The organism is Streptomyces sp. NBC_00637, from assembly GCF_045161545.1.
GTDB lineage: Bacteria > Actinomycetota > Actinomycetes > Streptomycetales > Streptomycetaceae > Streptomyces.
The window spans coordinates 4,931,620-4,989,290 of the sequence record NZ_CP109046.1 but is presented as its reverse complement, the minus strand read 5'-3'; the positions used below and the strand labels follow the sequence as shown (position 1 = coordinate 4,989,290).

The following is a 57,671-nucleotide window of genomic DNA, read 5'->3' as shown; positions in this document are numbered from 1 at the left end:
TTGGCCACCGTCTCCAACTCCGGCGGATTACCGGCCAGCCTCGACAGGAAGACGTCGAAGTCCTCACCGCACGGCAGCAACAGCCGTTCCATGCGCTCCGCCGGCGACCACGCGGGATCGACGTCCCGGACGTCGTCGTACGCGCAGAACCACACGGAACCGGCCCGCTCGCCCCGCACCTTCACGGCGAGCAGCCCGCCCTGCACGAACCCGACGCCGAGATAGTCCTTCGTCAGGTGGTCTCGCAGACACTTGTTCACGTACACCAGGTCGTTCACCGCGGCCTCGTCGCGCACCGTGAAGAACGGCTGGTCCACCAGGAGCCCCAGCTCCGCGTCCAGGGCCGCGCCCACCGGCGCGCAGCCGCCCGCCGCCTTGACGAACGACCGGTACGCCCCCGGCAGCCGGTACCCCAGGTCCTCCTCGACCCCCTGGACCTGCTGTTCCGTCACCGCCACACCCGACTTCGGCAGCCCGAAGTGCGCCGGACGCGTCTCCTGCAACGGCCGCGTGCCCCGCTTCGCCTGGTCCACCACCGCCGACGACACCCCGCCGTGATGCCGCAGCAGCGCCTTCACCTCGACCGGAACCAGCTCCAGCCGCCGCGAACCGACCACGTGGTGCCACGTCCAGCCGTGCGGCGTCGCCACGCTCGGCACCGTGTCCCACAGTTCGTGTCCCGACGCCGCCAGCACCGCGTTGGCCGACACGTAGTCCGTCAGCCGCAGCTCGTCCACGCCGAAGCCTTCCGGCGGATCGGCGATCTCCGCCGCCGCCCGCGCGTACGGCGAGAAGTCGGGGTAACCACGCTCGTCCATGCGAACGCCCCTCGGGTGCCGTGCCGCCCGGACCGGATCCGGGAAATGCACGACCTGCCCGGCATAGGCGGCGTTCGGCGGCGCGGCGTGCCCCCCAGCCTGGCGGCTGGGAGGTGCCCCGAGCCCGAGCCGACCTGTCGTCATGGCGGTTGCCCCCTGCGGCACTCTGTACGGCCCGCAGCGGCCGGTTCCGCTTCCGGATCCACCCACCACGCCCCGTATCGACTGTCTCCAACAATCTCCAACGCGCGTCAACCGCGCGCCGACGGTCCCGACAGCCTATGCGGTACGACGACAGCGGTCACCGGCCCTCCGCTTCCGTGACCAGCCGTCACCCCGTCGTGACAGCCAGCCCGAACCCGGGCGTGTCGAACCGCCCCAGCTTCCGCACCGGCCACGCCATTTGGCACTCTGTGACGTCCGGGGGGATGCACGGGAGGGGAAAACGATCATGAACGCGACGCAGACGGGGTCACACACCGGCAGGTCGGGCGACCCGTTCACCGCCGACACGGCCACCCACGACACCGGCCGGACCGGCGGCCCGCACCCCGGTGCGCTCACCGCCCCGCACGCCGGTCCGCACACCGGCCCGTCCGGCGATCCCCGCATCGGCTGGTCCGCGACCGAGACGCCGCACACACCCGTCCTCCGCCACCGCCGGGACGGCATACTCCCCACCGTCGCCGCCGCCCTCTCCGTGCGCGGCGCCACCCTCACCAGCACCGCCGCCCGCGCCGACCAGCCGCCGCCCCTGCACCCCCTCGTCCAGGACTTCCTCGACACCCTCACCAGCGCCCAACGCGACCGCTTCACCGGACGCTGCGCCGAGGCCCTCCTCATCTCGCGCCATCTCACCGCCGCCGACGCCGCCCGCAGCAGACGCGCGGCCCGCCGGCCCATGACCAACGGCGAAGCCCGCAAGACCCTCAAGCAAGCCAAACTCACCACCCGCCGCATCCGCGAGGACGGCGACCCCCTGCACGGCAGCTTCGCCACCCCCTGCCGCGCCTGCACCGCGCTCAGCGCCCACTTCGGCGTCCGCATCGTCGACCCGTCGACCCCGGACGACTGAGCCGCCCCCCACCACCCCGTACGGGACGACACGACGGCCCCACCGGGCCAGGCACCACCAGCTCGACGAACGAAGGGCCGATGCACCCCGACCGCACCTCCACCACACGCTTCCCCGTCCCCGTCGACGCCGCCCTGCGCGCGGCCGGCTGGCAACCCGGACGCTGGGACATCAAGCAGGCCGAGATCTGGGCCGACACCCTCCGCGAACACACCTCACCCGGCGGCCACCGGCATGCCGTCTTCCCCGCCGCCGTCGAGGCCTGGGCCGAATTCGGCGGCCTGACCATCGCCCCCACCGGCCCCGGCCGCCAGGTCGCACCCACCACCGTCCATCTCGACCCCCTGCACGGCCTCCACCTCGCCCGCACCCTCGTCGACCTGGGCCGCGCCCTCGACACCGACGTCGCCCCCCTCGGCACCGAGACCGACACCCAGGGCATCCTCGCCATCGACGCCGAAGGCCGCGTCTACGCCCTCGACCACACCGGCGACTGGTACCTCGGCCCCGATATCGACCAGGCCCTCGGCACCCTCGCCTCCGGCGTCGAACCCCTCCGCCTCACAGCCGGCTGACCGGCCGGAACCCGCCCCCGGGAACTACGACGCCGGGATCACCGCGGACACCCGGAAACCCCCCGCCTCCGTCGCCCCCGACACGAACACCCCACCCAGCGCCACCACCCGCTCCTTCATCCCCACCAACCCGTTGCCTCCCGAAGGGAACCCGGCCGACAACGCCGACACCTCGGGCGGCGGGCCGTTCTCGACCTGCATCGCGATCTCCCCCTCGCGATGCGCCAACCGCACATGCGTCTTGGCACCCGCCGCGTGCTTGTGGACGTTCGTCAGCGCCTCCTGCACCACCCGGTACGCCGTCTGCTCCACCTCCGCCGCATACGCCCGCACCTCCCCCTCCACCAGCAACTCGACCACCATCCCCGCGGCCGCCGACTGACCCACCAGCTCGTCGAGCTCCGACAGGCACGGCCCCTCGCCCTCCTCCAGCACCACCGCGGCGGTCACCCCCACCGCCACCACCGGAACCGACGCCGCCCGCTCCGCCGGGCCACCGCTGCGCAGCACCCCGAGCATCTCCCGCAACTCGGTCAACGCCTGCCGCCCCATGTCACCCACCAGCGCCGCGTTGCGCACCGCCTTCTCCGGATCCTTGCGCGCGATGGCCTGCAACGCCGCGGCATGGACGACCATCAGGCTCACCCGGTGCGCGACCACGTCGTGCATCTCCCGCGCGATCCGGGTCCGCTCCTCACCGCGCGCCCACTCCGCCCGCTCCTCCGCCCGCTCCGCGAGCAACTGCAACTCCCGTTCGAGGCTGTCCGCCCGCTCCCGCAGGCTCTCCATGAGCCGCCGCCGGGCACCGACGTACATGCCGAGCAGCAGCGGCGGGGCGGTGAGCCCGAGCGAGGTCGTGATCGCGGCGAACGGGATGAACCAGTCGCCGATGGTCAGCCGCCCCTGGTCCATGCTCTGCCGCACCCGCACGAACGTCACGATCAGCGTCCCCACCAGCTGCATCCCCGCGAGCGAGGCGATGATCCGCCGGGGCAGCTCGGAGGCGGCGAGCGTGTACAGCCCCACGATGCCCATCAGATAACCCATCTGGGCGGGCGTGATCGCGATCGACACCAGCACCACCGCGATGGGCCACTTCCGCCGCACCACCAGGACCGACCCGGCGAGCAGTCCGAACACCACCCCCGCCGCCGACGGGATCCCGGCATCCCGCGCGAACGGGATCCCCTCCACCGCGCACTCCACGGCGGACACGAGCCCCAGGCTCCAGTCGAACGCCGCGCTCCGCCATCTGGTCCACCACCACGGCCCTCCCAGGGCCGCCGTGTCCTCTTCCCCCGTCGTGGTCATGCCTCCAGCCTACGGGCGGGACCTCCGCCTTTTCCGGCGACTTTCCCGACAGGTCCACACCACATCCGGTAACCGAACAGCCTCGAAACCGACCGATATCCCTCGAACTGCCGAGCCACGCCCGTTCGAGGACGGAACCGGCCATTCCGATGCGCCGCCGTCGCCTGTGCCCCACGCGTCCGGCCGTCGCACGGCCTTCGCGGTACGCCGGGAGAGAGCGGAGCCAATGGCGGCCAGGGGCACCACGGTTGCCTTCGGACGGGCCGCACCGCGGAGCGCCGCCCTACACCGTCGCATCGAAGGCGGGTGGTACGGCATAGTAGGAGGCGCCACTCGGCAGCCCGACTAAATGTCCGGTTCAGTCGAGATTGATCCCCTGTGGTGTAATTGGCAGCACTGTGGCTTTTGGTGCCATATGTCCGGGTTCGAGTCCTGGCGGGGGAGCCATACACGACGCGGGTCCTGACAGCACTGTCAGGGCCCGCTCTCATGTCCCCCGGGAAACGCCCCGGTATCCTTCGGATGTCCCACCCCACTCCACAGCCGAAGGGCAACTTCCGTGAGCGCCATTCGCCCGGCAGCCGTCGTCGTTCTCGCAGCGGGTGAGGGCACCCGTATGAAGTCCGCCATACCGAAGGTCCTGCACGAGATCAGCGGCCGCTCCCTCGTGGGTCATGTGCTGGCCGCGGCCCGTGAGTTGGACCCCGAGAACCTGGTCGTCGTGGTCGGGCACGCACGCGAGAAGGTCACGGCGCACCTCGCCGAGGTCGACGCCGGCGTGCGCACCGCCGTACAGGAAGAGCAGAACGGCACCGGGCACGCCGTCCGGATGGGGCTCGAGCAGCTCGGCGGCGGTGTCGACGGCACGGTGGTCGTCGTCTGCGGCGACACCCCGCTGCTCACCGGCGCGACCCTCGCGGAGCTCGCCGCCACCCACCACGCGGACGGGAACGCCGTCACCGTCCTCACCGCCGAGGTGCCGGACGCGACCGGTTACGGGCGGATCGTCCGGGACGGCGCCTCCGGCACCGTCACCGCGATCGTCGAGCACAAGGACGCCAACGACGCGGTGCGCGCGATCCGCGAGATCAACTCCGGGGTGTTCGCCTTCGACGGGCAGCTGCTCGCGGACGCGCTGAAGAAGGTCCGCACGGACAACAGCCAGGGCGAGGAGTACCTCACCGACGTCCTCGGGATCCTGCGGGAGGCCGGTCACCGGGTCGGCGCGTCCGTCGCCGCCGATCACCGGGAGATCGCCGGCATCAACAACCGCGTGCAGCTCAGCGAGGCCCGCCGCATCCTCAACGACCGGCTGCTGACCGCCGCGATGCTGTCCGGCGTGACCGTGATCGACCCGGCGACGACCTGGATCGACGTCACCGTCACGTTCGAGCAGGACGCCGTCGTGCACCCCGGTACGCAGCTGCACGGCAGCACGCACCTCGGCGAGGGCGCCGAGGTCGGTCCCCACAGCCGGCTGAAGGACACCGAGGTCGGCGCGGGCGCCCGGGTCGACCACACCGTCTCCGACGGTGCCCGGATCGGCCCGGCCGCGACCGTCGGGCCGTTCGCCTACCTCCGTCCCGGCACCCGTCTCGGGGCGAAGGGCAAGATCGGCACGTACGTCGAGACGAAGAACGCGTCCATCGGCGAGGGGACGAAGGTCCCGCACCTCTCCTACGTCGGCGACGCGACGATCGGCGAGTACAGCAACATCGGCGCGGCGAGCGTGTTCGTGAACTACGACGGACAGGACAAGCATCACACCACCGTCGGGTCGCACTGCCGTACGGGTTCGGACAACATGTTTGTGGCACCTGTCACGGTCGGGGACGGCGCGTACACCGCCGCCGGGTCCGTGATCACGAAGGACGTGCCGCCCGGTTCGCTGGCCGTGGCCCGAGGCCAGCAGCGGAATATCGAGGGTTGGGTGGCCCGCAAGCGTCCGGGCAGCGCGGCGGCGAAGGCGGCCGAGACGGCCTCCCGCCAGGCGGAAAGCGAAAGCTGACCGGAAACAGGCACGTCGGACACGGCGTACCGTGATAAGTGCACACCCGCACCCACCAGCTGAGACGGTCCCGTCGCGCCCAGCGGCGAGGTCTCTCGACATCCAGCTGAGACACCTCTGAGGAGACAGTGCTGTGACCGGGATCAAGACGACCGGCGAGAAGAAGATGATGTTCTTCTCCGGCCGCGCCCACCCCGAGCTTGCCGAGGAGGTCGCCCACCAGCTGGGTGTCGGGGTCGTCCCGACGAAGGCCTTCGATTTCGCCAACGGCGAGATCTACGTCCGCTACCAGGAGTCGGCGCGAGGTGCGGACTGCTTCCTGATCCAGAGCCACACGGCTCCGATCAACAAGTGGATCATGGAGCAGCTGATCATGATCGACGCGCTGAAGCGCGCGTCGGCCCGCTCGATCACCGTGATCGTGCCGTTCTACGGCTATGCCCGTCAGGACAAGAAGCACCGCGGACGTGAGCCGATCTCGGCCCGCCTGATCGCGGACATGATGAAGACGGCGGGCGCGCACCGGATCCTGACGGTGGACCTCCACACGGACCAGATCCAGGGCTTCTTCGACGGCCCGGTGGACCACCTGTTCGCCCTGCCGCTGCTCGCCGACTACGTGGGCAGCAAGGTGGACCGCGACAAGCTGACCGTCGTGTCGCCGGACGCGGGCCGGGTACGCGTGGCGGACCGCTGGTGCGACCGGCTGGGCGCGCCGCTGGCGATCGTGCACAAGCGGCGCGACAAGGACGTGGCGAACCAGGTGACCGTCCACGAGGTCGTGGGTGAGGTCAAGGGCCGGGTCTGTGTGCTCGTCGACGACATGATCGACACGGGTGGCACGATCTGCGCGGCCGCGGACGCGTTGTTCGCGCACGGCGCGGAGGACGTCATCGTGACGGCGACGCACGGTGTGCTGTCGGGTCCGGCGGCCGACCGCCTGAAGAACTCGAAGGTCAGCGAGTTCATCTTCACCAACACGCTGCCGACCCCGGGCGAGCTCGAGGTGGACAAGATCACCGTGCTGTCGATCGCGCCGACGATCGCGAACGCGGTGCGCGAGGTGTTCGAGGACGGTTCGGTGACGAGCCTCTTCGACGAGCAGTGACGGTCCTCGTCTAGATCGATTTCCTGTACGGCCTTCCCGCTGCGTAAACTGCCACAGTTGCTCGGCGAGGGAGGCCGTACACGTGTGTGTACGGCGGTCCGTTATCGACGCGCTCTTCGTAGCAGGCCGATGGTTTGGCCGGGTGACCACCTTTCCCCCGTTCTACGAGGAGTGAACATGGCCGAGGTCAAGCTCGCAGCCGAGACCCGCACCGAGTTCGGCAAGGGCGCCGCCCGCCGCATCCGCCGTGACAGCAAGGTTCCCGCCGTGGTCTACGGCCACGGCGCCGAGCCCGTCCACATCACGCTGCCGGGCCACGAGCTCCAGCTCGCCCTGCGTACCCCGAACGTCCTGCTCAGCCTGGAGATCGACGGCAAGACCCAGCTGGCGATCCCGAAGGCCGTGCAGCGCGACGCGATCAAGGGCTTCCTGGACCACGTCGACCTGCTCCTCGTGAAGCGCGGCGAGAAGGTCAACGTCGAGGTCTACGTCCACACCGAGGGTGAGCTCGCCCCGGGTGCCTTCCTGCTCGAGCACGTGCTGAGCACGCTGAACGTCGAGGCCGAGGCCACCCACATCCCCGAGTCGGTCACCGTCTCCATCGCGGGCCTCGAGGCCGGCGCGGCCATCCTCGCCAAGGACATCCCGCTGCCCAAGGGCACCACGCTGGCGACCGACGAGGACGCGGTCGTCCTCCAGGTCCTGTCCGCCCAGGCGGAGGAGGCCCCGGCGGACGCCGAGGCCGAGACCACCGAGGCCTGATTTTCCCGGTACCTCATCCCGTCGGCCGCCGCTCCCTCCGGGGGGCGGCGGCCTGCGCGTATCAAGGAGACATGGACGTGACGACCGACGCCAACGCCCCCTGGCTGATCGTGGGTCTCGGCAATCCCGGTCCGGAGTACGCCATGAACCGGCACAACGTCGGTTTCATGGTGGCGGATCTGCTGGCCGAGCGGATCGGGGGGAGGTTCAAGCGTGCGGGCAAGGCGCAGGCCCAGGTCGTCGAGGGGCGGCTGGGTCCGCCGGGGACGGGGAGCCGGCGGGTGGTGCTGGCGAAGCCGATGTCGTTCATGAACGTGTCGGGTGGGCCGGTGAACGCGCTGCGGGACTTCTACAAGGTGCCGGTGGCGAACATCGTCGCGGTCCATGACGAGCTGGACATCGACTACGGCGTGCTGCGGCTGAAGCTCGGCGGCGGGGACAACGGGCACAACGGTCTGAAGTCGATGACGAAGGTGACGGGCCCGGACTACCACCGGGTGCGGTTCGGCATCGGGCGGCCGCCGGGGCGGATGCAGGTGGCGGACTTCGTGCTGAAGGACTTCTCCTCGGCCGAGCGCAAGGAACTGGACTACTTCGTCGACCGTGCGGCGGACGCGGCGGAGGCCCTGGTGCTGGAGGGGCTGGAACGGGCGCAAAGCACGTACAACTCCTGACTTGTCGCCCGGCCAGGTTGACGGGCCGTTCAGGCATGGCCAATGATCCCGGCCATGCCTGCCACAGCAGCCTCGTCCCACCGCCGCCGGGGCCACTCCCGCAAGAGCTCGGCCAAGAGCTCCTCACGGGATCCGGCCAGGACGTCGGCCAAGGGCTCGGCCTCGCAGACCGCGTTGCGGTGCGGACGGCTCGTGGCGATGGGTGCGCTCACCGTGCTGATCCTGGTCGCGGGGGTGTGGGGTTCCTGGGGGTCCGCGCAGCACGCGATGCTGACGAAGGGCCGGGAACAGGGCACGGTCGAGGTGACGCGGTGCGGTGAGGACACGTGCGCGGGGCCGTACACGCCGCTGTCCGCCGGGTCGACGGCACGCGCGCGCGTGGAGATCGAGAAGTCGGTGGCGGTGCGCAAGGGCGGGGTCTACACCGTGGTGATCAAGCCGGGCAGCGACGAGGTGGTGCGGTCCGGTCCGGCCGGGATCCTGTACGCGTGGGTGCCGTTGGGTGGCGCGCTGCTGCTGGCGTCGATCGTGGTCGCGGGTGGTCTGGGGCGGGTGCGGGTGGGTTGGGTGTTCGCGGGTTCGGGCGTCGCCCTGCTGACGGCGGCGTTCCTCGCGGTGTGAGCGTGCGGGTGAACGCGTGGGGTGAGCGCGGTGCGCTGTGGTGTACGGGTACGCGGAGGCGCCCCGGTCCGGACGGACCGGGGCGCCTTTGCGTGCGGGGTGTGCGGGTCAGCCGGTGTTGCGCAGGCCCGCGGCGACGCCGTTGACGGTGAGGAGCAGGGCGCGGGCGAGGAGCGGGTCGGGCTCGGCTCCCGCGGCCGCGGCGTCACGCTGGCGCTTGAGCAGGGTGACCTGGAGGTAGGAGATGGGGTCGAGGTAGGCGTCGCGGATGGTGAAGGTCTGCTTGAGCACGGGGGTGGCGGCGAGCAGTTCCGCTTCGCCGGTGATCTTCAGTACCTCGGCGACGGTCAGGGCGTGTTCGGCCTTGATGCGGTCGAAGACGTGCTTGAGGTCGTCGGGGACGAGGGTGTCGACGTAGTGCTGGGCGATGCGCAGGTCGGTCTTCGCGAGGGTCATCTCGACGTTGGAGATGAAGTTCCGGAAGAAGTGCCACTGGTCGCGCATCTCGTCCAGGACGCTGTCCAGACCGGCGTCGCGCAGGGCCTTGAGGCCGGAGCCGACGCCGAACCAGCCGGGGACGATCTGGCGGGACTGCGTCCAGCCGAACACCCACGGGATGGCGCGCAGGCCGTCGAGCGAGACGCCGGAGCCGGGACGGCGGGAGGGCCGGGAGCCCAGGTGCAGGTCGGCCAGCTGGTCCACCGGCGTCGACGCGAGGAAGTACGTCGGCAGGTCCGGGTCCTCGACGAGGGCGCGGTAGGCCTGGTGGGCGGCGTCGGAGACGACGTCCATGGCGGCGTCCCAGCGGGCGAGGGCCTCGTCGGACTGGCGGGGGGCGGTGTGCAGGGCGGAGGCCTGAAGGGTCGCGGCGACCGTCAGTTCCAGGTTCTCCCTGGCCAGGGACGGGATGAGGTACTTGTCGGAGATGACCTCGCCCTGCTCGGTGACCTTGATCTCGCCCTCCAGGGTGCCCCAGGGCTGGGCGAGGATGGCGTCGTGGGAGGGGCCGCCGCCGCGGCCGACGGTGCCGCCGCGGCCGTGGAACAGCCGCAGCCGGACGCCGTAGCGGTGGGCGACGTCACGCAGCCGGCGCTGGGCGCGGTGGATCTCCCACTGGCTGGTGGTGATGCCGCCGAACTTCGAGGAGTCGGAGTAGCCGAGCATGACCTCCTGGACGTCTCCGCGCAGCGCGACCAGGCGCCGGTAGGAGGGGTCGGAGAGCATGTCCTCGAGGATGGTGTCGGCGGCCTTCAGCTCGTCCGTGGTCTCCAGGAGCGGCACGATGCCGATCTTCGCCCAGCCGGCGTGCAGGTCGATCAGTCCGGCCTCGCGGGCCAGGACCGCCGCCGCGAACACGTCGTCGGCGCCCTGGCACATGGAGATGATGTAGGACTCGATGACCTCGGGTCCGAAGACCTCCAGGGCCCGCTTGACGGTGAGGAAGACGCCGAGGGTCTTCTCGCCGGCGGCGTCGACCGGGGCCGGGGTGGGGGCGAGGGGGCGGCGCGAGCGCAGTTCCTTGGCGAGGAGCTTGGTGCGGTACTCGCGGGGCATGTCGGTGTAGCGCCAGGACTCCTCGCCGAGGCGGTCGAAGAGCTGACCGAGGGCGTGGTGGTGGGCGTCGGCGTGCTCACGCACGTCCATGGTGGCGAGCTGGAGGCCGAACGCGGCGAGGGTGCGGATGGTGCGGTTCATCCGGCCGTCGGCGAACAGGGCGCCGCGGTGTTCGCGCAGGGAGGTCTGGATGAGGGTGAGGTCCGCGAGGAGTTCGCTGGTGCCGAGGTAGTCGCGCCCGCTCTCGTGGGGGATGCCCTTGGCGAGGCGCTGCTTGGTGTTCTCCAGCTTCTGCCGGATGCAGGTGGCCTTGAGGCGGTAGGGCTCCTCGGCGTTGAGGCGCTTGTAGCGGGGGCTGATCTCGGGCAGCTGTTCGAGATCGCCCTTCAGCGACTCCAGGAGTTCCTCGGTGGCGCCGGTGTAGCGGATGGAGTTGGAGAGGAAGCCGCGGAGCTCGTCGATCATCTCGAGCGCGTCGTTGATGCCGTGTTCGTGCTGGAGGATGAGGACGTCCCAGGTCACCTGGGGGGTGACGTTGGGATTGCCGTCGCGGTCGCCGCCGATCCAGGTGCCGAAGGTGAGCGGGCGGGTGTCCTCCGGGACCTTGACGCCGACGCGTTCCAGTTCGGCGGTGAGGTCCTCGAGGACGTCGCCGACGGCGCCCGCGTGGAGCTCGTCGAGGTAGTAGACGGCGTTGCGGGCCTCGTCGGCGGGCTCGGGGCGGACGACCCGGAGCTCGTCGGTCTGCCAGACGAGGTCGATGTTCTCGGCCAGGCGGGTGTCGTGGCGGCGGCGGTCGGCCTCGATCACGGGGGTCTCGAGGAGCGCGGCGATGCGCCGGAGCTTGTTCAGTACCGACCGGCGCGCGGCTTCGGTGGGGTGTGCCGTGAACACGGGGCGCACGTTGAGGTTGCGGACCGTCTGCTGGACGTGTTCGGGGTCGACGTCCTTGAGGCGGTCGGCGGTGCGGGCGAGGAGGCCGCCCTCGGCGGCGCGGCGCTCGCGCAGTTCGCGGCCGCGGTGGACCTGTTCGGTGACGTTGGCGAGGTGGAAGTAGGTGGAGAAGGCGCGGACCAGCTTGGCCGCGGTCTCCAGTTCGATGCCACGCAGCAGTTCGGCGGCGGCCTCGCCGTCCTCGCGGGTGAGGCGGCGGACCTTCTCGACGAGGTCGAGGAGCTCGGGGCCCTCCTGCCGGACGAGGGTCTCGCCGAGGAGGTCCCCCAGTCGGCGGATGTCGGTGCGCAGCTCGGTGCTGGTCGTTGTGGTGGCCTGGCCAAGGTCGTCGGCACTGCTCACAGGTGCGGCTCCTTGCAGTGTTGAAGCTCGTCCGGGAGGGAACCCGGAATCCGGCCCTGTGGCGGGCGTCGCTTAGGGGCTGGGCATCCGGGAAGAAAACAGAGCGGACCGCGCTGTCCGACTGTCTCCAAGGATAGGTGTCCCTGGGGACGCGCAGGTTGGCGGGCTCTTGCCGCCGGCCCGGGCACTGCCATACTTACGATGCCGTAGGTTACGGAACCGTAGGGAGCGTGGCATTGGTTCGCTGTGTGACCTTCCGGGTGTGCGGAACAACGGCATCTCCCTCAAACCAAGACCCCCCAGGGGACGCGCATGACCACAGGCAGCTCCAACGTGATCGATGAGCCTTTGAAGGCACCCGACGGTACCCCCACGCCCTCGGCCACCCGGGGTGGCGAGCAGAAGCGTTCGATCGAGCAGATCATGCTGCTGATCTTCATCGTCGTTCCGTTTCTGTCGGTGCTGGCGGCCGTGCCGCTGGCGTGGGGCTGGGGGGTGAGCTGGCTGGACCTCGGTCTGCTGGTGTTCATGTACTTCCTCGGCTGCCACGGCATCACGATCGGGTTCCACCGCTACTTCACGCACGGTTCGTTCAAGGCGAAGCGACCGCTCAGGATCGCGTTGGCGATCATGGGTTCGATGGCGGTGGAGGGCCCGATCGTGCGGTGGGTCGCCGATCACCGCAAGCACCACAAGTTCTCCGACGCGGAGGGTGACCCGCATTCGCCGTGGCGGTTCGGCGAGACGCTCCCGGCGCTGATGAAGGGCCTGTGGTGGGCCCACATCGCCTGGATGTTCGACGAGGAGCAGACCTCGCAGGAGAAGTACGCGCCGGACCTGATCAAGGACCCGGCGATCCGCTCGATCTCCCGGCAGTTCGTCTACTGGACGATCCTGTCGCTGGCGCTGCCGCCCCTGGTGGGCGGGCTGGTCACGATGTCCTGGTGGGGCGCGTTCACGGCGTTCTTCTGGGGCTCGCTGGTGCGGGTGGCCCTGCTGCACCACGTGACGTGGTCGATCAACTCGATCTGTCACGCCGTGGGCAAGCGCCCGTTCAAGTCGCGCGACCGCTCCGGCAACGTCTGGTGGCTGGCGATCCTGTCCTGCGGCGAGTCCTGGCACAACCTGCACCACGCGGAGCCGACCTCCGCGCGGCACGGCGTGATGCGGGGCCAACTGGACTCGTCGGCGCGCTTCATCCGGTGGTTCGAGATGCTCGGGTGGGCCTACGACGTGCGCTGGCCGTCACGCTCGCGTATCGATTCGCGTCGTAACACGGGTGAGGACGGTTCCCCACAGGGGAAGGCCACCGTCGAGGCGGCATGATTGACGGCGTGGCGACCGATCCCAGCAGTACCTCCAGTAACGAAGCGAAGCCGCGGCGCGCCCGGCGCACCCGTATGACGGGTGCCGAGCGGCGTCAGCAGCTGCTCGAGATCGGTCGCACCCTGTTCGCGGCGAAGGGTTTCGAGGGCACCTCGGTGGAGGAGATCGCGGCGAAGGCCGGGGTCTCCAAGCCGGTGGTGTACGAGCACTTCGGCGGCAAGGAGGGGCTGTACGCGGTCGTCGTGGACCGGGAGATGCGCCGGCTGCTGGACATGGTCACGTCGTCGCTGACGGCGGGCCACCCCCGTGAGCTCCTCGAACAGGCGGCGTTCGCGCTCCTCGACTACATCGAGGAGTACACGGACGGTTTCCGGATCCTGGTGCGGGACTCTCCCATCCCGCAGTCGACCGGGTCGTTCGCGTCGCTGATCTCCGACATCGCGACCCAGGTGGAGGACATCCTGGGCCGCGAGTTCAAGAGCCGCGGCTTCGACCCGAAACTGGCCCCGCTGTACGCCCAGGCCCTGGTCGGGATGGTCGCCCTGACCGGTCAGTGGTGGCTGGACGTACGCCGCCCGAAGAAGGCGGAGGTGGCGGCCCACCTGGTGAACCTGTCCTGGCACGGGCTGGACGGCCTGGAGGCGAAGCCGCACCTGATAGGTCGCCGGAAGGCCTAGCCGGCACCACGCACACATGTGGGCGGGGTCCCGACCGTCGTGGTCGGGACCCCGCCCGCGTCTGTACCGCTTGAGGCCGTCAGTGCCTTCGGCGCCTTCGGCGCGTCGGGTCCTGTCGGCTTCCCGGTGCTGGAAGACGTCTCAGTGCTTGAAGACGTCCTTGGTCTTCTCCTTGGCCTGACGGGCGTCGCCCTTGGCCTGCTCGGCGCGTCCCTCGGCCTCGAGCCGCTCGTTGCCCACGGTGCGGCCGACCGCTTCCTTCGCCTTGCCCTTGGCCTGTTCCATCTTCGCCTTGGACTTCTGCTCGCCTGCCACTGTTCATCACTCCCAGTCAGGTCTGCGTGTGGTCTCAACACTGCGAGTGACCCGTCCCGCGCCGCTCAAACCACCCCGATGACGGGTTCCAGGAACTCCAGTCGGTTGCCGACTGGGTCCCGGGCGTAGAAGCGGCGGTGTCCCGGCAGGTCCGCGTCCCAGGTGACGGGTGTGCCGTGGGCCTCGATCCGGGCGGCGAACGCCTCGATACCGGTGACCCGCAGGCCGGGGTGGGACTTCGCGGAGGGGCGGAAGCCCTCCTCGATGCCGAGATGCAGGTGCACGTCCCCCGCCCGGAACCAGCAGCCGCCCTTCGCCGCGAGCACCGGCGGCTTGGGGATCTCGGTCATCGCGAGGGTGCCGGTGTAGAAGCGGCGCAGCAGATCCTCGGAGCCGGGTGGGGCGGCGAGCTGTACATGGTCGACGGCGGCCAGCACGTCAGGCCTCCTTCACGGCTACCGCGAACAGGCGGCGGAACGGCAGGACCGTCCCGTACTCCGCGCTCGGGTAGGCCTCGCGGAGCAGGTCGCGGTAGTCGGCGACGAAGGCGTCGCGGGCCTCGGGGTCGTCGGCGAGGGCGTCCAGGGCGGGGCGCAGTCCGGTGCCCTTGACCCAGTCGAGTACGGGGTCCTCGCCCTGGAGCACGTGGAGGTAGGTGGTCGTCCAGACGTCGGTGGCGCAGCCGAGGCGGGCCAGCCGGTCGAGGTAGACGGCGGGGGCGTGGACGGAGTCCTCGTGGCGCAGGACGTGGCCGAGGCGGCCCTTCCAGCGGACGCTGCCGCCGAGCTCGCGCATCAGGGCGTGCAGGGGCGCGTCGATGTTGTGGGGCACCTGGAAGGCGAAGGTGCCGCCGGGGGCGAGACCGTCCAGCCAGCCGGCGAAGGCGTCGAGGTGGCCGGGCACCCAGTGCAGAGCCGCGTTCGAGACGAGGAGGTCGTACGTCTCCTCCGGCGCCCAGGTGGCGAGGTCGGCGTGGGCGAAGTCGAGGTGTGCGCCCGCGTGCGCCGCCGCGTCGGCGAGCATCCGGGGCGAGTTGTCGTAGCCGGTGACGCGGGCGGTGGGCCAGCGGTCGGCGAGGGCGGCGGTGAGGTTGCCGGGGCCGCAGCCGAGGTCGGCGATGCGGGGCGGGTCGCCGGGGAGGCCGGGAACGCGGGCGAGGAGGTCGGCGAAGGGGCGGGCGCGGTGGGCGGCGTGGCGCAGGTACTGGGCGGGGTCCCAGGTGGGGTTGGTCGTCATGTGTGCCACTCTCCCCCGCCATTTATCTTGACGTCAAGATACTCGACATCAAGAGACTCCACATCGACACAACCACTACACTGATCGTCATGGAGGACGAGGTCGATCGGCTGGTCGCAGCGTGGCGCCGGGAGCGCCCGGACCTCGACGTGGAGCCGCTGGAAGTACTCAGCCGGGTGAGCAGACTGGCCCGGCACCTGGACCGCGCACGCCGTCTGGCGTTCTCCGAGCACCAGCTGGAGCCCTGGGAGTTCGACGTCCTGACCGCGCTCCGGCGCGCGGGGGCGCCCTACCAGCTCTCGCCGGGCCAACTGCTGACGCAGACGCTGGTGACCTCGGGCACCATGACGAACCGCATCGACCGGCTCGCGAAGAAGGGCCTGGTGGAACGGCTGCCGGACCCGAGCGACCGCCGGGGCGTGCTCGTCCGTCTCACGGACGACGGCAAGGACCGCGCCGACCAGGCCCTCGCCGGACTGCTCGACCAGGAACGAGCGATCCTGGCCGAGCTCTCGCAGACCCAGCGCGGCGAACTGGCCGGCCTGCTACGCCAGTTGACCGCCCCGTTCGACAACATCCCCGGCTAGGTCCACCGGTCCCACCCCGGCCCGCCGGGCCAGGGCGACGGCGGCGAGGGTGGAGTGCACGCCCAGTTTGCCGAGCACGTTCTGCATATGGGTGCGGACGGTGTGCGGGGAGAGGAACAGCCGGTCGGCGACCGCCTTCCTGCCCAGCCCGGCGACCATGCAGCGCAGCACTTCCCGCTCCCTCGGGGTGAGGGACTCGACGAGCCGTTCGCTCTCGGTGCGGTGCTTGCGGGCGGCCGTCAACTCCCGCAGGACACCGGTGAGGAGCGCGGGCGGGAGGTGCGTCTCCTCGCGCAGCACACCTCTGATGACGGTGAGCAGACGGGACAGCGAGCAGTCCTTCGCCACCCAGCCGGACGCCCCGGCCTGGAGGGCGAGGGCCGCGCGGCGCGGCTCGTCCTTCTCGGCGAGGACGACGATCCGGACATGGGGCTGCGCGGCACGGACCCCCACGACCAGCGATATCCCGTCGACGAGCCCGTCCTCCCCCACCTCCCGCACGGGCACGGCGGGCCGTATGTCCGGCAGGGCGGCGCCCAGATCGGCGTCGACCAGCAGCACGTCGTACCGGCGCCCCTCGGCGGCCGCGCGCTCCAGGCTGCGCAGTGCCGCCGGGCCGCTGCCGGCCGCGGAGACGTCGACGTCGGGCTCGGCGGCGAGTGCCGCGGCGAGCGACTCGGCGAAGATGCGGTGGTCGTCGACGACCAGTACACGAATGCGAACCACGAAACCCCCTCCCCCAAGCTCCTTCACGGAGCAGGGGATACTCCAAGGTCCGGAGAGATGGAGAACGTCGACCGGCGCGGATACGACGCCCGGAGGGGATGCCACTACCGCAACGGCCGCCGCCGTGCAGAGACTGCTACCCCCACCGCGGGCGCCGTACCCGACTGTCTCGCCCCCTGATCTGTACCGGCCCCCACCGGCACTGTTCACAGGGTAGGGCCGCGGGCGTAGAGCGGAAGGCAAATTGCAGGATTGGTTCGGCCGCCGCGTTTATGGTGTGCCGCATGTTTCGTCTTGAGACAGAAGTCGACAGGACTCGCCGCGATCTTCTCCGTTCGCGGCTCCTCGCCACCAACACCGAGGCCTCCCCGGTCCTGCGCGCGCTGCGCGGCACGCCCGCGGAACGCGAGTCGGCGCTGCACGTCTGGGCCTCGGACCCGGGCGGCGATCTGGCCGGCGGCCTGGTCGGCCACACCTGGACGACCTGGCTGCACGTCACCTACCTCTGGGTCGACGCCCGGCACCGGGGCACGGGCCTGGGCAGTGCCCTCCTCGCAGAGGCGGAACGCGTCGCCCGCGAGCAGCGCGGCTGCGACCGTGTACGCCTGGAGACCTGGGACTTCCAGGCCCCGGGGTTCTACCGGCGCCACGGGTACGAGGTGGTGTGCGTGATCGAGGACTACCCGCCGGGAATCACGGAGTACACCCTGACGAAGAGACTCGGATAGTCCCTTCAGCCCGCCCGGCACGGGCGGAACGGGTAGGAACGGGAAGGGGCGGGAACGGGAAGGGGCGGTGGGGGCGCGATCCATCCGCCCCCACCGCCCCACCGTGACCCGCTCAGCTCAGCCGACGCGCCCCCGCCGCCGGCACCGCCTCGAACACCCGCGGCGCCTTGTGCCCCGCGGTCGCGAAGGCCTCTTCGACGGCCTTGGTGAGGGTCTCGACGTCGGTGGCCTCCGCCAGGACGATCGCCGAACCGCCGAAGCCGCCACCGGTCATCCGCGCGCCGAGCGCCCCGTGCGCGAGGGCGGTGTCGACGACGAGGTCCAGCTCGGGGCAGGAGACCCGGAAGTCGTCGCGGAGCGAGGCGTGGCCCGCCGTCAGGACCGGCCCGACCGCGCGGGTGTCACCGCCCGACTCCAGAAGGGCGACGACCTGCTCCACGCGCTGATCCTCCGTCACCACATGGCGGACCAGGCGGCGGACCTCCTCCTCGTCGCCGAGGCGGGCGAGGGCCGCTTCCAGGTCGGCGTACGCGATGTCCCGCAGCGCGTCGACGCCGAGGAGGGCGGCGCCCTTCTCGCAGCCGGCCCGCCGCTTGCCGTACTCGCCGTCGCTGTGCGCGTGCGTGAGCTGCGTGTCGACGACCAGCAGGCGCAGGCCCTCGGCCGCCAGGTCGAGGGGGATCTGCTTCTGCGCGAGGTCGCGGGTGTCGAGGAACAGCGCGTGGCCGGCCTCGCAGCACGCGGACGCCGTCTGGTCCATGATGCCGGTGGGCGCGCCGACGTAGACGTTCTCGGCGCGCTGGCACAGGCGGGCGAGCTGCCAGCGCTGGAGCCCGAGGTCGTAGAGGTCGTTCAGCGCGAGGGCCACGACGACCTCCAGCGCCGCGGACGACGACAGGCCGGCGCCCGACGGAACCGTCGAGGACAGATGGATGTCGGCGCCGGTCACCGCGTGACCGGCCTCGCGCAGCGCCCAGACGACTCCGGCGGGGTACGCCGTCCAGTTCTTGTCGGACTCGGGCGTCAGCTCGTCGAGCCGCAGTTCGGCGACACCGCTGTCGAGGTCGGCCGAGTGCAGTCGCAGCACGCCGTCCGTCCGCCGTGCGACCGCGGCGACGGCGATGTGCGGCAGCGCGAAGGGCATCACGAAGCCGTCGTTGTAGTCGGTGTGCTCACCGATGAGGTTGACGCGGCCGGGCGCCGCCCAGACGCCGTCGGGCTCGGCCCCGTACAGCCGGACGAACCCCTCGCGTACTTCCTGTGCCCCCACTACGACTCCCTTGCGCCACTGGCGATGTGCTGCGCGAACTTCCACGCGTCCGCGACGATACCCGCGAGATCCGCGCGGGACGGGTTCCAGCCCAGCCGCTCCCGGGCGGTGGCCGCCGAGGCGACCAGGACGGCCGGGTCGCCGCCGCGGCGAGGGGCCACGACCTCGGGGATCGGGTGGCCGGTGACCTCGCGGACGGTCTCGATGACCTCGCGCACGGAGAAGCCGTTGCCGTTGCCGAGGTTGCAGATGAGGTGCTCGCCGGGCTCGGCGGCGGCCACGGCGAGGAGGTGGGCCTCGGCGAGGTCGGCGACGTGGATGTAGTCGCGGACGCACGTGCCGTCGGGGGTCGGGTAGTCGTCGCCGAAGACCGAGATGGCCTCGCGGCGGCCCTGCGCGACCTGGAGGACGAGCGGGATGAGGTGCGACTCGGGGTCGTGGCGCTCACCCTGCCCGCCGTAGGCACCGGCCACGTTGAAGTACCGCAGGGAGACGGCGCCGAGCCCGTGGGCGGCGGCCTCACCGCTGATCATGTGGTCGACGGCGAGCTTGGACGCGCCGTAGGGGTTGGTCGGCTTCGTCGGCGCGGTCTCGACGATCGGGACCTGCTCCGGCTCGCCGTAGGTCGCCGCCGTGGAGGAGAAGACCAGCTTGCGCACGCCGGCCTCGCGCATGGCGCCGAGCAGGGCCATGGTGCCGCCGACGTTGTTGTCCCAGTACTTCTCAGGCTTGACGACGGACTCGCCGACCTGCGAGAACGCGGCGAAGTGGAGCACGGCGTCGAAGGAGGCGTCGAGCCACTTCGCGGCGTCGCGGATGTCGCCCTCGATGAACGAGGCACCCGCCGGGACGCCCTCGCGGAAACCGGTGGAGAGGTTGTCGAGCACGACGACCTCGTGGCCGGCCTCCAGCAGGTGCTGGGCGACCACGCCGCCGACGTAGCCCGCGCCACCCGTGACCAGATACTTGCCGCTCGTGCCGGTGGTGCCGCTCATGAACTCGCTACCTCTCGCAGTCGCTGGGCCGCGAACTCCGGCGGCACGTCGTTGATGAAGACGTTCATGCCTGATTCGGAGCCCGCGAGAAACTTCAGCTTGCCGGAAGTGCGGCGAATGGTGAAAAGCTCGAGATGGAGCGCGAAGTCGTCCCGGTTGACGCCCTCGAACTCCTCCAGCGCGCCGAACGGCGCCTGGTGCCAGGCGGAGATGTACGGCGTGGACGGTTCACCTTCGCCGAAGATCCGGTCGAAGCGCCTCAAGAGTTCCAGGTACACCTGGGGGAACTCTGTGCGCGCGTCCTCGTCGAGGGCGAGCAGGTCCGGCACCCGGCGCTTCGGGTAGAGGTGCACCTCGTAGGGCCAGTGCGCCGCGTACGGCACGAACGCGACCCAGTGTTCACCCTCCAGGACGACCCGCTCGTCGGCGAGTTCACGCTCCAGGACGGCGTCGAAGAGGTTCCCCCCGCCGGTCGCCTCCTTGTGCGCCGCGACCGAACGCAGCATCAGCGCGGTGCGCGGGGTGGTGAACGGGTAGGCGTAGATCTGCCCGTGCGGGTGACCCAGAGTCACGCCGATCTCGGCGCCGCGGTTCTCGAAGCAGAACACCTGTTCCACGGAGGGCAGATGAGACAGCTCGGACGTCCGGTCCGTCCACGCGTCGAGGACCAGCCGTGCCTGCTCCTCGGTGAGGTCGGCGAAGGACGCGTTGTGGTCGGAGGTGAAGCAGACCACCTCGCAGCGCCCGGAGTCGCCGGCCAGCGAGGGGAAACGGTTCTCGAAGACGACGACGTCGTACGAGGACTCCGGGATCTCGCTGAGCCGGTCGCCCTGGGAGGGGCAGAGCGGGCACTCGTCGGCCGGCGGGTGGTAGATGCGCCCCTGCCGGTGCGAGGCCACGGCGATGGAATCGCCGAGCAGCGGGTCCCGCCGTACCTCCGAAGTGGTGACGGTGGGGTCCAGCGGACGCTTGTCCACCGCGTCGCGCACCGAGTCGTCCCGCTGGTCGTAGTAGATCAGCTCACGACCGTCGGCCAAGCGGGTCGAGGTCTTCTTCACCGCGACTCTCCATCCGTACCTCTGGGTCCGCAGACCTAGATCCGTACACCTAGCGAAGCTTCCAACAGAACCGAACACATAAAACCATAACCCCCCACGCCAGTCACCCTCACAACCAAACAAAGAACACCAAAAGAAGTGAGCAGGGCATGCGAACCCCCACAGACCCGCCCTACCCGGCAGCACAACTGGCGGCAGAGCTCAGGCTGCCGACGAACTGGCTCGACTACACGATCCTCGGCATCTACTTCGTCGTGGTCCTGGGCATCGGCTTCGCCGCCCGCAGATCGGTGAAGACGAGCCTCGACTTCTTCCTCTCCGGACGCTCCCTGCCCGCCTGGATCACGGGCCTCGCGTTCGTCTCGGCCAACCTGGCCGCCACCGAGATCCTGGGCATGGCCGCGAACAGCGCGCAGTACGGGGCGTACACCGTCCACTGGTACTGGATCGGCGCCATCCCGGCGATGGTGTTCCTGGGCCTGGTGATGATGCCGTTCTACTACGGCAGCAAGGTCCGCTCGGTCCCCGAGTTCCTGCTGCTGCGCTTCGACCGGGGCGCCCACCTGCTGAGCTCGGCCCTGTTCGCCTTCGCGGCGATCCTCATCTCCGGCGTGAACCTGTACGCCCTCGCGATCGTCGTCGAGGCGCTGCTGGGCTGGCCGCAGTGGGTGGCGATCGTGGTCGCCGGCGCCTTCGTGCTGGCCTACATCACGCTCGGCGGTCTCTCCTCGGCGATCTACAACGAGGTCCTCCAGTTCTTCGTGATCCTGGCGGCGCTCATCCCGCTGTCGGTGCTGGGCCTGAAGAAGGTGGGCGGCTGGGACGGCCTGACCGACTCGCTGACCCAGTCCCACGGCGACGACTTCGTCACCGCCTGGGGCGGCACGGGCATCGGCAGCGACAACCCGCTCGGCGCGAACTGGCTGACGATCGTGCTGGGCCTCGGCTTCGTCCTCTCCTTCGGCTACTGGACGACGAACTTCGCCGAGGTGCAGCGCGCCCTGTCGGCGAAGAACCTGTCGGCCGCCCAGCGCACCCCGCTCATCGCCGCGTTCCCGAAGATCTTCATCGTCTTCCTGGTGATGATCCCCGGCCTGGTGGCGGCCGTGCTGGTGCCGAAGATCGGCACGTCCGACTCCGACCTCCAGTACAACGACGCGATCCCGTACCTCATGCAGGAGCTGCTGCCCAACGGGGTGCTGGGCATCGCGGTGACCGGCCTGCTGGCGGCGTTCATGGCGGGCATGGCGGCGAACGTCTCGTCCTTCAACACCGTGTTCACGACCGACATCTGGGCGAAGTACGTGGTGCGGGGCCGGGAGGACGCCTACTACGTGCGCTTCGGCCGTCTCATCACGGCCATCGGCGTGGCGGCCTCGGTGGGCACGGCGTTCCTCGCCTCGTCCTTCTCGAACATCATGAGCTACCTCCAGACGCTGTTCAGCTTCTTCAACGTGCCGATGTTCGTCGTCTTCATCGTCGGCATGTTCTGGAAGCGGGCGTCGAGGAAGTCGGGCTTCTGGGGCCTGCTCGCGGGGACGACGGCCGCGATGGTCAACTACTTCGTCCTCTACAAGCAGGACATCATCGGCATCCCCACCGACCAGGGCGCGAACTTCGTCTCCGCGATCGCGGGCTTCGTGGCGGGCGCGGTGGTCATGTTCGCGGTGTCCCTCTTCACCGCCCCCAAGCCGGCCGAGGAGCTCGAAGGCCTGGTCTACGGCACCGTCTCGCCCGGCATGGCCGAGCCGCCGGCGGCGGGCGACGACGCGTGGTACCGGCGTCCGGCGCTGCTGGGCTGGAGCGCGATCGTCCTGGCCGCCCTGTGCTACATCCCGTTCTCGTTCTGAGCCCGGCCGCGCATACCGCGGGAGACTGGAGAGACCATGTCCGACCGATTCGAACCCTCCGAACCCTCCGAATCCGCCGAGCGTGCCGAGGCGGCCGAGCGGTTGCGGCGGGCGGGGTACTCCGAGGCCGACGTCCAGCGTGAGGTCACGGAACTCGAGGAGAAGTCCGCGACCGCGGCCCGCATCTTCGACCTGCGCCGCATCATCGGCGGCCTGTTCGTCGTCTACGGCGTGATCGTCACGATCGCCGGCATCACGGACGGCGACGCGGAGATCGACAAGGCCCAGGGGATCAACATCAACCTGTGGACCGGCCTGGCCATGCTGGCCCTGGGCATCTTCTTCCTGGCCTGGCTGAAGCTGCGGCCCACGGCGCCGGTCACCCCGACGCTGCCGCCCGAGGCGCTGGAGGGAAAGCCCCCGCACGGCGAGTAGCCGCGGGCCGGGGGCACACATCACGGAGCCGAGCCGGCTCCAGGGTCCGTTGCGTCGGGCCCCGGAGCCGGCTCAGTCCATCTACTCGTGGTCGGCGACGTTCGCGTTGATGGCGTCGTCCCCGTTGTTGCAGATCTGCTGCGTCGCGTCCTGGTTCGACGAGAGGCCGAGCAGCGGGAGGTTCAGGTTCGGGATGTTGATGAGCCCGAACGAGATGTTCTCGACGTGGTTGGAGCACTCCCGGGAGTCCCCGTCCGCGCCGTGGACGGCGGCGGAGGCGAATCCGGCACCGGCCATGCCGAGGCTTGCGATCACGGCGGCCACGACAGCGGTGTTGCGGAGCTTGCGCATTGCATACCCTTTTCCGTCTGGATGGCGTGTCCCGCTACAGAGCGAGACGTTACGTTTACGCACCGTATGTTGTGATTATCCGCTTTGCACCACGGACTGGGCCTTATGCCGCCGCCAACCCACACCAGACGAGCTTGCCCCGACGCCCCATCCGGGTCAGCGGTGCCAGTGCCAGAGCGGCGCCGAGGGCAACGCCGCGACACAGCGCTCAGCACCACACCCCTCGCGCCGGCGCACCTCCTGGCAGGGATACGCGCCGGGCTCCCCCCTCAGCGGACGACGTCGAAGACGTTCTTCTGAAGGCCGTTGGCGTAGGTCTCGTGCTCGACGAGCTTCAGCTTCTGGGTGTCCTTGTCCGTGGCGCTGAAGAGCCGCTTGCCCGCGCCGAGCAAGAGCGGGAAGACGAGCAGGTGGTAGCGGTCGATCAGGCCGGCGTCCGAGAGGGCCTGGTTCAGGGAGGCGCTGCCGTGGACGATGATCGGGCCGCCCTCGGTCTCCTTCAGCGCGGCGACCTCGTCGAGCGAGCGCAGGATCGTCGTCTCGCCCCAGTTCGACACCAGGTCGTCCTCGGTGAGGGTGGTGGAGACGACGTACTTCGGCATCACCTTGTAGTCGGCGAAGTCCGCCATGTCGGGCCACACGGGGCTGAACGCCTCGTAGCTGATCCGGCCCAGCAGCATCGCGGCGGCCTCCGTCTGCTCCCGGCCCTTGATCTCGAAGGCCTCGGGCAGGAACTCGATGTCCTTGAAGGTCCATCCGGCGTTCCGGTAACCGGGCTCGCCGCCCGGGGCCTCCACGACGCCGTCGAGCGAGATGAAGGCGGTGCTGATCAGGGTGCGCATCTGAGGTCCTCGGGGTGTCGGGGCGTCGCTGCCGGTTCAGTCATGATCTCTGACCCCGGATCACGGCGAAACTCATCGGCGCCCGTCAGTGCTCGGCGCCTCAGCCCGCGATGTCACCGCTGCGGGCCGCCGCCACCAGAGCGATCGTCAGGGTCGCCGACCAGGTGAGGAAGTGGATCGAGGGCGGGTAGCTCGCGAGGGTGTAGCCGTCCCCGGTCAGGGCGACGATGGCGAGGACCGCTACCGGCAGCCCGGCGGTGAGGGCCGCCAGCAGGCCGCGCAGCGGGGCGCGGGTGAGGAGGCCGTGGGGGGCGAGCGCCAGGGCGAGGCCGGTGGCCGTGCCCAGGGTGACGCCCACCGCCATGCTGCCCAGCACGGCGAAGGCGCCGGTGGCCGTCAGCGTCCACGCGGTGCCGTCGTGGCCGCCGGCCAGGAAGACGAACGCCGCCACGAGACACAGCCCGCCGACGATGCCCGCGGGCCACGCCCCGATCAGTACACCGAGCCGCGTGCCCCGCCAGATCACCGTCCGCGCCGTCATCCGGTCAGCCTCGCAGTTTCACCAACTGGGCGTCCAGGACCGTGGCGGGGATCGACGGATCGCCGCTGAGGTAGGCGATCGCGTTGCCCGAGCGGAGGATCACGGCCTTGGTCGGGGTCGCCTTGCCGGACCGGGTCACCGTCGCGCCCACGCCCATCGCCTGGTCCACGCCCTCGGGGGCGAGTTCCGGGGCGACCTTGCCGACCTTGTGCTCGTCGCCGTCGACGGTGGCCCTGAAGCCGGCCGCGCACTCGTCGACGGCGGTGGCGATCGCGTCCATCGCCTGCTGGGCCTGGTCGGAGGGGTACTCGGCGAGGACGACGGTGACTTCGGCGCCCTCGCCGGTGGCCTTCCGCACGACGGTGGTGGCCGGCTTGCCGACGGCCGTGCCGGACAGGGCGTACGCCAGCGGGGCGCAGGCGTCCTGCGTGACCTTCACCTTGCGGCCCTGGTCCGGTGTGGACACGGTGAAGCCGTTCGTGTCACGCGACACCAGCGCCGCACTGCCGAGGCCACCGGCCCGCGCGGTGGCCCCGGCCGGGGCGGTGGGCTTCAGCAGATTGTCCTCACTGCCGGTGCCACCGCTCGCCACGTCACACGCCGACAGCAGCGCGCAGAGAACCACCGCCGAGCCAAGCCGGGCGCATCGCATCAGAACCCCACCAGGACAGGTCGCTCCTCGGCCCGACCCCAGTCGAGGATGTCCGGAAGTCCGGTCACATAGGCCGTGATGTTCTCGGCGGGGGCATCGAATCGAACCGTCAGGCGCTCAGGAACGTTCAGCACGGCAGCGGCCTGCGCCGCGATGTCGAACCGGATTACATCGCCTTCCCGTTCCACGCGCAGGAGTCCTCCGTAGTGGGTCCTGCCCCCGCTCACAAGACAGTAGGTGTCCATCCCCAGGGAGATGTCCTGCTCGTCGGGTTCGTAGTCCGTCCGCTGAATGAGCAGCGTGAATCCTGGTTCCTCGATCCCTTCCGAGAAACCCGCCTCGACCACCTCGTCCTCTTCGTCGATCTCGAATCCGACCGACTGCGCAACAAGTTCCATCGCTCACTTCCTTCTGCGGCCACCGTTTGCGACCCATGTTCCAGCACCGACGGGACTCGCCCAGGCATAGATCACGTTCACACCGAGTTCCTTGACCATGCGGTTCATCGCTCCCCGGCAGCGGGAGCAAGGCGGAAGCTGCCCGACGAGGCGGACGGTCTCACCCTTGTCGACCGGGATGTGTCCGGCGTACGGGTCACCGGGGATGGGGTTCTTGCCGGCCGATGCCCCGGACATACGCCCGACGCGGTTCTCGGTGTGGGTGGCGGCTTCGGTGTTGTAGCCGCCACCGAGAGCCTTCTCCGCGTCTGTGGACGCGCCGCTGCGCACGGAGTAGGACAACCGGACATCGCCGTTCACATCCTCGATGTCGACGTCGACCGTGTGCCCCGGAGCTTCTCCACAGTTGTGGACCAGGACCGGAGCGGCACCGGCGAGCACATAGTACGAGTGGAGATCCGCAACGGTGAGGTTGTGGACCGTGGCACGCTGTGTCGTCCATCGTTCGACTGCCGTGACCTGGACGTATGTGCCGGCGCTGGTGTGCAGCCACTCACCCGCCGTCAGATTCGTGGCGTCGACCCACTCGTCCAGTTCCGGGACCCAGAACGGGTGCCCCTCGGTGGCTGTCACCTGAGCGGTTCCGTCACCGTCACCGACCGCGACAGTCACCTTGACCAGGTGCTTGACGCCATCGCCGACGATCTCGGCGGTGACCGTCTCGGCGGACGTCGCACCGGTCTTCGGGTCGGACGCCAGGACCTTGTCGCCGTTCTTGACGTCTTCGATCGGCTTGGTGGTGCCGTCGGCCATCAGGACCCGAGTGCCGGGGACGAAGCTGTTGTTGATCGGGCAGCTGGCGCCGGAGGCGCCGCTGTCGTCACCACCTCCTCCCGAGGACTGCTTCCGTGCCTTCGCATGCGGCGTCTTCGGCTCCACCTTCTTCGCCGCCGTCTTGCGCGCCTTCTGGATCGCGTTACCGGTCTTCTGCGCGGCCTTCTTCGCCTGCCGGGTCGCGGCTTCCTTGGCCTTCTTCTTCAGCTGCGCGGCCAGCGCGGCCGCTTTCTTCTTCGCCGCGGCCGCCTTGCGGGCCAGCTCGCGGGCCTTGCGGGCCAGCTCGATGATCTTGCGGGCCTTCTCCTTGGCCTTCATCAGCGCGTTGATCGCCTTCGCGATCCGGTACGCCGCCTTGGCTATCCCGAAGGCCTTGTACGCCTTCGTCCAGGGGATGGCGTTGAGGAACAGGTCGCCGCAGGCCCAGACGTCTCCGCGGGAGAAGCAGCCCACCACGCTGTCCCAGCCGACGAACTCCTTCAGCGCGGCCCAGCCGATGGAGAGGATCACGTCCGCCACCGTCGTGCCCAGCGTCTTCTTCGCCGACGCCTCCTCCGAGGCCGACGGACCGCCGTACTCCGAGGAGCCGCCCTCGGACGCCAGACCTGACGGGTCGGCGAACGTGACCGGGTTGTTCTCGCAGTAGACGTAGCCGTTCATCTGGACGGGGTCGGCCAGATCCAGGAGCGGGTCGGCGGACAGGAAGCGGCCCGTGTTCGGGTCGTACTCCCGCGCCCCCAGATGGACAAGGCCGCTGCTCGCGTCCTCTTCACCGCCGACGTAGCCCTGGTGGGAACGCCAGGTGCCCGGCTCCGACCGCTCCACGCCGAACGCGTCCGTCTTGGAGAACTTGACCTTGTTGCCCGACGTCAGCGCCACATTGGCGTACGCCGTGCCGTTCTGGTCCGTGATCTGCACGGACACTTCCGCCGTACCCGTGCCCTGCGCGTGCCGCATCACGGTCGGCGCGCCCGTCTGGGAGTAGTAGCGCTCGGTGTAGGCGGGACCACCGGCCGCGTTGACGGAGATCGTCGACTCGCCGAGGTACAGGGTGCGTTCCGTCGCCGAGATCGCCATCAGGCGCGACCCGTCACCGCCGTAGACGTACTTCGTCTCCTTGTCCGGTACCCACTGCTGGTTCGCCGCGGTCCCGCACGTGTTCAGCTGGAGGTCCGTGCTGTCGGCCGAGTTGGAGCTCGGAACGTCCAGGCACTTGCCCGACGAGACGTGCTTCAGGGTGCCGGTGGACGTCGCCGTCCACTGCTGGGCGGCCGCGCCGGTGCAGTCCGCGATGACGACCAGGGTGCCGTTGGCCGTGCCGCCGTCCTTCGGGACCACACACTTGCCCAGGGCTTTCAACGCGCCCGTCGACGGATCCGCCGAGGACGTCGGGATGATGCGCAGCTTCTGCGCCTTGGAGCCGTTGCAGGTGTAGAGCTGGAGCGGCGTACCGGCCGTGGTCAGACCGCCGGCCAGGTCCAGGCACTTGTTCGCGAGGCCCTTCCAAGCGCCCGCGCCGTTCTCCCCGAAGCCGGTGACCTTCTCGACCTGGCCGTCCCAGGTCCAGGTCAGCGCCTGCTCGGAACCGTCGTACGTGCGGGTGAGCGTGTTGCCCGCGTCGTCGTAGGTGAGGCCCGTGGCCTTGGTGACCTGTGCGCCCGAGTCCGCCTTGTACGTGGACGACGTACCCGTCAGCGTGTGGGGCTGGGTGCCGTCCGCCTTCCCGTACGTGTAGTCGGTGGTGGCGTCCTTGGTGGTGTCCAGGCCCGGGTCGTGCTCGACGAGCTTCTTGCGGTTGCCCATCGCGTCGTAGGTGTACGACTGCCAGTAGCCGCTGTTGGCCGCCGTGACGTTGGTCGTGCCGTCCGAGTACTTCGCGGCGGCCGTCGTCTTGCCCGTCGCCGTGCAGGACGTGGGAGCCGTCCATGCCTCGCTCAGCTGACCCAGCGCGTCGTAGGTGAAGCACTGGCGGTCGGTCGTCGAGTTCGCGGTGTCCGCGATCGACGTGACGTTGCCCGCCGAGTCGTAGGAGTAGCTGCGGGAGTTCACGCGGTGACCGGTGACGGCTGTCGTGTCACTGGTCGACTCACGGTCGACAATGCTCTGGGTCAGCTCACCCGTCGCCTCGTCGTACAGGTTCGTGGTCCACACCCGGTTGGGATTCTCGCCACTGGCCGTGCGCAGGACCTGGCCGTACGGGGAGTAGGAGGTCTGTGCGGTGTACCAGGCGAGACCCGAGGTGGAGACCGGCAGACCGTCGTCGTTGTAGCGGATCGCCAGCTTCTCGGCGGGCAGGGTACCCACCGACGGCAGGTTGACCGCCTCCATGACGCCCGACTCCGAGTACTCGAAGCTGTAGGCGTACTCCTTCTGAAGGCCGTAGGAGAGTGCCACCGACTCGGGGATGGAGATCTTCTGGCCGGTCGGCTGGTAGTCGGCCGTGTAGCCGGTCACGGAGGTCGAATAGGCCAGCCCGTCGGTGTAGCGGGTCAGCGAGGTGGCCAGGCCCACGCCGCCGATCAGCGTGTCGTACGTCGTCTTCGCCAGCAGCTTGCCGGTGGCGGAGCCCTCGTGCTGCTCGATCGGCCGGGACAGCTTGTCGTAGACCGTGTACACGGCCGCGTTCTCGTCCGTGACCAGTTCCGGCCGGTCGAGGATGTCGTACGCGGTCTTGGTCGTGCCCGCGTCCGGATCGACAGACTCCGTCTCACGGCCCCGGGCGTCGTACGTCCAGCTCCAGATGTTGCCCTCGGAGTCCTTGGCCTCCACCCGGTCGCCGCGCTCGTCGTACGTGTACGTCGTCGAGCGGTAGGCGGCGCGCAGCGCGTCCGTGTACGTGTCGACGCGGACCGTGCGGCCCATCGCGTCGGACCAGGTGCGCTGGGCGGTCGCGCCCGTGGGGTTGATCACCGTGGAGTTGTCGAGGCCGTACTCGTAGCGGCTCGCCTTCGCCGGGACCTCGGTGCCGTTGAGGTACGGGGTCTCGGTGAGGGTGCGGCCCAGGCCGTCGTACGCGTACAGCGTCGCGTTGGGGACCTGGTAGTCCGACTCCAGCTCGAACAGGACGGTGGCGGGGTCGTCCTTGTCGTAGTAGGCGTTGTTGGTCTGCCGGATGGTGCCGTTGGCGCCGTACAGGGTGTCCGTGATCAGGCGTCCGCCGCCGACCGCCGGTTCCTGCTTCTGGCGTTCGCGGCCGAGGCCGTCGTAGATGACGGTGGAGACGCCGTAGTCGCCGTTGTCGGTGAGCGACTCGGTCGTGATCGAGACCGGCTGGCCGATCGTCGTGTCGTAGGTGATCTTCGCCGACGGCGACTTGGAGGTCGCGCGGGACGGGTTCCACACCTGGGTGGCGCGGCCGAGGGCGTCGTACGTGTAGGTCGTGACCCGTCCGTTGACGTCCTGGTCGGTCAGGGCGACCCCGCGGCCGGGCTCCAGCGTGCTGGTCTCGCTCTGGTTCAGCTCGTTGGTGGTGGTGATCTGGAAGACCTGCCCCTTGTCCGGGACGTAGGTCGTGACGGCCTTCGCGGTGTCGCCGTTCGCGATGGCCAGGGCGTTCCGCGTGGACGTCGTGCGGCCGTAGTCGTCGTACGTGACCTCGCCGTCCTTGACCCAGCCGCCGCCGGTGCCGGTGATCGCCCAGGTGGTGGTGGCGTTGCCGCTGGTGGGAGCGGCGTCGTAGGCCAGGCCGTCGTAGGCGACCCGCGAACCGTCGATCCAGTCGGCGGCGGTCGCCGTCGCCGCCTGGGCGCAGGTGCCGGCGGTGGTGAGGGTCTGCCGGTCCAGGCCGATGAGGTGCTTGGCGGTGTTGTGGACGTACGACATCACCGTGCAGGTGTCGTCGTCCGTGTTGTCGGTCGCGGCGTCGGCCGACCAGTCGTTGTACTCGGCGACCTGCGTCGGCAGGCCGTACGTGTCCTCGTAGTCGGTGACGGTGCGCAGGACGCGCACGGTGCGCTTGTCGTCGCCGGTGCCGGAGGAACGGGTGTAGGTCAGGGACTCGGGGGTGAGAACCCGCCAGGCCTTGAGGTCCGGGATGCCGCCGGAGCGGGAGCGGGAGGCCAGCTTCACGGCCTTCGGCTTGTCGACGGTCCTGGTCAGCCAGGTGTCGGCGGTCGCCGAGGCGTAGGTGAGGGATTCCGCGACGCGGCCGGCGAACGGCTCCTCGTCGGTGGCGATGGTGGCGCCCTCGGAGTCCTTCACGGTGACCGAGCGGGTGCCGCCCCCGGAGAGGGGGTCGCCGTCCATGCCCCGGAAGAAGCGGGTCTCCGTCATGCCCCGCTTGGTGGACACGTACGCGGCGTCGCTGTCGGCGCCGGTGTAGGTGCGCACGCGGGCGAAGCCGCGCCACTGGTCCCAGGTGCGGGTCTTCTTCTTGCTGAACTCCGCCTGGTTCAGGGCCCAGGCCGCGTCACCGAGGTAGTCGTAGGTGGTCGTGATCGCCTCGGAGCCGGTGAGCGCCGGGAGTTCCTGGACCGACTCGACGACGTACTTGTTGAACCAGTCGGTCGTCTCGACGTCCGGGTCGGCGTTCCAGAACACCGGGTAGCACAGCCCGGTGTTGGCGTCCGGTGCGGGGAAGCCGCTGCCCGTCTTGCACGCGCCCGACGGCGCCTTGTAGGTGACGACGGTCTCGCCGCCGTACTCGCTGACGACGCGCGCGATCCGCAGCCGGTCGAAGGCGGGGTTCGGGTCGTTCGCGCCCTCCTTGACCCGGTTGGGCATCGGCAGGCTGTTGGCGAGGAACTGCACCGGGTTGAGGGTCAGCGACTCGCCCTCGGCGTCGTAGCCGGTGCGGGTGATCGACTCCAGCCACAGGGCGGTGCCCTCGTCGGTGAGGTCGGCGGGCAGCGACTGCTGAAGCGTCCAGCTGTCCACCTTCGACAGGGCCGTGGAGCCCTGGGTGCGCTGGGTCCACGTGGTCACCTGGGCCAGCCGCTTGCGCGACCAGAAGGTGGGGACGGGGACGTAGCACTCCTTGCCTGCGGCGCAGTACAGGTCGGCCGGGGTGTCGTACCAGATGCGGTTCTTCGCGAAGTCGCCGGACGTGAAGTTGTCGTTCTCGTCGCCCTCCGCCGTACAGGCGAGTTCGCCCTCCTTGAAGCAGCGCTCGTCGACGTCGAAGGTGACCTTGGAGATCGGGGTCGCATACGGGTCGGCCGTGGTCAGGCCGTACTCGATGCGCTTGAGCCAGCCGCCGCGGTCGTAGGAGACGGGCGTCTTGTACTTGTTGTTCTTCGCGTAGTGGTTGGTCTCCTTGGCCCACCACAGCGTCATGGCGTTGCCGTTGGTGTCGACGACGTAGTCGAGGTTCCAGCGCCAGGCCTGGTCGCAGAAGGAGCCCGCGAAGTCGCCCGCCTTGTAGCAGGGTTCGCCGTACTGATTACCGGCGACGGGCGCGGTGAACACCGAGTTCGTCACCGGGTCGCCGCTCGCCCAGTCGTCGGCCAGCTTGTGCTTGCCGAAGTAGTACTGGGTGCCGTCGCGGGTGGTGACGCGCCAGTACTCGCCGTCGGCGTCGCCGTTGTCCAGGCCGGTGTCCCGCAGCAGCTCGACGCGCGAGCCGTCGTCGTTCGCGGTGACCCACTTGTCGCCGTAGGGGCTGCTCGCGCCGTCGGGCAGGACCAGCTCGGTCGTCGTGCCGCCCAGCGTGAGCGTGGCGTTGTACGAGCCGAAGCAGAGGTCGCTGGTCTTCTTGGTGTTGTTGCCGTTCGTCTGGTCGTCGCGGCAGGAGGTGTAGGTGCGGGTGATGGAGCCCGCGTTGTACTCCCAGCCGTCGCCGACCCAGGAGGGCTGGTTGTTGGAGGCGGAGGTGCGGCCGTCCACGCCCTGCGAGTTGTAGCCGAAGGACACCGACGGCGAGGGGCCGCCGGGGACGCTCGGGGTCTGGAGGGCGTACGAGTAGGTGAAGCCGCCCGCGTTGCCTCCGGCCGACCAGGAACCGGCGCTGACCAGCGGGGTCGCGCCGAAGTCGCCCTTGGAGCCGGAGCCGGAGTCGGTGGCGAGGAGGACGGAGGAGCCGGAGCCGGCGGCGGTCGCGGCGGCGAGTGACGCCAGGCGGGTGCCGCCTGCCGTCTTCGCCTCGCGGTACACGCCGTCCGTGACCGTGACCGTGCCCGCGCCGGAGGCGGCGGCCGTGGACGCGGTCGAGGCGCTGGTGCCGCCCGCCGCGAGGATCTCGGTGTCGACGGTCGCCAGGATGCGGCGCTCGAACACGGCGTCGCCGTCGGCGTCGGTGCCCGTCTGCGCGACCACGTTGTCGGTGGTGACCTCGGTGGGTTCGGCGCAGCCCTCGGTGTCCGGGGTGGTCAGGAAGCACGCCGGGTACTGCACGAAGGACAGCCGGTCCGCCCAGTTCGCGCCGTACAGCTCGGAGAAGTCGGTGTAGTCCAGGGCGATCACGGCGTCGCCGGTCGCCTCGGCCGGCGGTGTGACCGTGAGGGCCACGCCCTCGATGGCGGTGGTGGCGATCTCACCCTGGTCGGCGAGGGTGACCTGCCACTCGCCCTCCAGGGCGGTGGCCTCGGTCGCGGTGGCGTCCTCGGGGGCGCCGACCTCGACGGGGAGCGCCGTGCCGTCGGCCTGGGCGAGCGGGACCAGGTCGCCGGGAGCGAGGCCGGTGAGGTCCTTCGTCGCGGTGCCGCCGACGGGGGCGGTGACCTGGCTCGGGTCGTACTCGAGCGGCTGCTCGGCCTCGGCCGTGGTCAGTTCGGCGAGCTGCCCGCCCGCCTCGCCCTCGGCCTGCTCGGCGTTCGGCAGGTCGACCAGGTCGACACCGCTGCGGTCGTCACCCGGCGGCAGCGCCACCGCGGCGGGCGAGACGCCCACCACCAGCGCCACGGCGAGCGCTCCGACCACACCGGCGCGCATCCGCGCCCGTCTGCGGCGTTCGGCGCGTGTGCTCACACGCCACCCCCTGCCGCTCCATGACAGCGATCCCCACACAGCGACAGCCCCCGCGCCCACAGTTCCGGCCATTGATGAGCACGAATGTTCTGGCAAATGTTCATGGAAAGTCAACAGGTCCGAGAAGGCGCGTGATTTAGCTCACCGGACGAAATTCCACAGCCCGCAAAAAAGATATATGCATGGCTCATTCACTGAAAGACCAGGTCAAACGAGAGTCAATGCACCGTAAGCCGTGGGCAAATTGTGATCATTTGGCGTCAGACGCCCGGGACGCGAACTCCCAGCTCAGCCCTACCTGTTAGACGTACGCGAGTGCCCACCTGCTCCACTCTCAAGGTCACGGAAAGGTAAAGGCCACCGAGCGGTGTGGCGCAATCTCCTCGGCATCGGCGATGCTCTGGTGCGCGCTTTCCGGGCGCGGAATGCGAAAAGCAGACCCCGGATGCGGCATAGCTCATTCACAGAATCCCGGGTATGCCCGGGATTTCAGGGGGAGGGGGCGCAAGCCCATGGAACGTCGTCGCTTCGGCATGCCCGCGTCCGGGCGCGGCCGGGCAGGGGTAGCCGCCGCCGTCGCCGGCGCGATCGGCGTCGGGCTGCTGGCCGTGCCGCTGTTCGACGACCCCGGCAGCGCCGCAGCCCCCTCCGGGACGAAGAAGGCCGCCGCCCGTCCGCTGGACGAGGACACCGCGCAGCAGCAGGCCGTGTCCGCGGGCAAGCGCGTCGAGGTCACCGCGATGCGCGACGAGACGTCCACGACGTACGCGCGCCCGGACGGCAGCTTCGAACTGGTCGCCCACGGGGCGCCGGTGCGGGCGAAGGTGAACGGCGTCTGGAAGCCCATCGACACGAGCCTGGCCCGGACCGCACAGGGCTGGGCCGCCAGGGCGACCGTCGATCCCGTGGTGTTCGCGGCGGGCGGCACGGACAGTGGGAGCGGCACGAGCGGCAAGACCGGCAAGCAGCGTGCGAGCGGCCGGGGCGGCGCGGGCCGGGGCTCGGCGGCCGCGGCCGTGCGCCCCGCCGTCTACACCGTCGCGCGCGGCGGTGGCGCCGTGCGGGTCGCCGACGCCACCGAGGGCTTCTCCGAACTCGCCACCCTCACCAGCGGCGGCCACGAGATCACCCTGAGCTGGCCCGGAGCCCTGCCCGAGCCCGCGATCAGCGGGTCGAGCGCGCTGTACCGCGAGGTCCTCGACGGTGTCGACCTGATGCTGACGGCCCAGGCCGGCGGCTTCAGCCACGTGCTCGTGGTGCACAGCGCCGAGGCGGCGGCCGACCCCGCGCTCACCCGGCTGTCCTACGGGCTGTCCTCCCCCGACCTGACCTTCCACCTCGACCCGGTCACGAAGATCGTCACCGGCACGGACCGCGCCGGCCAGGAGATCGCCGTCTCCCCCACCCCCTACCTGTGGGACTCCGCCGGCACCTACGCCAAGACCGAGGGCGCCGACCCCGAGCCGGCCGAGGAGGCCGCCGAGCCCACCCCGTCGTACTCCGAGGAGCCCGGCGCGCCGGTCGGCGACGAGAGCGCCACGCCCGAGGACGGGCAGGACACCGACGCGCCGGCGGCGACCGCCACCGGGGACACCGGCTCCGACGACACCACCGCCGTCGACCCGGCCGCCTTCCGCCGGGCGTCGTCCGCGTCGTCCGCCGCCCTCACCGACGCCCAGGTGTTCGCCCTGCCGGGCCTCGCCGGTCCCGACCCCGGCACCCATATGGCCGTCGCGGGAACGGAGTTGAGCGCCCCCGGGGCCGCCTCCACCGCCCTGTCGATCGTGCCGGACGCCGACCTGCTCACCGACGCGGCCACCGTCTACCCGGTCTTCGTCGACCCCACGATCTACGGCAAGACGAAGAACTGGACCACGGCCTACAAGAAGTACCCCAGCTCCAGCTTCTACGACGGAGCCAACTACAACAGCGGCACCACCGAGGCCCGCGTCGGCTTCGAGTCCACCACCTGGGGCCTGTCCCGGTCCTTCTTCAAGCTCGGCTGGTCCACCGGCATCAAGGGCGCCAGCATCTCCTCCGCCTCCATCCGGCTGCGCGAGACCTACTCCTGGTCGTGCTCGGCGCGCGAGACCCAGGTCTGGCTCACCTCCGGCATCTCCTCCAAGACCACCTGGAACAACCAGCCGGACTGGAAGTCGGAGATCGGCACCAAGTCCTTCGCGTACGGCTACAACTCCTCCTGCCCGGACTCCTACGTCAGCTACGACGCCAAGTCGGTCGCGCAGGACGCGGCGGACGGCGGCTGGTCCTCGATGACCATCGGACTGCGGGCCAGCACCGAGGACTCGGCGTACGCCTGGAAGAAGTTCCGCGCGGAGGGCGACAGCGCCCCCAAGCTCACCCTCGTCTACAACCGCAAGCCGAAGACGCCGAGTTCGGTCGTCCAGACACCGGGCGGCACCTGCGACCGCACCACGCCGTACCTCCACATCGGCAAGCGCGACCTCGTGCTGTCGGCCGTCTCCTCCGACGCGGACGACACCTCCACCCGCCAGGACCTGAAGTACCTGGACTTCGAGCTGTGGCGGACCGGCTACGGCGACAGCAAGATCCTCGACAAGAACGTCACCGTCACCAGCGCCGGCAAGGCGTCGGTCACGGTCGCCAAGTCCTCGTTCACCAATGGCTACCAGTACTCGTGGCGGGTGCGCGCCATCGACTCCAGCGGGGCCGCCTCACCGTACGCGCCGACCTCCGACCCGTACGTGTGCCGGTTCATCTACGACAGCAGCGTGCCCAACGAGCCGCTGATCACCTCCACGGTCTTCCCGGCGGCGGACGAGGACGGCTCGATCTGGTCGACGGTGAAGTTCGGCACGGCCGGCACCTTCGCCTTCGCGCCGGACGAGGACACCGACGTCACCAAGTTCCAGTGGTCGTTCAACACCACGACCTACGGGAGCAGCAAGACGGTCACCGCGGGCGCCTCGACGACCGTGTCGCTGTCGCCGCCGCTGGCCGGGCCCAACGTGCTGTACGCGCGGGCCGTGGACAGCGCGGGCAACGTCTCGATCGGCACGAAGTACCTGTTCTACGTCACCCCGCGCGACACCGCCGACGAGGCGGGCGACACCACCGGTGACGGCACCCCCGACCTGTTCGCGATCAGTTCGGGCGGCAACCTGTGGATGTACCCGTCGTCGACCGCCGGTGACCTGCACGTCGGCATGGAGGCCGCCCACGACAACGGAGTCGGCCTGCTCTCCGACCCGGACGAGGACGGTGTGGACCACGCGCCGGCCTACTGGGTGGGCGCCGACGGCACGGCGGCGCTGATCGCCCACGGCGGCGACGCGCTCGGCGCCGACGGCATCGGCGACGTCTTCTCCCGGATGCCCGACGGCAAGCTGTACGTCTACCCCGGCGACGGCTACGGCAGCGTCGACATCTCCCGGCGCATGACCGTCCGGCTGCCCTCGGGCTCCCCGGACCCGGCGACCTTCGACCAGATCATCGTGGGCGACTACGACGCGGACGGCCGCGTCGACCTGTTCGCCACCGCCACCGGCGGTGAGATGTGGGCCTTCGAGGGCTACACCGGCGCCACGTTCCTGACGGTCACCAAGATCGCCACCACGGCGTGGCTGGACCGCGACCTCGTCTCGGTCGGCGATCACGACGCGGACGGCGCCCCCGACCTGCTGTGGCGCTCCGGCTCCTCCAGCCGCCTCTACCTGCGCTTCGGCGTCAAGGACAGCGCCGGCGGCTCCACCATCGCCTCCCTGGCGACGGCGGCGGCGTCCAAGACGGGCGCCGACGAGGTCTACGCCGAGGGATGGTCGACGGCCACGGTGCCCACCACCCACCTCTACGGCACCCCGGACGTCACCAACGACGGCGTCCCCGACCTCTGGGCCCTGTCCAGCGCCGGAAGCATCTACTTCTACAAGGGCGGCGCCGCGGTGATCGGCACGGGCACGGCGGTGATCAGCGCGGACAGCGCGTGGGCGACGACGAAGCTGCGCTTCGGCTGACCCGACCGCAACTCCCGGAGACGGGGCCGGAGTTCGTCAGAACTCCGGCCCCGTGTCCGTTTCCGGCTCGCGGGACGTGTGCGGCAACGGTCCCGCGCGGTCGAGCAGACCCGTGCGGGCCGCGAGGGCCGCCGCCTCCAGGCGAGAACCGACGCCCAGTTTCATCAGGACCCGCTGGACGTGCGTGCGGGCCGTGGAGGGGGCGATGCGCATGCCGGCGGCGATCAGCCGGGTGTCCTCGCCGTCCGCGACCCGGACCAGGACCTCCACCTCGCGGGGCGTGAGCATCTGGAGCAGCCGCTGGCCCTCGTCGTCCGGCTGGGCCGCCGGGTTCAGCAGTTCGCCGAAGGCGCCCTGCAGCAGCGCCGGAGCCACCGCCGCCTCGCCCGCCCGCGCCTTCATGATGGCCCGCTCCACGCCCTCTATGCGCTCGTCGTGGCGTACGTAGCCGGAGGCGCCCGCGGCGAAGGCCGCCGCGATGCCGCGAGGGCTCGGTACCGGACCGAGGACCAGGACCGCCACCTGTGGCCGCTCCCGCTTGATGCGGACCACCGGGTCGAAGATGCCCGGCTCGGCCGGGACCGCCGTGCCCAGCAGGCACACCTCCGGGGCGCGGGTGATCACCAGCTCCGCCGCGCCGGCGGCCGGTGCCGCCGCGGCGAGCACCCGGTGCCCCCGCAGTTTGAGCGCCGAGGCCAGTGCCTCGGCGAGCAGTCGGTGGTCATCGACCACCATCAGCCGCACTCCCAACGAGCAACCCCCCAGTCCCCCCGTGGATGCCCACACGGACTCGCACGGACCGACAAAGGGTGCCCCCCGGCACCCCGTCCTTCATGCCCCCGGAAGCTACACGCTTGTTCGACGTTGCGCTCCCCCTACTGGTGAGAAGTGCCCCGGATCGCCGAAATTCCTCACATTCGAGGGTCATGCGCGGTAAGTGCACGGCCCCGCCCCTGAGCAGGGACGGGGCCGTCACGGCGATCAGTACGATCAGCTGCCCGCGCCGAACGCGACCGCGAGGTACTGCGGATCACCGCTCGAGAGCGAGCCGTCGTCGGCGTACACCTCGGACATGTACAGGCGTCCCTGGGAGTAGAGGACCTCGGAGTACTCCGGGGACATGCCGGTCTCCAGGTCGTGCACCGCGTCCGTGGCCGGGTTCTCCAGCAGCCTGGTCTCCTTGAAGGAGCCCCCGGCGATGCTGACGACCTGGCCGCCCTTGTCGTAGGGCGGCCGCTTGTAGGCGATCAGGTTGCTGCCGTCCATGCGCAGCGGGTAGATCGTGTAGCCGTCACCGGCGTCCGCGCGCTGGCCGGTCTGCTTGCCGGTGGCCAGGTCGAAGGCGATGACCTCGTTGGTCCGGCTGTAGTCGCCGGTGCCGTCGTGCTCCTCGGTCGGGACGTAGATCCGGTCGTTGCCGACCGCCAGGCCCGTGCAGGCCTCGATCCTGGTGATGCCCTCGCAGTCGGCCGCGTACTGGTCGCCCGGGACCGAGATGCGGGTGCGCAGCTTGCCGGTCTTGTTGTCGATGGAGAAGAAGTCCGAGATGCCGCTGCCGTCGCCGGCGCTGTCGCCGACGTCGGCGGCCACCACCAGGGGGTCGCTGGACACGACGGACGCGTAGTCGATGCCCGTGGCCAGCTTGTACTCGGAGATCACCTTCCCGGACACCGGGTCGATGGTCTGGATGTGCAGCTCGGGGTTGTCGTAGGCGCCGCACTTGCGCACGGCCACCAGCTTCGGGCCGCCGCCGTAGCCGGCGTCGTAGCAGGTGTCGGCCGGCTTCGGCGACCACAGCACCTTGCCGGAGTCGATGTCGAAGGCGGCGCCGCCGTTGGTGGAGCCGAGGGCGACCGTGTTCGCGCTGACCGTCACGTTGTTGAAACTGATCGGGTAGTCACCGGAGTTGACGGTCTTCTTCCACAGCTGCTTGCCCGCGGCGAGGTCGATCGCCGCGACCTGGTCGCAGGCGGCAGTCTCGGCGGCGCTCGCCTGGAAGGTGACCGCCGTGCGGTAGTCGTCGGTGGCGAACTTGCTGGCCTCGCACACCGGGCCGGGCAGCGGCACCGACCAGAGCTTGGTGCCCTTGTCCAGGTCGTAGCCCGCGATCTCGCTGACGCCGGTCTTCACGTACGCCTTGTCGGTGAGCCAGGAGCCCTTGACGCCGACGCTGTCGTCCTTCTTGATCACGGGCATCGGGAGCTTGAACAGGACGTCCGAGGCGGGGTCGGCCGGCACCTTCTCCTTGCCGCCGGAGGACGTGCCGCCGGTGCCTCCCTTGCCGTCGGTGTCACCGCCGCCGCCGGTCGGGCCCGCGGTGTCCGCCTCCGTCTTGCCGTTGTCGCTCGACTTCGCGTACCAGACGCCGCCGCCGACGATCAGCGCGATCGCGACGACCGCCCCGACGATGATCGCCAGCTGCGCGTTGAACTTCTTGCCGGCGCCCGGGCCCTGGCCGGGGCCGCCGGCCTGCGGGTGCATGGGCATCGTGGGCTGACCCGGGTAGCCGTAACCCGGCTGCGCGGCCGGATACCCCGGCTGACCGGGCTGCCCCGGGTAGCCGTAACCGGGCTGCTGGCCGTACGGGGGCGTCGGCGCGCCGTAGGGGCCCGGCTGCTGGGGCTGACCGTACGCGGAGGGCGCCGGCGCGGGCGGCTGGGCCGGGTAGCCGTAGCCGGGGGCGGCCGGCGGCGTCGGCTGTCCCGGCGCCTGCGGGTAGCCGTATCCCGGCTGGGGCTGCGGAGGCCCGGACGGGGCGGGCGGCGGAGGCGTCTGCGGAGGCTGCGGCGCCTGGGGCTGCCGAGCCTCCGGGGGCGGGGGCGCCTGGCCCGGCTGGGGCTGCTGCCCCGGCTGCTGTCCCGGCTGGGATGCCGGCTGGGGTGCCTGCGGGTAGCCGTAGCCCGGCTCCGGGGCCTTCGCCAGGTTCGGGGCGGGAGGCTGCGGCGCGGCGTCCCGAGGTGCCGCGTCCTGGGGCACGGCATCCTGCGGCGGGGTGTCCTGCGGCGGGGTGTCCTGCGGCGGGGTGTCCTGCGGCGGGGTGTCCTGCGGCGGCTGGGGCGGGCCGAATCCGCCCTGCGGCGGCTGTTGCGGCTGCTGCGGGGGCTGGTTCGGCGGCGGGGGCGGCGGCTGGGTCATGGTGTGGCTACCTCGGGAGAACGCTGGGAAGGCTCGGGCGGACGGAGCGGGGACGTCGACGGGGCGGGGAAGGCGGTGGGTCGCCTCACTTGCCGTAGGCGAGCATCAGCTTCTCCTTCGTCTCGTCGTTGCCCGTCAGCCGGGTGGAGGAGAGGTAGAGGCGTCCGGCGACCCAGGCGAGGTCGCGCGAGTAGAAGCTGTCCTCGATGTCGACGGTGCTCTCGGGCAGTTGCATCAGCGTCGTCGGCGTGTGGGCGGACCCGGCCGTCGGGATGCCCACCACCCGGCCGGCGGTGTCGTAGGACGGCTCGACGTACGCGACGAGGTTCCCGCCCTCGACCTTTACCGGCAGCATCGCCTCGTCGGCAGGGGACTTCACCCGCCACTTCTCCTTGCCGGTGGACAGGTCGATCGCCACGATCTCGTTGGGACCGCTGTTCGACTCGGTCGGCAGGTAGAGGGTGTTCGCGTCGGAGGCCGTGCCCGAGCAGCCCGTGAGGTTGCGCTGGAGGAAGCCGGAGTCGCACGCGGGCGCGAAGTCCTCGTCGAAGCCGACCTGCGAGCGGTAGGAGCCGTCCGGCTTGAACGTCGCGATGTTCCAGGTGTTCTTGTCCTCGTTGGTGCTGTAGACCACCAGCGGGTCGACGGAGTACGTCTTCGCGACCGACCAGCCCTTGTCGAACTTCTGGGTCCACTTGACCTTGCCGGTCGCCGGGTCCAACTCCTGTATCTCGTCGTGCTCGTTGGCCTCGGTCGCGTCGCAGGACGCCACCGCGATCAGCCGGGTCCCGCCCGCGAACGCCGTCGGGAAGCAGGCGTCGCCGTACTTCTGCTTGTCGTACAGCTTCTTGCCGGTGCGGACGTCGTACGCCGTGCCGGACTGCGAGCGGCCCACCATCAGGGTGTTGCCGGCCAGCGACAGCTCGATGCTGATGGCGCTGTCGAACAGCGCGCCGTCCGCGACCACGCCCTTCCAGCCCTTGGCGCCGGTGCCGAGGTCGATCTGCTGGAGCTGGTTGCACTTGGCGCGGTCGCTGGTGCCGCTCATGTACGCCACGACGACCTTGTCGTCCGCCGTCTTCTGCGGGGTGACCGCGCAGATCTTCTGCGGCAGGACGATGGCGTCCCAGGTGGGCTTGCCGTCGGCGACGTCGTACGCGACGACCTCCTTGTAGGCCGCCTTGACGGCCGTCTTGGAGGTGATCCACATGCCGGGGGCGTCGGCGCCGGAGGCGGGCGCGTCGGGCGCCTCCTTGTACCAGAGCACCTTCGCCTCGCCGGCCTTGCGGTCCGCGTTGAAGTCCTCGGTGTCCTCGCCGCCGTCGCCGCTGCCGTCACCGGGGTTGACCGGGCTGCCGCTGGACGCCGACGTCGCCTTGCCGTCGTCGCTCGGGCCGGCAACCGGCTTCTTGCCGCCGTCGTCGTCGCCGTTCGTGACCGCGAACACCGTCCCGCCGATCACCAGCAGCGCCGCCACCGCGGCCCCGACCACCAGCGCGGGCCGCCCCTTGAAGGGGTTGCGCCCACCGGGCGGCGTGCCGGGCGCGCCGGGGAACTGGGGCGGCTGCGGATAGCCGTAGCCCGGCTGCTGCCCGTAGGGCCCGCTCGGCTGACCGTACGGCCCCGGCTGGGCGTAGGGGCCCGGCTGCTGCGGCTGACCGTAGGGGCCGGACTGCGGCGGCTGTTGCTGCGGATAGCCGTAACCCGGCTGCGGCGGCTGGGCGGGCGGGCCCTGAGGCGGCTGCGGCGGCAGTTGGGGTCCGCCGAAGCCACCCGGTGGCGACTGCGGCGCCGGTGGCTGGTGCGGCTGGTCCTGCGGTGCTCCGAAACCACCCTGCTGCGGCGGCTGATTGGGCGGCTGAGCCATCAGCGTGTTCCCCCTATGTCACTGTTTTTAGCCACGCCCCCAGGTCAGTGACCCGCCCGGAGCCGTCTTCAGAGAGTTCTCAGACGGCTCTTTCTATCACCCGTGACGGACGGCTCCCGGGGCCGATCCATCCCTGTTCCCAAGGGAGAACCGGCCCGTGATGCCGTCGTTATGCGCCTTCACGCACCCTTCACGCGTCCTCGGCGAGTTCCAGCCACCGCAGCTCCAGTTCCTCGCGCTCGCCCGCCAGGTCCCGCAGCTCGGCGTCGAGTTCGGCGACCTTGGCGAAGTCGGTGGCGTTGTCGGCGATCCGGGCGTGCAGCTTGGACTCCTTGTCGGAGACCTTGTCCAACTGCCGCTCGATCTTCTGGAGTTCCTTCTTGGCGGCGCGCTGGTCGGCGGCGCTCTTCTCGGGCGCGGGCTTCGCGGCGGCCGCCGGAGCCGAGGCCGCCGCGGCCTCCTCCATGCGCTGCCGGCGCTCGATGTACTCGTCGATGCCGCGCGGCAGCATCCGCAGGGCGGCGTCGCCGAGGAGGGCGAAGACCCGGTCCGTGGTCCGCTCGACGAAGAAGCGGTCGTGGGAGATGACGATCATCGAGCCCGGCCAGCCGTCGAGGAGGTCCTCGAGCTGGGTGAGGGTCTCGATGTCGAGGTCGTTGGTGGGCTCGTCGAGGAAGAGGACGTTCGGCTCGTCCATGAGGAGGCGCAGGATCTGCAGACGGCGGCGCTCACCGCCCGACAGGTCGCCGACCGGCGTCCACTGCTTGTCCTTGTTGAAGCCGAACGTCTCGCAGAGCTGCCCGGCGGTCATCTCCCGGCCCTTGCCGAGGTCGACGCGTTCGCGCACCTGCTGCACGGCTTCCAGCACCCGCAGGTTCGGGTCGAGTTCGGCGACCTCCTGGGAGAGGTAGGCGAGCTTCACCGTCCTGCCGACGACGACCCGGCCGGCCACCGGCTGGGTCTCGCCCTCGGTGCGCGCGGCCTCGGCCAGGGCCCGCAGCAGGGAGGTCTTGCCGGCGCCGTTGACGCCGACCAGGCCGATCCGGTCGCCGGGGCCGAGGTGCCAGGTGATGTGCTTCAGCAGCACCTTGGGACCGGCCTGGACGGTGACGTCCTCGAGGTCGAAGACCGTCCGGCCGAGCCGCGAGGAGGCGAACTTCATCAGCTCGCTGCTGTCGCGCGGCGGCGGCACGTCCGCGATGAGCTCGTTGGCGGCCTCGACGCGGAAGCGCGGCTTGGACGTGCGCGCGGGGGCGCCGCGCCGCAGCCAGGCCAGCTCCTTGCGGACCAGGTTCTGCCGCTTGGTCTCCTCCGTCGCGGCGATGCGCTCACGCTCCGCGCGCGCGAAGACGTAGTCGGAGTACCCGCCCTCGTACTCGTGGACGGCCCCGCGCTGCACGTCCCACATGCGCGTGCAGACCTGGTCGAGGAACCAGCGGTCGTGGGTGACGCAGACGAGCGCGGACCGGCGCTCGCGCAGATGCCGGGCCAGCCAGGAGATGCCCTCGACGTCGAGATGGTTGGTCGGCTCGTCCAGGACGATCAGGTCCTGCTCCTCGATGAGCAGCTTGGCGAGGGCGATCCGGCGGCGCTCACCACCGGAGAGCGGGCCGATGACCGTGTCCAGGCCCTGCGGGAACCCGGGCAGGTCCAGCCCGCCGAAGAGCCCGGTGAGCACGTCCCTGACCTTGGCGTTGCCGGCCCACTCGTGGTCGGCCATGTCCCGGATGACCTCGTGCCGGACGGTCGCGGCCGAGTCGAGCGAGTCGTGCTGGGTGAGCACGCCCAGCCGGACCCCGCCGGAGTGCGTGACCCGCCCGGAGTCCGCCTCCTCCAGCTTGGCGAGCATGCGGATCAGCGTGGTCTTCCCGTCGCCGTTACGGCCGACGACGCCGATCCGGTCCCCTTCGGACACGCCGAGCGAGATGCCGTCGAGCAGCGCACGGGTCCCGTACACCTTGCTGACGTTCTCGACATTGACCAGATTGACGGCCATTTCTCTCCTGCCACGGGGGATGCTCGACCCTCCAGGGTAGTCGGCGCGGCAGGTGCCTCCGGGTGCCCGTCACCTTTCGCGGTCCCGGGGGCGCCGGCGGCTGCCGGCCGAGCGCGTGATCGTCGTGCGCGCCGTCCACGCACGGCGCGTGCGCGCGCGGCTCACGCCCCGGACATCGGCGTACGGGCACCGTCTCCCACCGGGCGACGAACGGTTGCACACGCCGGGCGGACGCCCCCTGGCGCACGCCGGGGCTGGCCGGACGGGATCGTCACTCCGGCTCGGCGATCTCCGGCTCGGCGATCTCCGGGTGGCGCTCCTCGTAGCGCCACATCGCCCGCACGAGACCGTCGTCCGGGCCACTGTCGGCGTCGAGGGGCCGCAGTGCGCGCCAGGCGGCCACACAGCGCGGGTCGTCGCGCTGCGCGAGCCCGTAGGCGGCGTGTACCCGGGTGTCCCGCAGCTCGTCGCCGAGGAGTCCGGCGAGCACCTCGGTGACGCCGGGCGCCTCCGCGGAGCAGTGCGCCAGCCGGTAGGCCGCCCGCTCGCGCACCCCGGGCTCGGGATCACGCGCCAGCGCGTACAGGACGTCGAGCTTCTCGCGCGGCACGCGCGTCCCCGCGGACTCCGGTCGCAGGGTGTCGGGCACCTCCAGGCGTACACGCGGGTCGGGATGCCCGGCGTACGACAGACCGACGGCCTCGACGACCTCCCCGTTCCCGTCCGAGTCGCCCTCCTCGCTCAGCCCGGACAGCACCAGGGCGAGCACCTCGGGGTCCGGTTCCTCCAGGGCCCAGGGGAGGAACACCTCGGGCGCGCGTTTGTACACGACGGATCCCGGCCGCGAGAACATGCCGCCGAACCCGATGACGAGGCACCGCAGCACGTCCGCGGCGAAGAGCCTGTGCAGTCGGTCGGGGTGCGCGCTCAGCGCCTGGGCGGCGGCCCAGGTCTCCTCGTCCTGCCGGGTGGCGAGGAGGACGACGGAGTCGGACCAGACGCCGTGGTCCCGGTCCGGCCGGGTGAGTGCCCGCGCGAGCAGCTCGTCGAACGAGGTGCGGATCCGGAAGCGCTCCTCCAGCACGGTGAGGACGCCCGGATGACCGTCCCACACGGTCTGCCCGCCGAGCGAGTGACGCGCGTACCAGGAGGACCACGTATCGACCCGCACCGTGTCCCGCTCGACCGGGCCGGCGGCTCCGGTCCTGCGCCGCAGCTCGGTCTCCGGGTCCGACACGGCCCAGTACCGCGCGCGTGCCAGTAGCCCGGCCCGCGCGTCGGCGTCGAGGCGCACGAGTTCGGGGAGCAGCCTGGTGACCATCCAGGAACAGCCGCCGTCCACCGCCCGGGTCAGCGCGCTGTCGCCGCCGGGCAGTCCGGGATCTCCTCCCGGCGCCCCGCCCGGCGACCGCAGCGGGTCGGCGCCGGCGTTGATCAGCTGCTCGGCGACCGGTTCGTCGTAGGCCGCCACGGCCACGCAGAGCAGGGGCACGCCGTCGGCCGGATCGCGGGCGTGCGGATCCTCCCCGCCGTCCAGCAGTTCGCGCACGGCTTCGACGTCTCCCCGCCGGACGGCCGCGACCAGTTCCGCCGACCCCATACGCGCGCCTCCCCGCCCCGGCCTCCTGGTGGAACCGGCCGGGGAAGCCTAGAGTGCGCCGGCCGTGCGGGGCAGCCGATTCACGGGCGGGGCCCGACGACCGTCGCACCGGGCGCCGGTCCCGCGGCCACGCGCACGCTCTTGCAGGTGCCCGAGGTGCGCAGCGCCGCCGCGATCCTCTCCGCGGCGGCGGTGTCGCGGGCGAGGAACGCGGTGGTCGGGCCCGAGCCGGAGACGAGCGCGGCGAGGGCGCCCGCCGCCCTGCCAGCGGCGAGGGTGTCGGCGAGTTCGGGGAAGAGCGACAGCGCGGCCGGCTGGAGGTCGTTGGAGACGGTGGCCGCGAGGGCGTCGGGGTCCCCCTCGGCGAGGGCGTCGAGGAGGCGCCGGGAGGCCACCGGTTCGGGGATGTCCCGGCCCTGCGCCAGCCGGTCGAACTCCCGGAACACCGACGGCGTCGAGAGCCCCCGCGCGGCCATCGCGAACACCCAGGGGAACGTGCCGCCGACCTCCAGGGCCGTCAGCTTCTCGCCGCGCCCGGTGCCGAGGGCCGCCCCGCCGACCAGGCTGAACGGCACATCGCTGCCCAACTCGGCGCAGATCTCCAGGAGTTCGTCACGGGTGGCGCCGGTGCCCCACAGCGCGTCGCAGGCCAGCAAGGCGCCCGCGCCGTCCGCGCTGCCGCCCGCCATGCCCCCGGCGACGGGGATGTCCTTGACGATGTGCAGATGCACGTCGGGCGTACGGCCGTACCGCTCGGCCAGCGCGATCGCGGCCCGCGCGGCCAGGTTCGTACGGTCCAGGGGGACCTGGCGCGCGTCCGGGCCCTCGCAGGTGACGCGGAGTCCGGCGGCCGGGGTCACCGTGACCTCGTCGTACAGACCGACCGCGAGGAAGACGTTCGCCAGGTCGTGGAAGCCGTCCGCGCGGGCGGCGCCCACCGCGAGCTGCACGTTGACCTTGGCGGGCACCCGTACGGTGACGCTCACTCGGACGGCTCCTCGGGCACCTTGTGTTCGGCGATGCGGGCGAACTCCTCGACGGACAGGGCCTCGCCGCGGGCCTGCGGCGAGACGCCGGCCGCCACGAGGGCCTCCTCGGCCAGGGCGGCGGAGCCCGCCCATCCGGCGAGCGCGGCCCGCAGGGTCTTGCGGCGTTGGGCGAACGCCGCGTCGACCACGGCGAAGACCTCGCGCCGCGACGCCGTCGTCCTGACCGGCTCCTTCCGCCGCACCAGCGACACCAGCCCGCTGTCCACGTTCGGCGCGGGCCAGAAGACCTTGCGCCCGATGGCACCGGCCCGCTTGACCTCGGCGTACCAGTTGGCCTTCACCGAGGGCACGCCGTACACCTTCGAGCCGGGGCCGGCGGCCAGCCGGTCGGCGACCTCCGACTGGACCATGACGAGGGTGCGCTCGATGGTGGGGAAGGTCTGGAGCATGTGCAGCAGCACCGGCACGGCCACGTTGTACGGCAGGTTCGCGACCAGCGCGGTCGGGGCGGGGCCGGGCAGCTCGGTCACCTGCATCGCGTCGGAGTGCACCAGCGCGAAACGCTCCGCGCGCTCCGGCATGCGCGCCGCGATCGTCGCGGGCAGCGCGCCGGCCAGGACGTCGTCGATCTCGACGGCCGTGACCCGGTCTGCGGTCTCCAGCAGCGCCAGGGTGAGCGAGCCGAGCCCCGGACCGACCTCGACGACCACGTCGTCGGGCCGGACCTCCGCGGTGCGGACGATACGGCGGACCGTGTTCGCGTCGATCACGAAGTTCTGGCCGCGCTGCTTGGTGGGGCGGACGCCGAGGACCGCCGCCAGCTCACGGATGTCGGCGGGGCCCAGAAGGGCGTCGGGGGCGGGGCTGGTACTCACGGGACAAGGGTACGGGCCGCGCCGCCGCGCTCCTCACCCGCGCAGCCGCGTCCCGCAGTGCGGCCAGGGACTCGCCCCGCGTCGCACGTACAGCTTCTTCGCGCGGTGCGTCTGTTCCTCCGCCGGGGCGTCCTGGGGCCGTCCGCTGCCGCCGAGGCTCTGCCAGGTGTGCGTGTCGAACTGGTACAGCCCGCCGTACGTGCCCGAGGGGTCGACCGCGTTCGGCCGGCCGCCCGACTCGCAGACCGCGAGGCTCTGCCAGTCCAGGCCGTCGGCGCCCCGCACGGATGCGGGCAGCGGCTTCGTCCCGACCCGCACCACCTGGTCGCGCGGTGCGCGCACGGTCTCGTCGCGGATCCGCCGCGGTGTCTGCCGTACACCGTTCACGGTGCGCAGGGAGTACGTGATCCTGCGCAGGCCGGGCTGCCCGGCCCGCTCCACCACCTCGGTGCCCTTGAACAGCGAGGAGTCGTCGGTGCGGCGCACGCCGAACGGGATCGCCTCCTCCCGCACCTCCTCGGTTCCGGTGATCCGCAGCACGGTGACCGTCTGCCCGTCGCGCGGGAAGCTGCCGGCCGCGACGGACGTGGTGTCCTCCCCGCGCAGGGTGATCCCGGCCGCCGCCACCGCCTCGCCCACGGTCGCCGCGTTGGTGCGGATGGTGCGGGCCCGGCCGTCGGCCATCACGGTGACCGAGCGCTCGGTGCGCACGTCCAGCGCGAGCCCCGCGCGTCCGATCGGTTGGGAGCGCGGGACGGACATGTAGGCGCCCTCCGCGCGCACCCCGAGCTGCTGGAGCGCCTCCTGCACGGTGTGCGCCGTCGTCCACACCTCGTGCCGTTGCCCGTCCAGGGTGAGCCGGACGGGCCGCCCGTAGTGCACCTCGATCTCGTCGCCGCTGCTGAGGGCGGTGCCGGGGGCGGGCGCGACCACGTCGTGCGCACCCACCCGCACGCCTTCCTCGGCCAGGAGTTCGGTCACGTCGTCGGCGAAGGTGTGCAGCGTGCGCGGCTTGCCGTCGACGGTCAGCTCGACCGCCTTGTCCTCGGCGACGAAGGCGGTGGTGCCGCCGGCGAGGAAGGCCACCACGAGTGCCTGCGGGACCAGCCGGCGGATCGTGGACTCCGGGCGCTCGGCGGAACGCGTCCTGCGCCGCCGTGCGGCCCGCCCCGCCTCCCGCGGCTCCCCCTGACCCGCTTCCTGCGGCGGCGGCGGTGACGGACGGGGAAGCACCGGGCCGGAGAGCCGGAGCGTCTCGGCGTACGGGGCGGCCCCGGCGACCCCGGCCGGCTCGGTGTACGGGCCCGCCCCGGAGAGCTGGACCGTCTCGGCGTACGACGTGCTCGCGGCGAACGGGACCGGCTCGGGAAGCGGCCCGGGAAGCCGGAGGGTCTCGGGAGACATGGGCTGCGCCTCGTACGCCTCGTAGGCGGGCCGGTACGTGTCGTCGTACGTCCCGGGCGCCGCGTACACGCCGTACGCGATCGTCTCGGCGTTGTGCAGGTCGACGTACGACCCGCCACCGCCGTACGGCTCGTACTCGAAGTACTGCGAGTTGCTCACGCCGACACTCCAGGGGAGGGGTCCGGATCGGGCCCCCAGAACCTAGCGGAGCGACGGTCACTCTCCAAAGTGGCGCGGCTACCGAGAGTTGTGTTCGACGGGTGTCGGACGCGCTCAGTAGTCGAACGCGCGAGCGGTGTTGGCGGCAAGGGCGGTGGCCAGGGTGTCCTCGTCGATGTCCCGTACGGCGGCCATGGCGCGCACCGTGACCGGCACCAGGTACGGCGCGTTGGGCCGTCCGCGGTAGGGCACCGGGGTGAGGAAGGGGGCGTCGGTCTCCACCAGGAGCAGTTCCAGCGGGGCCACGGCGACGGCGTCCCGGAGGTTCTGGGCGTTCTTGAAGGTGACGTTGCCGGCGAAGGACATGAAGTATCCGGCGCGGGCGCAGATCCCGGCCATCTCGGCGTCGCCGGAGTAGCAGTGGAAGACGGTGCGCTCGGGGGCGCCCTCCTCCTTCAGGACGCGCAGGACGTCGGCGTGGGCGTCGCGGTCGTGGATGACCAGGGCCTTGCCGTGCCGCTTGGCCATCTCGATATGGGCGCGGAAGGACTTCTCCTGGGCTTCCTTGCCCTCGGGGCCGGTGCGGAAGTAGTCGAGTCCCGTCTCGCCGACGCCCTTGACGTGCGGAAGCGCGGCCAGGCGGTCGATCTCGGCGAGCGCCTCGTCGAGCGCCTGCGCGCCGCCCGGCGTCCGCGCGCCCTGCCGGGACCAGTTGTCGGGGTCGCCGTGCACGATGCGCGGCGCCTCGTTCGGGTGCAGGGCGACCGCCGCGTGGACGCCGGCATGGGCGGCCGCCGTCTCGGCCGCCCATCGGGAGCCCCGTACGTCACAGCCGACCTGGACGACCGTCGTCACACCCACCGACGCGGCTTTCGCGAGGGCCTCCTCCACCGTGCCCGACTGCATGTCGAGGTGGGTGTGGGAGTCGGCGACCGGCACCCCGAGGGGGGCCGGAAGCGGCGGCGCGGCGTTCTTGTCGGCGCTCTTGTCGGCGTTCGAAGGCATGCCCCGATCCTACGGAAGGGGCACGCCCTCCCCGGCCGGGTACCGGCCCCGGGGGCTAGCCGGCCTTGCGGAACGGGTGCAGAAGGTCGGACAGGTGCCAGTGGTGCTGCGGCACCTCGGACCGCACGTCGGACGGCGTGCCGGACCGCTCGCCGGCCGCCGTGACCGGCGCCTGGACCGGCCCGGCCGGCGACGCCTTGTGCTGTCGGGCCGCGCTGAGCACCGACGAGACCTGCCCCGCCCGCATGATGCGCACGAGGTGCCCCTCGCAGTTCTGGCACGCCGGGCGGCTCAGCGGCGACGGCACGACCCGCCCGTCCGCCACGTAGAGGACGAACTCGTGACCGTCGGCGTCGGTGTGGTGCTCTATCTCGAAGGCCTGCTCCCAGCCGTGCCCGCACCGCATGCAGGCGAAGGAGTACGACTCGTGGACGACGGCGCTCGCACCGCCGTGGAGGCCGGTCTGCCCTGTGATCTCACTCATGACCGCTCCTGTGGTCCGCTGGCGGGACGGTTCGCGTCCCGTCCTCCAGTGGACGCCCGGCCGGGGACGAATGCACTCGACCTGTGCACTGTTGAAGCCGATTTGGGCGTCCCTTGCCACAAGACCCGGCGCCCTTTGCCCGCACATGGGGCGCACGCTCAGACGACATGCGCCCTGCTCAGAGGGGGTGTGAGCCTCTTCACAACACCCGGGTAACAACCGTCACAACCGCCCGCCGCCGGGGGTCACCGCCGTGCGCCGCCGGCGGTCAGAGCTCCCCGGCGTTCTTCGCCGCCACCACCGCGTCGAACACCTCGCGCTTCGGCAGCCCCGCCTCCGCCGCGACCGCCGCGATGGCCTCCTTACGGCGCTCGCCCGCCTCCTCGCGCACCCGCACCCGCCGCACCAGCTCCGTCGCGTCGAGCTCCTCGGGTCCGCGCTCGGGCGCCCCGGTGACGACGACGGTGATCTCGCCCCGCACGCCCTCGGCCGCCCACGCCGCCAGTTCGCCGAGCGGACCGCGCTTCACCTCCTCGTACGTCTTGGTCAGCTCACGGCACACGGCGGCCCGCCGGTCCGTGCCGAACACCTCGGCCATCGCGGCCAGCGTGTCGTCGAGCCGGTGCGGGGCCTCGAAGTACACGAGGGTCCTGCGTTCCTCCGCGACCTCCCGCAGCCGGGACAGCCGTTCCCCCGCCTTCCTCGGCAGGAACCCCTCGAAGCAGAACCGGTCGACGGGCAGCCCCGACAGGGCCAGCGCGGTGAGCACCGCGGACGGGCCGGGTACCGCGGTGACCCGGATTTCCTGCTCGACGGCCCCGGCGACCAGCCGGTACCCGGGGTCGGACACCGACGGCATCCCGGCGTCGGTGACGAGCAGCACCCGTGCGCCACCCACCAGTTCCGCGACCAGCTCGGGGGTACGGGCGGACTCGTTGCCCTCGAAGTAGGACACGACACGCCCCTTGGGCGTCACCCCCAGCGCCTGGGTCAGCCGCCGCAGCCGGCGCGTGTCCTCGGCGGCGATCACGTCCGCGCCGGTCAGTTCCTCGGCGAGACGGGGCGGGGCGTCGGACACGTCACCGATGGGAGTACCGGCGAGGACGAGGATTCCGGGCGTAGCTGTCACGTTTCCATCCTCGCAGGGCGGGACCCCACCCGATCGACCAGGCCGGGTAGGGCCCATGCACGGGACTCACACAGACCTGTTCCCTACGATGGCGCGGTGACCAGTACCGCGTCCTCCATGGACTCCACGGACTACCGGCAGGGCCGGACGCCGCCCGACCAGCGGCCGTCGTGGCAGCAACGGCTGCGCCGTTTCGGATACACCGCGGAGCCGTCCGCCGACGTCCGGGAGCGGCTGGTGCCGCCGTACGCCCAGCCCGGCCCCCGGTTGTGGCAGGCGCTGGGCCTGCCGCCGCTGTGGGTGGACCGGATCGCGCGCTGGTCGTCCTGGGGCGGTCCGCTGCTGGTCACGCTGCTGGCGGGCCTGCTCCGGTTCTGGCACCTGGGCAGCCCCAAGGCGGTGATATTCGACGAGACGTACTACGCCAAGGACGCGTGGGCGGTCGTCCACCGCGGGTTCGAGGTCAACTGGGACAAGAACGCCAACGACGTCATCCTCTCCTCGGGCGGGCACGTCACGATCCCGACGGACGCGGCGTACGTCGTGCATCCGCCGGTCGGCAAGTACGTGATCGGGCTGGGCGAACTGCTCTTCGGGTTCGACCCGTTCGGCTGGCGGTTCATGACGGCGGTGCTCGGCACGCTCAGTGTCCTGCTGCTGTGCCGGATCGGCCGCCGGATCTTCCGGTCCACCTTCCTGGGCTGCCTGGCGGGCGCGCTGATGGCCGTCGACGGACTCGCCTTCGTGATGAGCCGCACCTCGCTGCTCGACGGCGTGCTGATGTTCTTCGTGCTGGCGGCGTTCGGCTGCCTGGTGGTCGACCGGGACAAGGCGCGCGAGAAACTCGTGGCCGCGCTCCCGGCCGACGCGGACGGCCGCCACCGTCCCGACCCGCACATCGCGGAGACCACCCGCCTGGGCCTGCGCCCGTGGCGCTGGGGCGCCGGCCTGATGCTGGGCCTGGCCATCGGCACGAAGTGGAACGGCCTGTACATCCTGGTCGCGTTCTGCCTGATGGCGGTGTTGTGGGACGCCGGCTCGCGCAAGGTGGCGGGCGCCCGCCACCCGTACCTGGCGGTGCTGAAGCGCGACACGGGCCTCGCGTTCCTGGCCACGGTGCCGGTCGCGCTGGTCACCTACCTGGTGTCGTGGACGGGCTGGATCCTGTCCGCCACCGACGGCAAGGGCGGCTACTACCGCAACTGGGCGGCCACCGACGGCAAGGGCGGCAGCTGGACCTGGCTGTTCCCCGACTGGTGGCGCAGCCTGTGGCACTACGAGCACGAGGTGTACGAGTTCCACACCCACCTCACCTCGCCGCACACGTACCAGTCGAACCCGTGGAGCTGGCTCGTCCTCGGCCGCCCGGTCTCGTACTTCTACGAGTCGCCCGCCCCCGGCACCGACGGCTGCCCGACCGACGCGGGCGAGAAGTGCGCCCGCGAGGTCCTCGCGATCGGCACCCCGCTGCTGTGGTGGGCGGCCTGCTTCGCGCTCCTGTACGTGCTGTGGCGCTGGCTGTTCCGCCGCGACTGGCGGGCCGGCGCGATCGTCTGCGGCATCGCGGCCGGCTACCTGCCGTGGTTCATGTACCAGGAACGCACGATCTTCCTCTTCTACGCCGTCGTCTTCCTGCCCTTCCTGTGTCTGGCGGTCGCGATGATGATCGGCGCGATCGTCGGTCCCCCGGGTTCCAGCGACACCCGGCGCGTGGCGGGCGCCACCGGCGCGGGCGTCCTCGTCCTGCTCATCGCCTGGAACTTCGTCTACTTCTGGCCCCTGTACACCGGGCAGGCGATCCCGATCGACGACTGGCGTTCACGTATGTGGCTGGATACATGGGTCTAACGATTGCGGAAACTCTCGCCCCGTACGCCACCCTTTCCGCTTACTGTGAGGCCGAGGGGATCTTTCTGAACGCGTTCAGAAGCGTCCGCGAGGGCAGCGACGGGGACAACGGGGAGGGCGCATGCGCAAGGGGGCCAAGGCAGCCGTGATCGGCTCGGTCTTCGCGGTGATGGTGGGCGGGGCCGGATACGGGGCCTTCAACATCGTGAACGCGCTGAGCGACGGGGGGAGCGGCACCGCCGGGTCGGGGGGCAACGAGCCGGCGGTCGTGAAGACCGGGCCGCCCAGCGGGTCCGAGGTGAAGGACACCAGCGCCAAGTTCTTCGAGGCCTGGGAGAAGGGGCAGGCCGTGGCCGCCGCCGACCTCACCAACAACGCGGCGAAGGCCGAGCCCCTGCTCACCTCGTACGGCCAGGCGGCGCACATCACCGGCGTGAAGATCACACCGGGCGCGGCGGCGGGCGCCAGGGTGCCCTACACGGTCAAGGCGACGGTGTCCTACGAGGGGAAGTCCAAGCCGCTCGCCTACAAGAGCGAGCTGACCGTCGTCCGGGGCGTCACCACCGGCAAGGCGCTGGTGGACTGGGCGCCGTCGGTCGTCCACCCCGAGCTGAAGTCCATGGACGACACCCTCGTCACGGGCGCGTCGGCGGCGCCGTCGATCGAGGCCGTGGACCGTGACGGCAAGGTGCTCACGAAGGAGAAGTACCCCTCCCTGGGGCCGATCCTGGACCAGCTGCGCGCCAAGTACGGGGACAAGGCGGGCGGCACGGCCGGCGTCGAACTGGCGATCAGACACGCCGCCCAGGGCACCGCCGACACCCCGCTGCTGACCCTTGCCGAGGGCAAGGCGGGCAAGGTGCCCACCACCCTCAGCGCGAGCGTCCAGGCGGCCGCCGAGAAGGCGGTGCAGAAGTACAACCAGTCGTCGGTGGTGGCCGTGAAGCCGAGCACCGGTGAGGTGCTGGCGGTCGCCAACAACCGTACGGACGGCTGGAACGCCGCCTTTCTGGGAGAGGTCGCGCCCGGCTCCACCATGAAGATCGTCAGCGCGGCCACCCTCATCGACAACGGGCTCACGACCGCGAACGGCCCCGCGCCCTGCCCGCCCTCGGCCGTCTCCGAGAGCCAGACTTTCCACAACATCACCGACATGAAGCCGAACGAGAACGCGACCCTCGCCGAGAGCTTCGCCCGGTCCTGCAACACGGCGTTCGTGAAGTTCGCGGACGAGGTGAAGGTCGACTCGCTGACGAACGAGGCCCGGGACCGCTTCGGGATCGGCCTCGACTGGCAGACCGGAATCCCGTCCTTCGACGGCTCCGTCCCGGCCGCCGGCGGCCCGGACACCGCGGCCGGCCTGATCGGCCAGGGCCAGGTCCAGATGAACCCGCTGAACATGGCGTCGGTGACGGCGACCGCGATGACGGGCACCTTCCGGCAGCCGGTGATCGTGCCGCTCAGCCTCGACGGCCGTGACCCGGCACACGCGCGTGGCCTGTCGTCGAGCACCGTGCAGCAACTGCGCTCCATGATGAACCGCACCGCGACCAGCGGGACCGCGGCCGAGGTGATGGCCGGACTGAGCGGCCGGATCGGCGCGAAGACCGGTTCCGCCGAGGTCGACGGGCAGAACAAGTCCGACAGCTGGTTCACCGGCTACCGGGGCGATGTCGCGGCCGCCGCCATGACCCAGGACGGCGGTCACGGTGTCGACGCGTCCGGCCCGATCGTCGCGGACGTGCTGCGGGCGGGCTGAACCGGCGGCCGGCGGCGCGGCGGTGACGGCACGACCGCCGACGGCACGGTGGCTGACATCACGGTGGCTGACGTCACACGTGACGTCACCCTCACAGGACGGGACTCTAGGGTGGTAGCCGTCGTTGGGGTCAGTGAGGGCAACGAGGGCAGCGGGGCTGGGGGGATGCCCCTGGGGATCCGGAGGATCTGGCAGTGGGCAAGAGAAGGCGTGTCGAAGAAAGGCGCGGTAAGCGGCGGCCCGCGGTCGTCGGCGGCATGATCGCCGTCGTGGTCGGCGGGGCGGGCATCGGCGTCTACGCGCTCTACGACGGCGGCGCGGCGGCCGACGAGGGATCGGCCGCGGCGGTCAACGGCACCCAGGTACCGCGGGTCAGGGCCGACGTGCCCTCGGCGACCGAGGCGAAGGCGACGGCCACCCGGTTCCTGACGGCCTGGCAGCAGGGCAAGGTCTCCGGGGCGGCCGACGTCACGGACGACTCCGCGGCCGCCACCGCCCTCCTGACCGGCTACACCAAGGACGCCCACGTCACGGGCGTCACCCTCACCGCCGGCAAGGCCGCCGGCACCAAGGTCCCGTTCACCGTGAAGGGCACGGTGAAGTACAAGGGCGTCAGCAAGCCGCTCACGTACGCCAGCACCCTCACCGTCGTCCGCAACCCCACGAACGGCAAGGCGCAGGTCGACTGGCACGCGTCCGTCGTCCACCCCGACCTCCAGGACGGCGACAAGCTCGTCACCGGCGAGTCCGGCACCCCGCCGGTCAAGGCCGTCGACCGTGCGGGCGGTGAGCTCACCGCCGCCGAGTACCCCTCCCTGGAGCCGGTCCTGGACGGGCTGCGGGAGAAGTACGGCAAGAAGGCGGGCGGCAAGGCGGGCGTGGAGCTCCAGGTCGTACGCGGCAAGGCCTCGAAGGCGAAGAAGGCCTCCGACAAGACGCTGCTGGAGCTCAGCAAGGGCACTCCGGGCACCGTGAGGACCACGCTGAGCCCGACCCTCCAGGCGGCCGCCGAGCGGCAGGTGGCGAAGACCGCGAAGTCGTCGGTCGTCGTGATGCGTCCCTCCACGGGCGAGATCCTCGCGGTGGCCAACGCGAGCCCCGGCTTCAACACCGCGTTCAACGGCTCGCTCGCGCCCGGCTCCACGATGAAGGTCATCACCTCGTCGCTGCTCATCGAGAAGGACCTGGCGTCGGCCGACAAGGTGCACCCCTGTCCGGAGACGTTCACGTACGGCGGCTGGAAGTTCCACAACGACGACGACTTCAAGATCACCGGCGGGACGTTCAAGGCGAGCTTCGCGCGCTCCTGCAACACCGCCTTCATCAGCCAGGCGCCCGAGCTGGACAACGACAGCCTGACCAAGCAGGCGCAGCAGGTCTTCGGCCTGTCGATGAACAACTGGGCGATCGGCGTCCCGTCCTTCGACGGCTCGGTGCCGGTGCAGTCGGCGGCCCAGATGGCGGCGTCGCTGATCGGTCAGGGCGGGGTCCGGATGAACCCGCTGAACATGGCATCGGTCGCCTCCACCGTGAAGGCGGGCACCTTCCACCAGCCGTACCTGGTCGCCCCGTCGGTGGACGACCGCACGCTGGCGACGGCCTCGCGCACGATGTCGTCGTCCACGTTGTCGCAGCTGCGGGAGCTGATGAACTACACCGCCGCGGCCGGCACCGCCGCCGAGGCGATGTCCGGCCTGGGGCCCGACTACGGCGCCAAGACGGGCTCGGCCGAGGTCGACAACCAGGAGAAGCCCAACGGCTGGTTCACCGCCTACCGCGGCGATCTGGCGGCGGCGGGCGTCGTCCAGGCGGGCGGCCACGGCGGCGACACGGCCGGACCGATCGTGGCGGCGCTGCTGCGCATGGGCGGCTGACGCTCCGCGCGGAACGCCGTCAGGAC

Annotated in this window: 44 protein-coding genes and 1 tRNA gene (1 of these 45 running past the window's edge); 18 read left to right on the top strand and 27 right to left on the bottom strand. The window is 70.9% G+C overall.

Annotated elements, in window-relative coordinates; translation table 11 throughout:
• Nucleotides 1–962 carry the 5' portion of an SMI1/KNR4 family protein gene (locus OG440_RS21935; protein ID WP_406008495.1) on the bottom strand. It extends 64 nt beyond the left edge of the window, so only the first 962 of its 1,026 coding nucleotides appear in the window; its start codon is at nucleotides 960–962; its stop codon lies beyond the left edge, outside the window.
• A 307-nt stretch (nucleotides 963–1,269) separates the two neighbouring features.
• Between OG440_RS21935 and OG440_RS21930 the strand changes: the two genes are divergently transcribed.
• Together OG440_RS21930 and OG440_RS21925 are read left to right on the top strand one after the other, a co-directional pair.
• Nucleotides 1,270–1,893: a YwqJ-related putative deaminase gene (locus tag OG440_RS21930; protein ID WP_406008494.1), complete on the top strand. Its 624-nt coding sequence runs from the start codon at nucleotides 1,270–1,272 to the stop codon at nucleotides 1,891–1,893.
• 80 nt (nucleotides 1,894–1,973) lie between these two features.
• The gene (locus OG440_RS21925) at nucleotides 1,974–2,468 is read left to right on the top strand and encodes an SUKH-3 domain-containing protein (protein WP_406008493.1); all 495 of its coding nucleotides are present in this window, start codon (nucleotides 1,974–1,976) and stop codon (nucleotides 2,466–2,468) included.
• Nucleotides 2,469–2,492: 24 nt separating this feature from the next.
• Here OG440_RS21925 and OG440_RS21920 read toward each other — a convergent pair whose 3' ends face one another.
• Nucleotides 2,493–3,779 (bottom strand): sensor histidine kinase, encoded by a 1,287-nt coding sequence (locus OG440_RS21920; RefSeq protein WP_406008492.1) that lies wholly within the window; start codon nucleotides 3,777–3,779, stop codon nucleotides 2,493–2,495.
• Between the two features lie 372 nt (nucleotides 3,780–4,151).
• Here OG440_RS21920 and OG440_RS21915 point away from each other — a divergent pair.
• The 6 genes from OG440_RS21915 (at nucleotide 4,152) to OG440_RS21890 (ending at nucleotide 8,952) form a co-directional block, all read left to right on the top strand.
• A tRNA-Gln gene (locus OG440_RS21915) sits at nucleotides 4,152–4,226 on the top strand.
• Nucleotides 4,227–4,338: 112 nt separating this feature from the next.
• On the top strand, nucleotides 4,339–5,787 hold the full coding sequence (gene glmU / locus OG440_RS21910) for a bifunctional UDP-N-acetylglucosamine diphosphorylase/glucosamine-1-phosphate N-acetyltransferase GlmU (RefSeq protein WP_406008491.1): 1,449 nt from the start codon (nucleotides 4,339–4,341) through the stop codon (nucleotides 5,785–5,787).
• A 133-nt stretch (nucleotides 5,788–5,920) separates the two neighbouring features.
• Nucleotides 5,921–6,895, top strand: a complete 975-nt coding sequence (locus OG440_RS21905; protein ID WP_020128448.1) for a ribose-phosphate diphosphokinase — start codon at nucleotides 5,921–5,923, stop codon at nucleotides 6,893–6,895.
• Nucleotides 6,896–7,072: 177 nt separating this feature from the next.
• Nucleotides 7,073–7,657, top strand: a complete 585-nt coding sequence (locus tag OG440_RS21900) for a 50S ribosomal protein L25/general stress protein Ctc (RefSeq protein WP_406008490.1) — start codon at nucleotides 7,073–7,075, stop codon at nucleotides 7,655–7,657.
• A 71-nt stretch (nucleotides 7,658–7,728) separates the two neighbouring features.
• A complete protein-coding gene (gene pth / locus OG440_RS21895; RefSeq protein ID WP_406008489.1) occupies nucleotides 7,729–8,331 on the top strand; it encodes an aminoacyl-tRNA hydrolase in 603 nt (200 codons plus the stop codon).
• A 42-nt stretch (nucleotides 8,332–8,373) separates the two neighbouring features.
• A complete protein-coding gene (locus tag OG440_RS21890) occupies nucleotides 8,374–8,952 on the top strand; it encodes a hypothetical protein (RefSeq protein ID WP_406008488.1) in 579 nt (192 codons plus the stop codon).
• A 108-nt stretch (nucleotides 8,953–9,060) separates the two neighbouring features.
• Here the strand turns inward: OG440_RS21890 and ppc are convergent, their stop codons facing one another.
• Nucleotides 9,061–11,802, bottom strand: coding sequence for a phosphoenolpyruvate carboxylase (gene ppc / locus OG440_RS21885; protein ID WP_406008487.1), 2,742 nt, complete (start codon nucleotides 11,800–11,802; stop codon nucleotides 9,061–9,063).
• Nucleotides 11,803–12,114: 312 nt separating this feature from the next.
• On the opposite strand from ppc, the gene OG440_RS21880 reads away from it, so the two are divergent.
• The gene (locus OG440_RS21880) at nucleotides 12,115–13,128 is read left to right on the top strand and encodes an acyl-CoA desaturase (protein WP_406008486.1); all 1,014 of its coding nucleotides are present in this window, start codon (nucleotides 12,115–12,117) and stop codon (nucleotides 13,126–13,128) included.
• Nucleotides 13,125–13,805 (top strand): TetR family transcriptional regulator, encoded by a 681-nt coding sequence (locus OG440_RS21875; protein WP_389505273.1) that lies wholly within the window; start codon nucleotides 13,125–13,127, stop codon nucleotides 13,803–13,805. The genes OG440_RS21880 and OG440_RS21875 overlap by 4 nt, the downstream gene beginning before the upstream one ends.
• Before the next feature lie 141 nt (nucleotides 13,806–13,946).
• Here OG440_RS21875 and OG440_RS21870 read toward each other — a convergent pair whose 3' ends face one another.
• The 3 genes from OG440_RS21870 to OG440_RS21860 all read right to left on the bottom strand — a co-directional run bounded on the left by OG440_RS21870 (nucleotide 13,947) and on the right by OG440_RS21860 (nucleotide 15,356).
• A complete protein-coding gene (locus OG440_RS21870; protein WP_351362810.1) occupies nucleotides 13,947–14,120 on the bottom strand; it encodes a CsbD family protein in 174 nt (57 codons plus the stop codon).
• Nucleotides 14,121–14,185: 65 nt separating this feature from the next.
• Nucleotides 14,186–14,557, bottom strand: coding sequence for a glyoxalase (locus tag OG440_RS21865; RefSeq protein WP_406008485.1), 372 nt, complete (start codon nucleotides 14,555–14,557; stop codon nucleotides 14,186–14,188).
• A 1-nt stretch (nucleotide 14,558) separates the two neighbouring features.
• Entirely contained in the window at nucleotides 14,559–15,356 is a 798-nt protein-coding gene (locus OG440_RS21860) for a trans-aconitate 2-methyltransferase (protein WP_406008484.1), read from the bottom strand.
• A gap of 89 nt (nucleotides 15,357–15,445) precedes the next feature.
• Here OG440_RS21860 and OG440_RS21855 point away from each other — a divergent pair, with 89 nt between their 5' ends.
• The gene (locus OG440_RS21855) at nucleotides 15,446–15,943 is read left to right on the top strand and encodes a MarR family winged helix-turn-helix transcriptional regulator (RefSeq protein ID WP_189920768.1); all 498 of its coding nucleotides are present in this window, start codon (nucleotides 15,446–15,448) and stop codon (nucleotides 15,941–15,943) included.
• On the opposite strand, the gene OG440_RS21850 is transcribed toward OG440_RS21855, so the two are convergent.
• Nucleotides 15,902–16,669 (bottom strand): LuxR C-terminal-related transcriptional regulator, encoded by a 768-nt coding sequence (locus OG440_RS21850; protein WP_406008483.1) that lies wholly within the window; start codon nucleotides 16,667–16,669, stop codon nucleotides 15,902–15,904. The two genes, OG440_RS21855 and OG440_RS21850, sit on opposite strands and share 42 nt — an antisense overlap.
• 284 nt (nucleotides 16,670–16,953) lie before the next feature.
• Between OG440_RS21850 and OG440_RS21845 the strand changes: the two genes are divergently transcribed.
• Nucleotides 16,954–17,397: a GNAT family N-acetyltransferase gene (locus tag OG440_RS21845; protein ID WP_406008482.1), complete on the top strand. Its 444-nt coding sequence runs from the start codon at nucleotides 16,954–16,956 to the stop codon at nucleotides 17,395–17,397.
• 112 nt (nucleotides 17,398–17,509) lie between these two features.
• On the opposite strand, the gene galK is transcribed toward OG440_RS21845, so the two are convergent.
• Genes galK through galT form a run of 3 tightly spaced genes read right to left on the bottom strand, consistent with a single transcriptional unit; the run spans nucleotide 17,510 to nucleotide 20,720 of the window.
• Nucleotides 17,510–18,667 carry a galactokinase gene (gene galK, locus OG440_RS21840; protein WP_406008481.1) on the bottom strand — a complete coding sequence of 386 codons (1,158 nt, stop codon included), beginning with the start codon at nucleotides 18,665–18,667 and terminating at the stop codon, nucleotides 17,510–17,512.
• The gene (gene galE / locus OG440_RS21835) at nucleotides 18,667–19,662 is read right to left on the bottom strand and encodes a UDP-glucose 4-epimerase GalE (RefSeq protein ID WP_406008480.1); all 996 of its coding nucleotides are present in this window, start codon (nucleotides 19,660–19,662) and stop codon (nucleotides 18,667–18,669) included. The genes galK and galE overlap by 1 nt, the downstream gene beginning before the upstream one ends.
• Nucleotides 19,659–20,720 (bottom strand): galactose-1-phosphate uridylyltransferase, encoded by a 1,062-nt coding sequence (gene galT, locus OG440_RS21830; protein ID WP_406008479.1) that lies wholly within the window; start codon nucleotides 20,718–20,720, stop codon nucleotides 19,659–19,661. Before galT ends, galE begins: the two co-directional genes overlap by 4 nt.
• Nucleotides 20,721–20,869: 149 nt before the next feature.
• Between galT and OG440_RS21825 the strand changes: the two genes are divergently transcribed.
• A complete protein-coding gene (locus OG440_RS21825; RefSeq protein WP_406008478.1) occupies nucleotides 20,870–22,570 on the top strand; it encodes a sodium:solute symporter family protein in 1,701 nt (566 codons plus the stop codon).
• Nucleotides 22,571–22,606: 36 nt separating this feature from the next.
• On the top strand, nucleotides 22,607–23,005 hold the full coding sequence (locus tag OG440_RS21820; protein ID WP_406008477.1) for a hypothetical protein: 399 nt from the start codon (nucleotides 22,607–22,609) through the stop codon (nucleotides 23,003–23,005).
• Nucleotides 23,006–23,086: 81 nt separating this feature from the next.
• Here OG440_RS21820 and OG440_RS21815 read toward each other — a convergent pair whose 3' ends face one another.
• From OG440_RS21815 to OG440_RS21790, 6 genes are all read right to left on the bottom strand, one after another.
• Nucleotides 23,087–23,356, bottom strand: a complete 270-nt coding sequence (locus tag OG440_RS21815; protein WP_406008476.1) for a hypothetical protein — start codon at nucleotides 23,354–23,356, stop codon at nucleotides 23,087–23,089.
• 269 nt (nucleotides 23,357–23,625) lie between these two features.
• Nucleotides 23,626–24,198, bottom strand: a complete 573-nt coding sequence (locus OG440_RS21810; RefSeq protein WP_406008475.1) for a dihydrofolate reductase family protein — start codon at nucleotides 24,196–24,198, stop codon at nucleotides 23,626–23,628.
• Nucleotides 24,199–24,298: 100 nt separating this feature from the next.
• Entirely contained in the window at nucleotides 24,299–24,739 is a 441-nt protein-coding gene (locus OG440_RS21805; protein WP_406008474.1) for a hypothetical protein, read from the bottom strand.
• 4 nt (nucleotides 24,740–24,743) lie between these two features.
• On the bottom strand, nucleotides 24,744–25,391 hold the full coding sequence (locus OG440_RS21800; RefSeq protein WP_406008473.1) for a hypothetical protein: 648 nt from the start codon (nucleotides 25,389–25,391) through the stop codon (nucleotides 24,744–24,746).
• Nucleotides 25,391–25,789, bottom strand: a complete 399-nt coding sequence (locus OG440_RS21795; RefSeq protein WP_406008472.1) for an Imm10 family immunity protein — start codon at nucleotides 25,787–25,789, stop codon at nucleotides 25,391–25,393. Before OG440_RS21795 ends, OG440_RS21800 begins: the two co-directional genes overlap by 1 nt.
• 3 nt (nucleotides 25,790–25,792) lie before the next feature.
• Nucleotides 25,793–33,526, bottom strand: a complete 7,734-nt coding sequence (locus tag OG440_RS21790; protein ID WP_406008471.1) for a ricin-type beta-trefoil lectin domain protein — start codon at nucleotides 33,524–33,526, stop codon at nucleotides 25,793–25,795.
• 512 nt (nucleotides 33,527–34,038) lie between these two features.
• Between OG440_RS21790 and OG440_RS21785 the strand changes: the two genes are divergently transcribed.
• Nucleotides 34,039–37,521 carry a DNRLRE domain-containing protein gene (locus OG440_RS21785; protein WP_406008470.1) on the top strand — a complete coding sequence of 1,161 codons (3,483 nt, stop codon included), beginning with the start codon at nucleotides 34,039–34,041 and terminating at the stop codon, nucleotides 37,519–37,521.
• A gap of 36 nt (nucleotides 37,522–37,557) precedes the next feature.
• On the opposite strand, the gene OG440_RS21780 is transcribed toward OG440_RS21785, so the two are convergent.
• The 11 genes from OG440_RS21780 to rsmI all read right to left on the bottom strand — a co-directional run bounded on the left by OG440_RS21780 (nucleotide 37,558) and on the right by rsmI (nucleotide 52,164).
• Complete coding sequence (locus OG440_RS21780; protein ID WP_406008469.1) at nucleotides 37,558–38,256, bottom strand: LuxR C-terminal-related transcriptional regulator; 699 nt, start codon at nucleotides 38,254–38,256, stop codon at nucleotides 37,558–37,560.
• Nucleotides 38,257–38,511: 255 nt separating this feature from the next.
• Nucleotides 38,512–40,656, bottom strand: coding sequence for a PQQ-binding-like beta-propeller repeat protein (locus OG440_RS21775; protein WP_406008468.1), 2,145 nt, complete (start codon nucleotides 40,654–40,656; stop codon nucleotides 38,512–38,514).
• A gap of 85 nt (nucleotides 40,657–40,741) precedes the next feature.
• A complete protein-coding gene (locus OG440_RS21770; protein ID WP_406008467.1) occupies nucleotides 40,742–42,523 on the bottom strand; it encodes a PQQ-binding-like beta-propeller repeat protein in 1,782 nt (593 codons plus the stop codon).
• Nucleotides 42,524–42,713: 190 nt separating this feature from the next.
• Nucleotides 42,714–44,519, bottom strand: coding sequence for an ABC-F family ATP-binding cassette domain-containing protein (locus tag OG440_RS21765; RefSeq protein WP_406008466.1), 1,806 nt, complete (start codon nucleotides 44,517–44,519; stop codon nucleotides 42,714–42,716).
• Between the two features lie 271 nt (nucleotides 44,520–44,790).
• Nucleotides 44,791–46,119, bottom strand: coding sequence for a hypothetical protein (locus OG440_RS21760; protein WP_406008465.1), 1,329 nt, complete (start codon nucleotides 46,117–46,119; stop codon nucleotides 44,791–44,793).
• An 80-nt stretch (nucleotides 46,120–46,199) separates the two neighbouring features.
• Complete coding sequence (locus OG440_RS21755) at nucleotides 46,200–47,105, bottom strand: 4-(cytidine 5'-diphospho)-2-C-methyl-D-erythritol kinase (protein ID WP_406008464.1); 906 nt, start codon at nucleotides 47,103–47,105, stop codon at nucleotides 46,200–46,202.
• On the bottom strand, nucleotides 47,102–47,983 hold the full coding sequence (gene rsmA, locus OG440_RS21750) for a 16S rRNA (adenine(1518)-N(6)/adenine(1519)-N(6))-dimethyltransferase RsmA (protein WP_406008463.1): 882 nt from the start codon (nucleotides 47,981–47,983) through the stop codon (nucleotides 47,102–47,104). Before rsmA ends, OG440_RS21755 begins: the two co-directional genes overlap by 4 nt.
• Before the next feature lie 33 nt (nucleotides 47,984–48,016).
• Complete coding sequence (locus tag OG440_RS21745) at nucleotides 48,017–49,546, bottom strand: ubiquitin-like domain-containing protein (protein WP_406008462.1); 1,530 nt, start codon at nucleotides 49,544–49,546, stop codon at nucleotides 48,017–48,019.
• Between the two features lie 114 nt (nucleotides 49,547–49,660).
• Nucleotides 49,661–50,551 (bottom strand): TatD family hydrolase, encoded by an 891-nt coding sequence (locus OG440_RS21740; RefSeq protein ID WP_406008461.1) that lies wholly within the window; start codon nucleotides 50,549–50,551, stop codon nucleotides 49,661–49,663.
• A 55-nt stretch (nucleotides 50,552–50,606) separates the two neighbouring features.
• Nucleotides 50,607–51,035 carry a hypothetical protein gene (locus OG440_RS21735; protein WP_406008460.1) on the bottom strand — a complete coding sequence of 143 codons (429 nt, stop codon included), beginning with the start codon at nucleotides 51,033–51,035 and terminating at the stop codon, nucleotides 50,607–50,609.
• A 268-nt stretch (nucleotides 51,036–51,303) separates the two neighbouring features.
• Complete coding sequence (gene rsmI / locus OG440_RS21730) at nucleotides 51,304–52,164, bottom strand: 16S rRNA (cytidine(1402)-2'-O)-methyltransferase (protein WP_406008459.1); 861 nt, start codon at nucleotides 52,162–52,164, stop codon at nucleotides 51,304–51,306.
• A gap of 96 nt (nucleotides 52,165–52,260) precedes the next feature.
• Here rsmI and OG440_RS21725 point away from each other — a divergent pair, with 96 nt between their 5' ends.
• The 3 genes from OG440_RS21725 to OG440_RS21715 all read left to right on the top strand — a co-directional run bounded on the left by OG440_RS21725 (nucleotide 52,261) and on the right by OG440_RS21715 (nucleotide 57,645).
• A complete protein-coding gene (locus OG440_RS21725) occupies nucleotides 52,261–54,012 on the top strand; it encodes a dolichyl-phosphate-mannose--protein mannosyltransferase (protein WP_406008458.1) in 1,752 nt (583 codons plus the stop codon).
• A gap of 121 nt (nucleotides 54,013–54,133) precedes the next feature.
• A complete protein-coding gene (locus tag OG440_RS21720; protein WP_406008457.1) occupies nucleotides 54,134–55,771 on the top strand; it encodes a penicillin-binding transpeptidase domain-containing protein in 1,638 nt (545 codons plus the stop codon).
• 194 nt (nucleotides 55,772–55,965) lie between these two features.
• On the top strand, nucleotides 55,966–57,645 hold the full coding sequence (locus OG440_RS21715) for a penicillin-binding transpeptidase domain-containing protein (RefSeq protein WP_406008456.1): 1,680 nt from the start codon (nucleotides 55,966–55,968) through the stop codon (nucleotides 57,643–57,645).
• Nucleotides 57,646–57,671: the final 26 nt, after the last annotated feature.

Bases quoted from the DNA above. Each gene is read 5' to 3' on its own strand.
- OG440_RS21930 (WP_406008494.1), top strand. From the start codon at position 1,270: ATGAACGCGACGCAGACGGGGTCACACACCGGCAGGTCGGGCGACCCG.
- OG440_RS21925 (WP_406008493.1), top strand. From the start codon at position 1,974: ATGCACCCCGACCGCACCTCCACCACACGCTTCCCCGTCCCCGTCGAC.
- OG440_RS21920 (WP_406008492.1), bottom strand. From the start codon at position 3,779: ATGACCACGACGGGGGAAGAGGACACGGCGGCCCTGGGAGGGCCGTGG.
- OG440_RS21900 (WP_406008490.1), top strand. From the start codon at position 7,073: ATGGCCGAGGTCAAGCTCGCAGCCGAGACCCGCACCGAGTTCGGCAAG.
- pth (WP_406008489.1), top strand. From the start codon at position 7,729: ATGGACGTGACGACCGACGCCAACGCCCCCTGGCTGATCGTGGGTCTC.
- OG440_RS21890 (WP_406008488.1), top strand. From the start codon at position 8,374: ATGATCCCGGCCATGCCTGCCACAGCAGCCTCGTCCCACCGCCGCCGG.
- OG440_RS21880 (WP_406008486.1), top strand. From the start codon at position 12,115: ATGACCACAGGCAGCTCCAACGTGATCGATGAGCCTTTGAAGGCACCC.
- OG440_RS21875 (WP_389505273.1), top strand. From the start codon at position 13,125: ATGATTGACGGCGTGGCGACCGATCCCAGCAGTACCTCCAGTAACGAA.
- OG440_RS21860 (WP_406008484.1), bottom strand. From the start codon at position 15,356: ATGACGACCAACCCCACCTGGGACCCCGCCCAGTACCTGCGCCACGCC.
- OG440_RS21855 (WP_189920768.1), top strand. From the start codon at position 15,446: ATGGAGGACGAGGTCGATCGGCTGGTCGCAGCGTGGCGCCGGGAGCGC.
- OG440_RS21845 (WP_406008482.1), top strand. From the start codon at position 16,954: ATGTTTCGTCTTGAGACAGAAGTCGACAGGACTCGCCGCGATCTTCTC.
- galE (WP_406008480.1), bottom strand. From the start codon at position 19,662: ATGAGCGGCACCACCGGCACGAGCGGCAAGTATCTGGTCACGGGTGGC.
- OG440_RS21825 (WP_406008478.1), top strand. From the start codon at position 20,870: ATGCGAACCCCCACAGACCCGCCCTACCCGGCAGCACAACTGGCGGCA.
- OG440_RS21820 (WP_406008477.1), top strand. From the start codon at position 22,607: ATGTCCGACCGATTCGAACCCTCCGAACCCTCCGAATCCGCCGAGCGT.
- OG440_RS21815 (WP_406008476.1), bottom strand. From the start codon at position 23,356: ATGCGCAAGCTCCGCAACACCGCTGTCGTGGCCGCCGTGATCGCAAGC.
- OG440_RS21810 (WP_406008475.1), bottom strand. From the start codon at position 24,198: ATGCGCACCCTGATCAGCACCGCCTTCATCTCGCTCGACGGCGTCGTG.
- OG440_RS21805 (WP_406008474.1), bottom strand. From the start codon at position 24,739: ATGACGGCGCGGACGGTGATCTGGCGGGGCACGCGGCTCGGTGTACTG.
- OG440_RS21800 (WP_406008473.1), bottom strand. From the start codon at position 25,391: ATGCGATGCGCCCGGCTTGGCTCGGCGGTGGTTCTCTGCGCGCTGCTG.
- OG440_RS21795 (WP_406008472.1), bottom strand. From the start codon at position 25,789: ATGGAACTTGTTGCGCAGTCGGTCGGATTCGAGATCGACGAAGAGGAC.
- OG440_RS21785 (WP_406008470.1), top strand. From the start codon at position 34,039: ATGGAACGTCGTCGCTTCGGCATGCCCGCGTCCGGGCGCGGCCGGGCA.
- OG440_RS21780 (WP_406008469.1), bottom strand. From the start codon at position 38,256: ATGGTGGTCGATGACCACCGACTGCTCGCCGAGGCACTGGCCTCGGCG.
- OG440_RS21775 (WP_406008468.1), bottom strand. From the start codon at position 40,656: ATGACCCAGCCGCCGCCCCCGCCGCCGAACCAGCCCCCGCAGCAGCCG.
- OG440_RS21770 (WP_406008467.1), bottom strand. From the start codon at position 42,523: ATGGCTCAGCCGCCCAATCAGCCGCCGCAGCAGGGTGGTTTCGGAGCA.
- OG440_RS21765 (WP_406008466.1), bottom strand. From the start codon at position 44,519: ATGGCCGTCAATCTGGTCAATGTCGAGAACGTCAGCAAGGTGTACGGG.
- OG440_RS21760 (WP_406008465.1), bottom strand. From the start codon at position 46,119: ATGGGGTCGGCGGAACTGGTCGCGGCCGTCCGGCGGGGAGACGTCGAA.
- OG440_RS21740 (WP_406008461.1), bottom strand. From the start codon at position 50,551: ATGCCTTCGAACGCCGACAAGAGCGCCGACAAGAACGCCGCGCCGCCG.
- OG440_RS21735 (WP_406008460.1), bottom strand. From the start codon at position 51,035: ATGAGTGAGATCACAGGGCAGACCGGCCTCCACGGCGGTGCGAGCGCC.
- OG440_RS21720 (WP_406008457.1), top strand. From the start codon at position 54,134: ATGCGCAAGGGGGCCAAGGCAGCCGTGATCGGCTCGGTCTTCGCGGTG.